Annotated in this window: 30 protein-coding genes and 1 rRNA gene; 22 read left to right on the top strand and 9 right to left on the bottom strand. The window is 38.9% G+C overall.

Features of this window, described 5'->3' with window-relative positions; translation table 11 throughout:
• Positions 1-305: 305 nt before the first annotated feature.
• Together BO222_RS05675 and BO222_RS05670 are read left to right on the top strand one after the other, a co-directional pair.
• On the top strand, positions 306-896 hold the full coding sequence (locus BO222_RS05675) for a GHKL domain-containing protein (protein WP_075819164.1): 591 nt from the start codon (positions 306-308) through the stop codon (positions 894-896).
• Positions 893-1,897 carry a hypothetical protein gene (locus BO222_RS05670; RefSeq protein WP_075819162.1) on the top strand — a complete coding sequence of 335 codons (1,005 nt, stop codon included), beginning with the start codon at positions 893-895 and terminating at the stop codon, positions 1,895-1,897. Before BO222_RS05675 ends, BO222_RS05670 begins: the two co-directional genes overlap by 4 nt.
• A gap of 178 nt (positions 1,898-2,075) precedes the next feature.
• Here the strand turns inward: BO222_RS05670 and BO222_RS05665 are convergent, their stop codons facing one another.
• The gene (locus BO222_RS05665; RefSeq protein WP_083647691.1) at positions 2,076-2,669 is read right to left on the bottom strand and encodes a pyridoxamine 5'-phosphate oxidase family protein; all 594 of its coding nucleotides are present in this window, start codon (positions 2,667-2,669) and stop codon (positions 2,076-2,078) included.
• 337 nt (positions 2,670-3,006) lie between these two features.
• Here BO222_RS05665 and BO222_RS05660 point away from each other — a divergent pair, with 337 nt between their 5' ends.
• Together BO222_RS05660 and BO222_RS05655 are read left to right on the top strand one after the other, a co-directional pair.
• A complete protein-coding gene (locus tag BO222_RS05660; RefSeq protein WP_075819160.1) occupies positions 3,007-3,501 on the top strand; it encodes a helix-hairpin-helix domain-containing protein in 495 nt (164 codons plus the stop codon).
• Positions 3,498-5,591, top strand: a complete 2,094-nt coding sequence (locus BO222_RS05655; protein ID WP_075819158.1) for a ComEC/Rec2 family competence protein — start codon at positions 3,498-3,500, stop codon at positions 5,589-5,591. Before BO222_RS05660 ends, BO222_RS05655 begins: the two co-directional genes overlap by 4 nt.
• Before the next feature lie 126 nt (positions 5,592-5,717).
• Here BO222_RS05655 and BO222_RS05650 read toward each other — a convergent pair whose 3' ends face one another.
• The 3 genes from BO222_RS05650 to BO222_RS05640 form a co-directional block, all read right to left on the bottom strand.
• Positions 5,718-6,329, bottom strand: a complete 612-nt coding sequence (locus BO222_RS05650; protein WP_083647690.1) for a DUF3267 domain-containing protein — start codon at positions 6,327-6,329, stop codon at positions 5,718-5,720.
• Positions 6,330-6,691: 362 nt separating this feature from the next.
• Positions 6,692-8,158: a C69 family dipeptidase gene (locus BO222_RS05645; protein WP_075819154.1), complete on the bottom strand. Its 1,467-nt coding sequence runs from the start codon at positions 8,156-8,158 to the stop codon at positions 6,692-6,694.
• A gap of 342 nt (positions 8,159-8,500) precedes the next feature.
• Complete coding sequence (locus tag BO222_RS05640; protein WP_075819152.1) at positions 8,501-10,144, bottom strand: potassium/proton antiporter; 1,644 nt, start codon at positions 10,142-10,144, stop codon at positions 8,501-8,503.
• A gap of 159 nt (positions 10,145-10,303) precedes the next feature.
• Between BO222_RS05640 and holA the strand changes: the two genes are divergently transcribed.
• Entirely contained in the window at positions 10,304-11,311 is a 1,008-nt protein-coding gene (gene holA, locus BO222_RS05635; protein ID WP_075819150.1) for a DNA polymerase III subunit delta, read from the top strand.
• Between the two features lie 175 nt (positions 11,312-11,486).
• Here holA and rpsT read toward each other — a convergent pair whose 3' ends face one another.
• The 5 genes from rpsT to BO222_RS05600 form a co-directional block, all read right to left on the bottom strand.
• Positions 11,487-11,750 carry a 30S ribosomal protein S20 gene (rpsT, locus tag BO222_RS05630; protein WP_075819148.1) on the bottom strand — a complete coding sequence of 88 codons (264 nt, stop codon included), beginning with the start codon at positions 11,748-11,750 and terminating at the stop codon, positions 11,487-11,489.
• 2,626 nt (positions 11,751-14,376) lie between these two features.
• Complete coding sequence (locus BO222_RS05620; RefSeq protein WP_075819144.1) at positions 14,377-15,162, bottom strand: DNA replication complex GINS family protein; 786 nt, start codon at positions 15,160-15,162, stop codon at positions 14,377-14,379.
• Positions 15,163-16,313: 1,151 nt separating this feature from the next.
• Positions 16,314-17,780, bottom strand: a complete 1,467-nt coding sequence (locus BO222_RS05610; protein ID WP_075819140.1) for an alpha-amylase — start codon at positions 17,778-17,780, stop codon at positions 16,314-16,316.
• A gap of 262 nt (positions 17,781-18,042) precedes the next feature.
• Positions 18,043-18,717: a PspA/IM30 family protein gene (locus tag BO222_RS05605; protein WP_075819138.1), complete on the bottom strand. Its 675-nt coding sequence runs from the start codon at positions 18,715-18,717 to the stop codon at positions 18,043-18,045.
• A gap of 2 nt (positions 18,718-18,719) precedes the next feature.
• Complete coding sequence (locus tag BO222_RS05600) at positions 18,720-19,862, bottom strand: hypothetical protein (protein WP_075819136.1); 1,143 nt, start codon at positions 19,860-19,862, stop codon at positions 18,720-18,722.
• A 365-nt stretch (positions 19,863-20,227) separates the two neighbouring features.
• Here BO222_RS05600 and fmt point away from each other — a divergent pair, with 365 nt between their 5' ends.
• From fmt to BO222_RS05515, 17 genes are all read left to right on the top strand, one after another.
• On the top strand, positions 20,228-21,166 hold the full coding sequence (gene fmt / locus BO222_RS05595) for a methionyl-tRNA formyltransferase (RefSeq protein ID WP_075819134.1): 939 nt from the start codon (positions 20,228-20,230) through the stop codon (positions 21,164-21,166).
• Between the two features lie 142 nt (positions 21,167-21,308).
• Positions 21,309-23,111, top strand: a complete 1,803-nt coding sequence (gene lepA / locus BO222_RS05590; RefSeq protein ID WP_075819168.1) for a translation elongation factor 4 — start codon at positions 21,309-21,311, stop codon at positions 23,109-23,111.
• A complete protein-coding gene (locus BO222_RS05585) occupies positions 23,101-24,483 on the top strand; it encodes a coproporphyrinogen-III oxidase family protein (protein WP_075819132.1) in 1,383 nt (460 codons plus the stop codon). Before lepA ends, BO222_RS05585 begins: the two co-directional genes overlap by 11 nt.
• A 182-nt stretch (positions 24,484-24,665) precedes the next feature.
• A complete protein-coding gene (gene rpsO / locus BO222_RS05580) occupies positions 24,666-24,929 on the top strand; it encodes a 30S ribosomal protein S15 (RefSeq protein ID WP_075819130.1) in 264 nt (87 codons plus the stop codon).
• 117 nt (positions 24,930-25,046) lie between these two features.
• On the top strand, positions 25,047-26,204 hold the full coding sequence (locus BO222_RS05575) for a hypothetical protein (protein WP_075819128.1): 1,158 nt from the start codon (positions 25,047-25,049) through the stop codon (positions 26,202-26,204).
• Positions 26,205-26,632: 428 nt separating this feature from the next.
• On the top strand, positions 26,633-27,280 hold the full coding sequence (locus BO222_RS05570; protein WP_075819126.1) for a GNAT family N-acetyltransferase: 648 nt from the start codon (positions 26,633-26,635) through the stop codon (positions 27,278-27,280).
• A 358-nt stretch (positions 27,281-27,638) separates the two neighbouring features.
• Positions 27,639-30,965, top strand: a complete 3,327-nt coding sequence (locus BO222_RS05565; protein WP_075819124.1) for a type I restriction endonuclease subunit R — start codon at positions 27,639-27,641, stop codon at positions 30,963-30,965.
• Positions 30,966-31,048: 83 nt separating this feature from the next.
• Positions 31,049-32,668 carry a class I SAM-dependent DNA methyltransferase gene (locus tag BO222_RS05560; protein ID WP_233131214.1) on the top strand — a complete coding sequence of 540 codons (1,620 nt, stop codon included), beginning with the start codon at positions 31,049-31,051 and terminating at the stop codon, positions 32,666-32,668.
• A complete protein-coding gene (locus BO222_RS05555) occupies positions 32,665-33,252 on the top strand; it encodes a restriction endonuclease subunit S domain-containing protein (protein ID WP_075819122.1) in 588 nt (195 codons plus the stop codon). The genes BO222_RS05560 and BO222_RS05555 overlap by 4 nt, the downstream gene beginning before the upstream one ends.
• Before the next feature lie 337 nt (positions 33,253-33,589).
• On the top strand, positions 33,590-33,892 hold the full coding sequence (locus BO222_RS05550; RefSeq protein ID WP_083647689.1) for a restriction endonuclease subunit S: 303 nt from the start codon (positions 33,590-33,592) through the stop codon (positions 33,890-33,892).
• Positions 33,870-34,961 (top strand): restriction endonuclease subunit S, encoded by a 1,092-nt coding sequence (locus BO222_RS05545; protein ID WP_075819118.1) that lies wholly within the window; start codon positions 33,870-33,872, stop codon positions 34,959-34,961. Before BO222_RS05550 ends, BO222_RS05545 begins: the two co-directional genes overlap by 23 nt.
• Positions 34,962-34,964: 3 nt before the next feature.
• Entirely contained in the window at positions 34,965-35,978 is a 1,014-nt protein-coding gene (locus BO222_RS05540) for a Fic family protein (protein WP_075819116.1), read from the top strand.
• Between the two features lie 123 nt (positions 35,979-36,101).
• The gene (xerA, locus tag BO222_RS05535; protein WP_075819114.1) at positions 36,102-37,097 is read left to right on the top strand and encodes a site-specific tyrosine recombinase/integron integrase; all 996 of its coding nucleotides are present in this window, start codon (positions 36,102-36,104) and stop codon (positions 37,095-37,097) included.
• 27 nt (positions 37,098-37,124) lie between these two features.
• Entirely contained in the window at positions 37,125-37,727 is a 603-nt protein-coding gene (locus tag BO222_RS05530; RefSeq protein WP_075819113.1) for a restriction endonuclease subunit S, read from the top strand.
• Between the two features lie 231 nt (positions 37,728-37,958).
• Entirely contained in the window at positions 37,959-38,975 is a 1,017-nt protein-coding gene (locus BO222_RS05525) for a macro domain-containing protein (RefSeq protein WP_075819111.1), read from the top strand.
• Positions 38,976-39,309: 334 nt separating this feature from the next.
• Complete coding sequence (locus BO222_RS05520) at positions 39,310-39,954, top strand: vWA domain-containing protein (RefSeq protein ID WP_075819109.1); 645 nt, start codon at positions 39,310-39,312, stop codon at positions 39,952-39,954.
• 696 nt (positions 39,955-40,650) lie between these two features.
• Positions 40,651-40,752: ribosomal RNA gene (locus tag BO222_RS05515) — 16S ribosomal RNA — on the top strand; the annotation flags it as partial.

The raw sequence follows: 40,752 nt of genomic DNA, 5'->3' as shown, positions 1-40,752 counted from the left end.
GCCAGACCGTCCAGGTAAGAATAGAAGATTTGGCGATACTGTTTAGGGGATTTCGAATGGGTCAAAATAACCACCTCCGAAATCCTTCGGATTATGGATTAGTTCCGAGCTTCGGTCTGTCAAGTGCCATATTCGGATAATTTATAAACTTTTGGAGCAACTCCACTGCTTGTGTTAAAAATCAAAAAAACGAGGAGCGAATTCCGCATGGAAGACACTCCTTAACTTAACGACATTGCTATTCTTCATCTATAGAAAGTTTGATTAATCAGGTTCAAAGCGGTCAACCAAAAAAAGCAATTGAAATGGCAAATCAGGAGATCAAGGATCAGACCAGCGGCAAAAAGAAAAGTTACTCAGTCAATCGGGTCGTGAATGCGATTGTTTTTGCAAAAGCGCATGAAGCAAATAAGAATGGAATTGCTTTGAAAACTGAATTAAAAATTCCGGCTGAACTTGAGATTGATCCACTCGATTTATGCAGAATTCTCGGAAATCTTCTCGATAATGCCATTCGTTCCTGCATTCAATTTCAAAAAGAAGCAGAAGCTGGTGATAGCAAGTATCTGGATCGTATCAATTTAGATCAACGGAAAACAGATATACAAACAGATATAAAGAAACATACGCCCATGATCGAACTGGAAGGTCGATTGCTTCGGGATCTGTTGGTGATTACCTGCAGCAATACGGCTCTTCAGAATAAGGAGAAGAAGATTTATGGACAGGGATATGGTCAGCAGATCTTACGATCGGTTGCCAGAAAATACGATGGAAATTTCAGTGGTGAATATGTTGGCAGCAATCGATATGAAGCCTTAATTCACTTGACGAATCAGAAGTCCGCTTCAAAACTTGAATTTTCGAAAGGGTTGGTGAATAACAGCAGCGTATGAGTATAGATTTAGAATTTTTCCTGCAATATTTTCTAGTCAGTCTGGATGGCTTATTTGTTGGAATTATGATGGAAATGGCTTTTGGAAAAAGTCAGACAGACCAGAAGAGATACTGGCTGAAAGCTGCAGGACGTGTCTTTTGTTTCTGGGTTTTAAGTCTTTTATTAGTCATGCCAGGATATCCAAACCGTGTCAGACTTCAACCGGTTGCAAGCCTGATCCTGAATCTGGTTGGAGTGTCCTGTTTAATTAAAGTGTTTTACAAAGCGAAGTGGAAAGATCTTATATTCTGGGTTTTTGTTTGTCAGATCAGCAACGTTCTGGCAGAAGTAATCGTCTTAAGCTGTATTCCAGCGAAAACTGTTGTTTCAATTGATTATTCTCAGGAAATCCATTTGCAGATTTATCTGATTGGAACCCTGCTGCTTGCTTTATTAAGACCAGGAATTGTCATTTTACTAAGGCAGCCGTTTATCAACTGGGATAAAATCGCAAAACCGCTTCTGTTAGCTATTATGGTTTTAGGTCCGGCTTCGATTCTGTTGGTACGAGTACTGCGAACTGGCGATAAAATGGTTGTTCGGTCTATCCAGATTTCCATCGCGTTGTTCCTGGTTGTGTTTGTCATCATTTTAATCGCAAGCATCATGGCCAGAAAAGCGACACTGGACAAACTTCGTCATGTAAAGGAAATAATGAGCTTTCAGGATCAGTATTTCGAAAGTCTTCGGGAAAATGACCTGAAAATTCAGAAAATCCGTCATGATTATAAGAATGTTCTGCTGACAGTAAGCGCCTTGTTAAAACAGGATAAGGCACATCAGGCTCTTGAAATTTTACATTCACTTCAAAAAGAACTGGATGCTCCTCTTGAAGATGAATCACTGCAAAAGCTTGAGCAGATCCAGGCACAGCTGCTTGAGATCGAAAATTCGTCAATTTCAACGAAGCTTTCTTTGACTGGCCGGCTGTTTAAACGCGACCAGGTCAGCTCCTCATAAGGTTCACATGTTAGGTGTCCATTCGGGAACAGCTGTTATTTGGCGGATAGCTTTGCAATGAGAAATGGATATAAATTCATTTCAAAACACGGATAGGATTAAAGCCAGAGATCGAATGGTGATCGCTGGCTTCATTTTTTTTCAGAATACTTTTTTATGATTCAAAATACGTTGAATATCAGGACTGCTTTTTTCTTTTAGCGATAATATCGCTGATATCGAATGGTGTGTTGTCTTCAGGCCTTTCATAAACGTTAATGAACGGAACATCTTCAACCGTTCGAAGTGGGAATTCGGATTTTGCACTGATTTTATCCCATGGACAGAAAATCTCACCAATATTCATTGCGTTAATGCCTTTGTGTTCGGAAAGTGGCTTAGGAGTTCGCCCATTGCAGCTCATGAGCAAACGATAGCTATGTTCAAACAGTTCAGGATTTTCCTTGAGATCGATAATTCTGATATTTCCTTTGGCGCTGACACTTCGGTAGTCATGTTTATGGCCTTTATATGGATGATCAAAGAAGTCATTCCAAGCGTACAGCTGTAAGGTCACTCTTGGATCCTTACGCATCAGTTCGACTTTATGTCCACGCTTCATAAAGTGAATATAGAAAGTAATTCCATCATCAGAACATTCATAACCAAAGTTCACTGGAACGCTGTATGGATATCCATCATCGTCATTAAGCGACAGGACAACCACTTCGAACATATCAAGCATCGCTTCAATCAGATCGGGTTCGCAGACTTCTCTTTCAAAATGAATCATTTTTCCTTCCTCCAGATTAATTTCTTTTTCTCTCTTTGCAAAGATTCTTGGTCATTTCTATGGACAATTACAATATACCGTGTTGAGCAATGTCTTCAAAACAAATTCTGTTTCTTGAAGTCAAATTTTCTGATCGGATAAGAAACAGACTTCCTGTAGTAAATCTCATTTCAAGATTCATTCATACAGATGATAATTTTTCCTTCTTGGTTTACAGGTAAATGCCTTGTCTGTACCTTATTCATAATTCTCTTCTTGCTGCTAACTTTCCTGTTCATAACTTTTTTATTCGTAATTATTTTTTTTTCAGTGATCAAAATCCGGTGTATAAGAAGGCATGAACAACATTCAGAAACTGTTTGGCAGTCTGACTTTGGTTCTTGTTTTTGGATACTCCTGGTGGGGAAGGTATCAGCCGGTTTCGCTTGATCGCGCTAGTCCGCTGTCTTTGCAGGCTGAAATTAAAGGAGAGGTCAATCAACCTGGAGTTTATGAGCTAAAGACAGATGCAGACATCGAAAAACTGATTCAGGTCGCTGGAGGAACGACAGAACAGGCTGACCTTTCTTCCATCGCATTGATGAAAAAGGTGAAGGATGAAGATGTCATCGTAATTCCCAAATCACAAACGAAAGTGCAGAAAGCAAAGATTTCGATCAACTCAGCCTCGTTGGAAGAATTGATGACTCTTAGCGGGATTGGTGAAAAGATCGCTGGACGAATTATTGAGTATCGTGAGAGTCAGGGATTTCAAACGCTGGAAGACATTATGAATGTGAAGGGTATCGGAGAAAAAATGTTTGAGCGAATTAAAGAGGAAATCTGTCTGTGAATTCGCTGATTTTCCTTTTTGCGTTTTTCTTCTGGGGGCTCTTATGGATTAGCGATCCTCTGATTCGTCTGTTTTGTGCTGTCGTCATTCTGATTTTTCTGGTTCTGAGATTTCGTCATGAGCGTTTGGTGATCATTGCGGTTGTTGTCTGGACTATATTAAGTCTCTTTTCAATCATCACTCTTGAGATCAACAGATCTCTTGAGATGAATGAACCTGAACCAGGAGAATATCTGGTGACTTCAATTCATTCAAATTATGCGATCGCAAGAAGTATGAATCCTTCTGGTGAGCTTAAGCATGAAGTTGTCGTCTATGAGAGTTCAGATCTGGTCTTTCAGGATGTTATCGAACTGAATCAATTTGATCGCATCGAATCCTTGAATAATCCCGGTGTATTTTCCTTTGAAAAGAGGATGAAGCAAAAAGGAATTGCATATTCATCTTCAATGAAAAATCAGAAAAGATTTGCAGACTCTGGTTCTCTTCGAGCGAGAATCTATCGTGCTCTAACAAATCGTTTTGATCCCGAAAGCAAGCAGGGAAAACTGATTCGATTGTTTTTCTATGGTATTTCCTTTAAAGAGGTTTCAGAATGGATCAGCCGAATGGGCTTACCGCTTTTAGGGTTATTTGATCTGATTCGTAAAGGCCTTAAAAGATTTCTGGATATTAGTTTTGTTTGTATGGACTGGATCGTTCTGGTTTTGATCGTCATCTATGGTGAATGCTTTTTTTGGAATACGGTATTGCTTCGCCTTTTTATCTTCACTTTGTTTCGAGTTCTTTTGAATAAACATAAAGACTGGAGAGTACCCTGTTCCTTAATCGTGTTTTTACTGTTATCTCCAAACGATTATTCAGAATTTTCTCTATGCCTTCCGCTCATTTTATGGCTGAATCGAAAATTTCAAAATAACTCGATATGTGCAAAAATTCAGGAAAGAATCAGCTTGCTTATGATGCAGGCGATTTATTTTTCAAACCTGAATCTATGGATGATTGTTGGTTATCGTAAGCTGAGATCTTTGTTTGGATTCTTCTTTTTACTGACGATTTGTCTTTTATTTGTTGAATCAGAATGTTTAACCAACTTACTGTTTGAAGTTTTGTCTGGAGAATGGAACTTCCTGAATTCGATGACTTTTCATGGAATGGTCAATCCATTGATCATGGCGATTTTTATTCTGACCTGGATCTATGGAGTATTTAAACCAGACAAGAAAACTCCAGTGATGTTTGCTTCGGCATTCCTGTTATATCTATTCTCGTTTCGGCTGGATCCATTTTTTCATGTTTATCAGTTGGATATTGGCCAGGGAGATTGTGCAGTCATCATTGAACCCTTTCAAAAGAGCGTAGTTATGATTGATGCGGCGGGCAATCGGTTTCGAAATAACAGTGAAAAAATCATTGTTCCGTTTTTGAAAAGCCATCACATTGATACGATCGATGCTCTGGTTATCTCTCATGATGACTTTGATCATTCGGGAAGCGTCGAGGATTTACTTAATCACCAGGACATTGAAATTAAAGAAGTAATCACTTCGTCAGATCAGAAAATCCCTGTTGATTATCCTTTTCATTCCTTAAGGACTACTTCACAGTCAGGAGTTCATTCAAATGCTATGCAAAGCAGTTTTTCAGAAACAGAAATAGACGAAGGAAATGACAAAGTAAACGGACAGATAACAGAACTGGATATAGACATTAATGATCTTTCATTGATCAGTTACTTTGCTTATGACAACTTTCGGTTTTTGTGGACAGGAGATGCCTCTTCAGCCATTGAAAGGGAACTGATCCATGAATATACGGTTGATGCAGATGTTTTGAAGGCCGGACACCATGGCTCAAATACATCGAGTGATCCAGAATTCTTATCAGAAGTAAAACCGGAACTGGCTTTGATTTCAGCTGGCAAGAACAATCGATATGGCCATCCACACATACAAACCTTAGAAAACCTTAAAGAGTCAGGGTGTGATGTTTTATCAACCGCAAACGATGGAGCCATTCATTTAAAAACGTTTAGAAACCTTATGATCATTGAAACGGATTCAGGATTGATCGGTTATATTTGGAAGTAACTAAAGAGAAAAAAGGCAGCTGCAGTTTGATGATCTGCGGCTGCCTTTGCTGGTGAGTGGTGATTATGGTTTAGATCAAATGAATACTTTGGATTTGACGATCAGGATCTGTCTGAATTCGCAAACTCAGTTCTGGTGAGAGTTACTTGTTTCTGGCAAATACCAGAATGAATGCAGACCAGACATATAGATCAATGCATGAGCCGGAACATGAGTGATCGCATTATAAACGTTATAAAAATCTCCAGCTCCTGAAGCGATATTCATTGCCCCAAAAACACCACAAAAAAGCAGTGTTGGATCAAAGAGATAAGATATATATGGAATGAATCCAAAAACAATTGTTGGTAATAAGCTCATGAATATAAAACGGGCTTTGGACATATCCTCAGTCCCAACGACAAATAGCATTCCCTGTGAGAGATTTTCATAAAATTCGACATCCTGCTTAAAGCAGATCGCATGCAGAAATTCATGAGGAATAAAAACCAGACAGCTGAGAAGAGCTCCAAAGATCAGCTGTATGGGATGATCCATGAATGGATAATCAGCTTTAGCGCTGACATATCCGATAATTAAGAATAGGACTGCCAGTATCAGGAGGCTGATCACTGATGCGAGCTTTGAAAGCTGTGAAACTGATTCAACTTCTTTGAATTGTGTACTTCCTGGGACATGTCTGGTGGGAAGATCACTTTCGTTGCCTGAATACTTGCCCTTTACTATAAACTTCATCATACGCCTCCTTTCGCCGGCCTACATCATACAGAAAAAAAACGATGAAAAAAACTGATTGATTCCAAAATCAAGTAATTTCTGTCAGCTTTATCGAAAACTGTATGGAAATTATGCGTTTGAAATTGGAAACAATCAAAACTGAATGTCAGTTTTGAATGAAAATATGATAATCATGATGAATGATCTGGCCTATATGAAAGTGAATGTATTCATCAAAAGCTATGTGACCTTTCCGAAGATAAAACTGAATATCAATTACAAAACGGAAGCTTTTCCGGTTGAATTGAAAAGACTTCCGTTTGATTTATTTTTTTATCCAAAAAGGATGTCATTGTTTGCAAATTTTGTTTATGAATATGAAGCTAAGCGTCAGAGCGTGCGTAGCTGTTTTTCATCTGATTGCTGAGTTCATAGAGAACCTGATCAAGAACTTTGGCGCTTTCGGCTTTTGCCATATCTGCCACTTCCTGATTGGCAGCCTGTCTAATTTCGATCAGAGTCTGCTCACTTTCATTCTTGTTTTTGGCAAGCAGGACATCATATTTATCCAGGATCTGATGACTCTTTGCAGCGACATTTTCCTGATATCGTTCAATGAAAATCAATGAATGAGAATAGGAAGCATCTGCCATAGCTCCAATTAAACGGCTGACCCAGTAGAAGTTGTCTGTTGAAACTTCTATGGTTGTGTTGCTGAGATATTCTGGCATTTCATTGACATTGGTATAGAACGGAATCAGTACATTAAAAGCATTGGATGCAAAAGCAACCCATTCAATAGGCTCCATATCTTTTCTAAGCTGAGAAACAGAAAGAAAAGCAGTTCGGTTAATTCCAATGGGGCGATACTTTCCACAATTCGAGCGGTCTCCATAATTCAGATATGGATCATAAGGAGTTCCCTGATAATGAGAAGACAACAGATATTTGACTTCTTCAACGGTAATCTTCTTTTCAGGAACCATGCTCCATGGCAGGGTATCGGATTGAGGGCCAAAGTCAGTTTCATTGACATCCCAGTTTGCTGCATGTGGATTTAAGCGGCGCAGCATATACCAGGCACGAGGCGTATTGTAGACATGGTCAGAATCATCTGCGGATCCAAATGCATCTCTTGGATTGAAGATCCCATTCATCGACAGGTCCAGATGAGCTTTTTTAACCAGTTCTGGTAAAGTGGCCGAGCAAATATAGTTGATCTGATCGCCCGTAGCGTCTTCAAAATCAAATGAATCGATACCCAGCTGGTTTGGCATGACGACGTATTCATTTGGATTGACTCTTTTAGCCATCCAGTTGTGACCACCGATACTTTCAAACCACCAGATTTCATTTTCATCGGCAAAAGCGATTCCATTCATTTCATAGGTTCCATATTTCATGGATAGTTCACCTAAACGGATCACGCCTTCTCTTGCTGAATGAATATAGGGCAGGGTAATGACAACTAAATCTTCTTCACCAATACCACCTAGAGTCTTGGTTTTTGGATCATAGACAACGAGTGGGTCAGCTCCTAAAACTCTTGGATTGGAAGTAATGGTTTCAGTAGCAGTCATCGATACTCCAGCGCTGTTAATTCCAGCTGCAGCCCAGATTCCCTTGCTTGAATCAACGCTTGGCATTGAGGTATAACGCATTGGATCATCTGGCAGTTCAATTTCAACATGACTGATTTTAGAAACATAGTGTCGAGGCTGCTGATCTGGCAAAACGACGATGAATTTTTTGGGGGAATAGGATCCAGCTCCAGTATCATCGTTTCGTGCGATCATGCAGGATCCATCATAGCTGGCCTGGGAACCAACCAGGATTGTTGTACAAGACATAATACTTTCTCCTTTTAGGCTTCAGAAAATAATAGTGATTTTCTAAAACAGCTTACAGACTCAAAAGCCAAATTTGATTTTGAATTCCAAGTTAATCATTAACATAAAAGCCGCCATTCCATATGGCGGCTTAGACTTGCGGCAAATGGCTTTGGTTGAAATCATCTTATCTTTCTTCCGGCTGATTTGCCTTAATGATGCCAATTTGCTTAATTTCTTATTGAAACGAATGTCCAATTGAATCAAAAAACAATTGTTCCAGCTTCTGTTTTCTGCAGGACCATGTAATCGAGCGATTTATCATGTTCGTGTTCATCATTTTCGAAAACAGGAGATCCATATTCATTTGTTTGGAGTTTTTAAGTTCGTAGATCTTTTAGGATGGTCAGATTCTTTTTTACGTTTTGAAGAAAACAGCGTCAGGACGTCATTTTCCAGAATCCTGCTCTTTCCGGAAGGAATGATCGATTGTCCGTTTCGGCTGATCAGAGTGATTAACATGTTTTCTGGCAGATTCAGCTCTGAAATTCTGTGGTTAATCCATTCATGACCTGGATGGATTGTGATCTCTTCTAACAGCTGATCATCACTTTGATAACTGGCTGCTGAAAGAATGAGCGAATCGCCCTGCTGAAGCAGCGTATCCCCTTTACAGACAAAACGTTCTCCATCTCTTTGAATCATAAGAGCAAGCATACCTTTTGGCAAAGCCAGCTGTGAAATCTTCTGGTTTACAAACTCAGAATCTTTCGCAATATACAGCCGAAGCAAAGAGATGTCTGGATTTTCCGCATAGTCATTAAAGGTCATTAATACGTTTTCCTTGTCATCAATCATGTCGAGCTTTCTGGCCGCCCAGGGAAGAAGCGATCCCTGAATTCCGACAGATAACAATGTAACGACAAATACGATTAAAAACAGATTATTCCTGATGATGACTCCGGCACTGATGGCCATGATCGCAAATACGCAGCTGGCCGCTCCCCTAAGGCCTGCAAAACTGACAAGAAGGCACTGGCGAATTGAGCAGCCAAAAGGCAGCAGAATCAAAAATGTGGCCAACGGTCTTGCGATAAATAACAGAATCAAAAAGATCATGCTTGCTAATGGAATGGCCTGAGGCATTCTTGAAGGAAATGACAATAATCCAAGCAGGAAGAATATCAAGATCTGGGCCATGGAAGTCAGGCCATCAAAGAATCCAATCAGGGAAGTCTTATGAGGAATCGATGAATTTCCTACAAGAATTCCCATCAGGTAGACGGATAAATAAGCATTTCCTCCAAGGACCTGGCTTACCCCATAACATAGAAGAACCATTCCGGTTAAAAACAATACAGAAAGTTCTGAACAGATCAGATCATTCATTTTCATGATTCGTGTGGTAATCACAGATGAAATCCAGCCGGCAAAAAGCCCAACTGCGATCTGCAAGCCAATCAGTATCAATATTCCATCAGCTGGCTGCTTTAAAAAAAGCATAATACCAACCAGAGTCAGCATATAGGCAATCGGATCATTGGATCCGGATTCCATTTCCAGCAGCGGGGCAGTTCGATCCTTTAAGTTGAGCTTTTTCTGACGAAGGATCGAGAACACGCTCGCTGCATCGGTAGAGCCTAAAACCGCACTGATCAAAAAACCGGTAATCCAATCAAGGCCCATAAACAAATGCATGCAGACCATTGAAAAGATGACCGTAAGCAATACGCCTAAAGTGGATAGGCAGGTCGCTTTGACTGCAATCGTTCTGGCGGCTTTCCATTTCAGGTTGAATCCGCCATAAAACATGATGAATATTAAAGCCGCAGAGCAGATCTGTTCTGCAAGCTGGTAATCAGAAAAGGGAATCTGAAGCAGGCCATCGCTTCCAAAAAGCATTCCGACAAGCATAAAGAAAATAAGCGCCGGAGTTCCAATACGAGCAGAGATCTTCTCTGACAAAACACATAAAAGCAGAATGGCCGCACAAAGAATAAATACCAAACCATCACCTCACTCTTTCTTCTATGCTTTTCATCGTATCGGACGAAAAAGATTCAAGCCAATCAGAAACAACTTTCTAAACTGTTTTTTTCTGGGCATTATGGGGAATTTCTTTGCCTGAATGAGGGCAGCCAAAAGAAGACGAGATGTGAATGTTTGATGACTTCACTCTCAAAACATGAGAATATGGAAGGGATGATTGCGATTATATATGGAGATGATCCTTCAAGAATGCAATATAAACTGGATCATCTCAGAAATGAATTTAAACCGGATGTTTACCTGCGTCTGGATGCTACAAAAGATGAACCCAGGGATTTCTATGCAGAAACCGTATCTGTTTCGTTGTTTCCGGAACGGAAAATGATTGTATTGGCGAATGCGGACTTTTTAAGCGCGAATGAACAGAGTCATGGTTATGATCTGGATAAAATTGCCGATCTGGATCTTGATGATGGATGGATTGTCTATATGCTCGAAAAGCCAAAGCTGGATGGCCGAAAGAAAAAGGTCAAGGAACTATCCAAAAAAGCCCGGATGATTGAGTGCAAGCTTCCGGAGGAAAAGAACATGCCTGCTTTGGTTCGATCCATGATTAAGGAAAAAAATCTGAAGATGTCTGAAGAAGCCATTCGCTGGTATATCGCTCATGCAGGAATGAAAACGGCGAAGATCTCTATGGAGCTTGATAAATTTTCAATCTTTGCCCTGGATGGAAAGGAATTAAGTCTTGAAGATGTCATGGCGATGACAACTTTAGAGCCTCTTGAAAATGTCTTCAAGATGACGGATGCATTATTTAACAGACAGGGATTAAAGCTGCTGGCCTTATACCGGAACTTTCGATTTACTGGAATGGAGCCAGTAGCCATCTGTGCTTTGCTGGCAAGTCAGGTCCGGTTTGTTTATCAGGTTCGGGTATTGATGGACTTGGGAATGGATCAAAACCAGATTGCAAAAGAACTGAATGCAAGTTCCGGAAGAGTATATAACACGAAAAAAAATGCCTCGCGCTTTTCTGCCAATGAACTGCTCAGTACCCTGAATGATCTGTCCTCGCTCGATCAGGCGATTAAAGGCGGAATGGTGGATAAGGATGAAGGATTTGAAAACTTCATTTTTGAAATCATAAAATCAAATTCGGCATCACTAAATGACACTCATTAGGCTGATTCTGGAAGTTTGCCCAGTTGTATCTGGTAATGTGATGGATTACCTTGTCTGCCATGGACCAATACGAAAGTTTGAACAAAAAGCTGATAATAAAAGACCGATAATAAAAAAACGATATCGAAAGATATCGTGATTTTTATTATCGGTTTAATAATCTATTCAATTTGAATTACTGAATAGCGTTAATCGCTTTAGCAAGTCTGGACTTCTGGTTAGCGGCATAGTTTTTATGCTTTAAACCTTTAGCAACTGCGGAATCCAGTTTGCTGCAAGCGGCTTTGTAAGCGGCAAGAGCTGCTTCTTTATCATTCGCTTCTACAGCGACCAGGACCTTTTTAATAGAAGTCTTCATTGCGGACTTCGCGGAAACGTTGCGCTTATGAGCTTTATTGTTTGTAAGAACACGTTTCTTCTGCTGTTTAATCTGCGGCATGCGTACACCTCCTGTCGTAATGCTTATGCATTATAACAAAACACATTTTTCAATGCAATGATAGCCCATGGCCTCTGCAGAGCATTTTTAGAGCTTTTTTTGATTTTCAGCCTATTTTTGAAAGATGATTCTGGAAAATGAACAAAAATCTAAGATGAAAGAAAAAGCCGGTATGATCTGGACGACTCATTCCGGCTTTAAACAGGTCAGGTTAGAGGTTTAAAAGGTGAGGATTAATGGGAAATGAATTAATCCATGGTCAATGTTTGTTGAGAATGTAATTATTTATTTTTTGTTTTGTCTGGAACTCGGCAGTGCGGTTTTAATCCTTGTTGAGGTTTTGTCATAATGCTAATGCCAGCAGATCATTCGATCAAAAAAGATTGTCAGGTAAAGGTGATCGAATGATCCTGGCAGTCAATACAGAATAAATGGTTTTTAAAAAGCCATCCGCGGACAGGGATTGTCATTATAATTTAAGGATGCGGTGAATGATTCTAACAGGATATAGAATCCTATTGTGCAGGATAAAGAATATTCAGCGCCATGCAGCATGAATCCCTGGCTGGATTTGCACATTTTCAGGATGACTTTTAACAGCTGATCATTCGTTTTTAATCTATCCATAATACCGGTACAAAACGCTGATACATATAAAAGAATACACACAAACGAATCATCAGGAGGGCAGGTAATTTTGAGATGGATTTTGATGATCCATCACATAAAACAATATGAAGCTATGTTACAGTTCATTGAGCCTAACAACTCAATTTATTTCTTTGTTTCAGAACAGTCTGTATAAAGGTTGTGAATTAGTTAATCATTAAAGCGTCAATTCTGCAGACTGCTTCGATTTTCATGTCAGTCTGGCCAGATCCATCTGCTGCAGGACGATACTTATCATTTTGCCTTTTTGATCGAACTTCCTGAGTTCGATTCGCCTGGAGACTAAAATCCATGGTCAAATCAATGGGGACCAGTCTGAGAAAACAGATTTAAGTGAAATAGCAATCAAATTCATTCTATGTATCATCAAGAATTTGTTGGGCTGCAAAATGATTTCAGAATATCCAGGAAGAGTTTAGAACAGGAGTTTTTTAAAATATCCTGGAAAATATTCAGAATGACTAAAAAAACATACAGAATGCTCATAAATATTCCTTTTGTTTTGAACCCTGCCTGTATGGACATAGACAAAGGTTGGAGTTCTTGTAAGATAGAGGAGAGCAGAGTTCATTTATATAAGAACAATGAGCAATCTGTTATACTTGAAAAACGAACCAGTTCAAATCTGGGAAATTGAATCTGGTTTATTTTATCTGCTGTTTCTGTTCTGACATTCAAAGTTTATTGATGAATCCTGTGATCAAAAACCATCTTTTTAACTGAACCGGGCAGAAGAAACAAATCTAAGCAGCGATAATCTCGAAAAGATCAATGTGTAGCAGACATTGGTCTTTTTTTCGTCTTTTATCATTCATTTCTGTCTGCACTTTTCTTGCTTGGTGCTTTTCTATTTCTTTTGCTTTAACTTTTCAGGTTGGGCACGATTTCTGAAACGTCAAAGGGAATCATCTGTTTTGATTCTGCCTGATTCGTAGGTTGATCATCATTTTTAATGTTGATTTCTGAATTCTTGTTTCAGAATTCGGATTTCTAATGGTTTGCTTTGCAATGGCTCTGTCATTTCTGCAAATCAAGGATCTTGTCTTCGTGTTGCTGTTGATCTGAATTGGATTGTCTTTGCAAAATTTGGCAGAAGTTAAGATCGAAGGGTTTCTTATTGCTGTGCGCAGCGGCCATAAATTAATCAGATATCAATCAATCAAAATCAATCAATCAGCCGATCAGACAATCCTTGGTTGTAAGCCATTGTGAATGTTGTTTCCTGGTTTTGCTGGAAGTCTTTGACTTGCAGCTCAAAAACAGAATTCTATGGGTTTGCCTTCGGTTTCTGAATTTTCCCTTTTAATTGATTGGATCAGATGGTTACGCCGTTATTACTGATCCAATGGGGAAAGAATGATCCTTTCAGAAATTTCAGGTGAATCAGTCATCTGTCTTTTGTCCCATACTGTTTTTGAGAATGATGTTTCTGAGTGATGCCGTTTTAGCTTCGAAAGGATGAATATGTCATTCTCAAACAGAAATCATCAGGACTTCCTTTTAATATTGAATGAATACATCAATATGCTTAAAACAGTTGGCAGGCTGCGAATGATTGTCTGTTGTCCGGTAAATGATCATTGGATTTCAATCATACGCCAGTTGAAAACAGGTCTGCCAAAGGGTAAAGCGTAGGAAAATCTGGGAAATTCGATTTAATAATTATCCATGTTTTCTTTTTCTTCTATGATCATTTCTTTTATAATCATTTCTTCTATGATCATTAGCTGCCATTTGTGATGTTTAAATGGTACTTTCAAAACGATCGAATGCAGCATTCAAATTAGCTTGTGTCATTAAAGGTTACTCATATAATTGTGATCCATGATGAGGATATTTAATCGGCTCTTTGTGAATCACTCAATAAAGTCCAGCAGCTGATTTCCGGATTCAAATGGATTCTCTTTATAAAAAATTGTCCAGTTAAATCAGAAAGCTTCATTGAAAGAAGAGCTAGCTAACGATCCTGGCTCAGTTTCAGTTCATCGTTTTCTTTTTGCTTTCCATCGATGACCCGTTCATCATGATCAATTTCCATTTGATGAATGGTTTTCATGAAATCCATGGAATCTCGTTGGATCTGCTCTTCGTGTTCTTCGATGCGGGCTTTCTTATCGCGAATGACTTCTTCATTGTGTTCAATGAGTTCCTGAACATCCGAGCGAATTCTTTCATTGGGTTCTCTAGGAATATCCTGATTCATCCCAGTTTTTGGATCGGCTGCATTCTGAAACATGGAAGAGTCAGAATCTTCAACAGTCACCTGGTCACGATCCGGATTTTCGATCACATAAGTTTCATCCGAGAGCTTGTTTTCTGGATTTGGCTTGACGTAATCGGTTCCTTCCGGATAAGTCCAGCTGGTATTGTCCGGTTTTTCCTGGCTGCAGTCTGCACGATCGGAATCAAGAATCATATCAGCTCTTGCTGCAGCGCGGGCTGCTTTTTTATTTTCTTTGGCTGCATTGTCTGAATCAATGACTGCATCAGCAATGTATGGATCGCTTTCAGCACTGATTTCTGCCAAACCATTAGCGCTGACTAAAGCAGGGTCTACATAGCTTCCTTTTTGGCCTTTATAGGCACGAAGGGACTCATCATCAGCGATCAGTTCATAATTTCCATCACCTAAATCAACGAAAATGCAGGCGATCTTTCCTGGTTCAGGCTCGCAGGCAATTGTATTGGATGTATAGGAGCGAAGAACCTGAATGATATCGCTTTGCTCAACTTCTTCCATCATAAATTCAGGCACTTCTTCATAAATCTGTTCAAGAGTTGCCTGGTTGTTGTGTTTTTCAAAAATTGTGATCAGGGCAGTTAAAATTTGTTGTCCTCAAATGGACTGGGTATCTGTGTTCATCGTTTTTACCTTCTCTTTATTTGAGAGAGTCCTGAAAGCCTACTATTCATCGGCTCAGGACGTTTGAATCCTGATTGAATGTTTAAAATGATTCACTCAGAAATCGTTGTTGTATCTACTCAGCACAAAGTACCTAGGACTGTAGCAGAGAGTCTGCGGTGCTGTCTGGTCAGTCGTAATTCTCCGAAGAGTCTGTTTCAAATCAATCTGTCATAACTGTTCATACTTTTTACTGGCTGATTTTGAAGCTTCAGCCAGTTTCGTTCTACATATCTGTTCTGCTTTAAAGCTTCGTTTAGAAGCAGTTGGGCTTGCCTGAATCTTGTCTGGTGAAGTTGTTCTGGTAGACCTTTCAGAAAGATCGATTCAAGAAAATCCATCATAGGAAGGTCTCAAAATTTTGATCAGACAAGCAGTATTCCGGTAAGAAAATATACTTAAAACGCATTTTAACCTGCTTTTTTTGACAGAACAGATTTTACTGCTTCGGAACTAATGTAAATCAATCGATGATAATCATCGGATAAAATGGGTGATTCATGTCGCTGATCCGGATCGAAAATCAATCAAAAACTTTTTTCTATCTCTTTTTTTAATAATGGGTGAACATGTTTACCACGGATAAAATACAACGTTTACCGCGTTCATTCCAATGAGAAGCACCTGAAAAAACAAATAAATTTTACTCTGGTTATGTTGGCTTTAAAATAAGCAATCATCCGTTAGACATCGGCAAATAGAATGATTTTTTTATCGATAAACATAAATGCTATGGAACAGGTTAAATCATGTTAAAAATACCATGAGTAGTAATCAATCATGGTTTTCTCATTTAAAATGTTTCTGTTCTGATTGGAGCATTTACAAATCCTGATTGCTTCAGAAACATTCACTGAATAAAAAAACGCAGAAACTTATGCACCGATAAGTCCTGCATCGTGTCAAAAATTGCGTATTGAATTGCGTATTGAATTCCATGTTGAATTGTATATTAGATTGTGTATGGTTTGAAAGCTCAGATCCAGCTTCGATTAACCATTAAGTCTTGACATTTCGTTTTGTAAAGTCTGATAGTCTTCCTGAGTAATGTAGACTGTGCAGCTTTTAGAAAGGCAGTTGAATTGAGCTTTTCCAGTTTCATCGGCTATCACGGTATGATCTGGAGTATTCAGATCGACAAAGGTCCGATTTGCAAGGGATAAATCACAGACTTCACTTTGTTTCCATTCATCGTCAATTGACATGATGACGATCACGGGGTTATCTGAACAAACCAGCCAGCAGGCTTTTTTTGGATCATCATCATTAAAGTCGACGATTCCATCTCCAAGCACGTTTTTCCGAATCCATACCATCTCTTTGAGTAATGGAACCGGTGCAATCTGATCTCGTTCAATTCCGTAATAATCTCCATAAAAAACAAATGGGTAATGGCAATCCCGCAAAAGAAGAAGCGCATACGAGAGCGGTTTAAACCATTCCTGCACCCAGGATTCGAGAGCCTGTGAGGGCTGAGTATCATGGTTATCAGAAAACGGCGCTGAAAATTCTGGTTCAATGTCACTTAATGTTCCTTCAAAGACATTACGGATATCAGCGTTTCGAGGATCTTCAGAGATCTTGCAAAGCCTATAATGAAGAGGTACATCGAAAAGTTTCATACAATGACCTGAATCACGCAAATATTGAATCAGTTCCTGAGTATCTGAAGTCCAGTACTCGCCAACCGCAAAATCAGGATGATTTCCATATTCAGCCATCTTTTTTAACCAGCCAGTAAAGAATCTGGCATCAATGCTTTTGATCGCGTCTAAACGAAAACCATTCACTCCGCTGATTTCTGTATACCAGATCCCCCAGCGGTACAGTTCATCGACGACTTCTGGGATTGAAAAATCGACATCATCCCCCATGATGAAGTCAAAGTTGCCCTGTTCCTTGCTGACGTGCTCAGACCATTCTTTACCTTCAAAGATCATCAGATCGTTCTGCTGGTTGTTTTCGTTATAATCTGTCCCGGTAAAATGATGCCAGGTCCAGACAAAATCGGAATATTTCTGATGACGTTCTGGAAAAGTATATTTCGTCCAGACTTTAACATCATAGAGCTCTCCAGTATTTTCCAGACGATTTGACGGATTGACGTTTGTGGCTTTTATATTTTCGGCTTCATCGGCTCCCATGCGGTGATTGAAGACGATGTCACCAAGAACTCCAATTTTCTGACTTTGAAGATCCTTTACACACTGTCTGTATTCATCGATGGTTCCATATTTGGTTTCGACACTTCCTTTTGAAAGGAATTCGCCCAAATCATACATATCGTATACGCCATAGCCGACGTCTTCTTTTCCAGCCTGACCTTTATAGGCAGGCGGCAGCCACAGAGAAGTAAAACCATTGAGTGCCAATTTTTCAGCTTCATCTGAAACTTTTTTCCATAGAGAATGGTCACTTGGAAGATACCATTCGAAAAATTGCATGAATGTCTGTTTCATCGTTTGTTTCTCACTTTCTTTCCTGAATTTTCAGAAAAAATTGTATTCTCTGATGATCGAAAATCCATTCTGATTTGACCGCGGTTATTGTGGAAAAAGTTTATGAAGAAAAAATCAATACCGAGTGGTAAATCGCGGTTTTGTGTATAAAAAAAGCCAAAACCAGAAATTGGTTTTAGCCTTTCGTTATTTTTGATCTAAAATTCATTGTTAAGCATTCTGTCAGGTGAATAGACAGTAGGCCTTCTGAAAACAATATTTTCTAAAGACCGAGTTTTCGTTTCATTTCGGCGAGTTCATTATCAACAGAAACATCACCGCCGTTATCTGAATATTTATCTGCAAGGGAAGAAGAAGTTGAAGAATTATTCAGTTCGGCTTCGGCTCGGGCAGCGTCCAGAGCTTTTTCGGCTTTGGCTTCCATACGGTCAAAGGCTTCTAAGGAAGCATTGGAATCTGGAAGGGAGCTGACCATCCGATTGATGGACTGCTGAGCTTTAGCGGCTGCCGCTTTGGCTTTAATGGCGTCCTTGCGGGCTTCAAGCGTTTCAATATCCGAAGCGAGCTTGTCATACATCGCACGCATTTTATCGGCATTTTCCTGCGCAAAATCAGAAGCCTGCTTTAATGCGGAAAGTTTTTCTTCGAGTTTCTGTTTGCTGGCAATCAGTTTTTTAGCATCGCCTTCATTGCCGCTGACAAGAGCATTCTCTGCGGCTTTCTGATAACGGTTAATTTCGGCTGCGCAATCGGAATATTCACGATTGGCTTTGGCGGCATCAGCCATGACAGAAGCGGTCTGCGCCTTTACTTCTGCAAACTGCTCACGGGTGTTTCTGAGCATCTGATCGGCCATTTTTTCTGGATCTTCGGCACGATCAAGCAACGCGTTTATGTTGCTTTTCATAATTTCTGTAAATCGGTTCAGGATACCCATCCTTAATGTCCTCCATATCGTTTTAGTAAATCATCTTCATTGCTCTCTTGATCAGAGTTGAACTGAGAATCAAGAGGAGTACTTAAAATTCTTTGTGTTTCTTCGGCGCGTTCACGTTCATGTTTTCTGCGAATGATCAAAATAGCCGCAATTCCACCGATGACAAGGATGATGGCCGCAACGCCAAGACCTTTGATCAGAACATCGTTTTTTGTTGCGGTCTTGGTCATGATTCGATCAGCGGTCTTATCAAAAACTGAAACAAACAGATCATCCGAATTCATGTCTGAGGTCCAGGCCTGATCGAGATAGTTCCAGAAGATATTCACAGCATTCTGATCCATAACTGCTGAAATCTCTTTGCCGTTGACTGCTTCCATGTATCCGACATCCTGATCGCCCGGTTCACCAAAATACATATAGAGGAAAACATTCTCCTCTGGAATATAGGTGTCATAGTAGGTTTTGGCATAGTCGGACTTCTGCTGATCGGTTTTCAATGATGGATCGTATTCCTTGATCACGATCATGGGCTGAACGCCGGTCTTGTCATAGAAATATTTTAATCTCTGTTCGGTTTGGGGGATATTTTCAAACCATCCAAGTTCATCAACGATGCAGTCTTCGTTATATGGAATGCTGGTTTCGAGCTTTTGCCGGTTGTAAGCCGACTCGGTCACCTTTGAATCATCATAGGTATTTCCTGATGAAGAGCATCCAAACATACTGAAGAATACGAGCATCAGGATCACGACAATGACTAAAGTCACCGCAATGGACATTCCAGAGCTTCGTCTGGGCCTTCCATAATCGTAATAATCATCCTGCATTGGGGGTTGATTGGTATATCGTCTGTTTCTTGAGCCAAATAATGGGACGCCGGGAATAAAAATTGGCCGGCGAGGCGTAGAGCGATATCCACCAAATCCTCCAAGTGGAGAACGATTACCAAAGCCCGGAGATGATGGTCTGAAGTTTCGGGAAGAACTGCTGAAGTTTCCAGCAGATCGGCCCTGCATCCCACTTTGCGGTCTTCGATTTGCCGAAGAAGTCGAGATGCGGTGCCCGCTGCTTTGGCGGGCGCTAGGGGAATGACCGGAAGAGGCTCTTGACGAACCGCCGGTCCCCTGACCAGGGCGTGGCATATTTTTCTAGTCCTTTCTTTAAGATGGCTATATTATACGAAAGGTCAATTTTTCCTTAAAAAGATAAGCTCACAGCCAGGTTAAAAAAATTTCAGGTTGAATCTTCACATCAGTCAGCAGAATTTGAATGAATACCAGTCACAAAAAACAGGAAAATCATGAGATCGGCAATTGAAAAGAAAATGGTATTGAGAAAATGGTTATGAAGTAATAATAATCGAGCAACCGGTTGTCAATATGAAGAATTTGAAAAATCAGCCGATCTAAAATCGCTTTTTTTATAAGAATTCGATCGAAGCTTTTGAGCATAAGCGAAATTGAAGCGATCGTACGGTATAATAATCAATCTGTAAGGAGGCAGAGTTATGGAAAATGACAAAATCATATTTATGGGAACTCCGGCTATTGCAGCGGATGTTTTGCAGGCTTTGCTTGATGCCAAAGCCAATGTTTCACTGGTTGTCACTCAGCCGGATCGAAAAGTTGGACGCAAACAGAAGCTTGAATTTTCAGAGGTAAAAAAGCTGGCTTTAAAACACGATATCCCAGTCTTTCAGCCTGTTTCGATTAAAAAGGAAAATGAAGTCCTCCTTAATGAAAAAGCCAATCTGATTGTAACCTGCGCATTTGGTCAAATTCTCAGCGAAGAGAATTTAAACAGTACAATCAATGGGGCAGTCAATTTACATGGATCCTTACTTCCTGAATACAGAGGATGCGCACCGATTCAAAGAGCCATAATGGATGGAAAAACAACGACAGGAATGGCTTTAATGAAAATGGAAAAGGGTATGGATACCGGTGGAGTAATGGATATCGCAAGGCTTGAAATCGGGCCGGATGAAACCTGTGATGAACTGTTTGGGCGCATGGGAAAAGCCGCTGGAGAGCTGATCGTCAAAAATCTCGAAACCCTTCTTCAGGGAAAAGCCGAATTTATTCCTCAGGATGATTCGGTATGGACCTATGCCCCCAAAATCGATTCTCAGGAAGAAAGAATCGACTTTGGACAATCGGACCATGAAATTTACAATCAGATCCGGGCTTTATCCGCTGCTCCAGGTGCCTGGCTGATTGCCAATGGCAAGAAGCTGAAAATCATCGAATGCCGTTATATTCCTTATAAAGATGGAGAATCATTGGAACCGATGAAAATACTTAAGGAAGGCAAAAAGAAAATGGTGATCACCTTAAAAGATGGAAAGCTGGATTTAAAGCGGGTTCAGCTTGAAGGAAAACCGATTATGGATATCGTCTCTTTTGTCAACGGAGCTGGAAGAGCCCTGGATGGCTGCAGGATTTAGTCTGCAATTTGTGAGATATTACAGATTTTAAGAAATATACGGATACCTGAAATTCAGGCGATTCAGGCCTGAAATCCTGAAATAGGTATCAAATATAAATAAGAATTCAAATCAAAAAGAAAGTGAGTCAATGACTATAGATATGGATCAGTCGCATAAGAGAAATTTTTCGATTATCGCTCATATTGATCATGGAAAGTCGACTTTAGCCGACCGTATTCTTGAACTGACCGATTCCGTTGAAAAACGGGAAATGAAGGATCAGATCCTGGATTCCATGGACCTTGAAAGAGAGCGCGGAATTACCATTAAACTCAATGCCGTTGAGTTAGCCTACAAGGCAAAAAACGGGGAAGAATATCTGTTTCATCTGATCGACACGCCGGGCCATGTCGATTTTACCTATGAAGTCTCCCGTTCCTTAGCCGCCTGTGAAGGGGCAATCCTGGTGGTAGATGCTGCTCAGGGGGTTCAGGCACAGACGTTGGCCAATGTCTATCTGGCTCTGGATAATGATCTTGAAATTTTGCCTGTGATTAATAAGGTGGATCTGCCAAGTGCTCAGCCTGAAGTGGTCAAAGAAGAAATTGAAAACCTGATTGGTCTTGATTGTTCAGAAGCTGTTGAGATTTCGGCCAAATCCGGATTGAATGTCGACCAAGTCCTTGAAGCGATTGTAGAGAAGCTTCCCGCTCCAAAAGGCGATCCGAAGGCTCCGCTTCAGGCGCTGGTATTTGACTCTCTTTATGATCCTTATAAGGGAGTCATCGCATTTATCTCGATTAAAAATGGAACCATTCGGCCAAAGGATAAAATTCGCTTCATGGCTACCGGTGCAGAATACGAAGTCATTGAAACTGGAGTTCGAACTCCAAAATCAATGAACAAGGACAAGCTCGAAACGGGAGATGTCGGCTGGATTGCCGCTGCGATCAAGGACATTCATGATGTCCGTGTCGGGGATACGATCACTCTGGCCGATGAGCCAGCCGATAAACCTCTGCATGGATATAAGGAAATGCAGCCGATGGTTTATGCCGGATTATACCCGGTCGATAATGCAAGATACGATGATCTGAAGGAAGCATTGATTAAGCTTCAGCTCAATGATGCCTCTTTGCAGTTTGAACCGGAGACTTCGCAGGCTTTAGGTTTTGGATTTCGATGTGGATTTTTAGGCCTTCTTCATATGGACGTGGTCGAAGAGCGGCTTGAAAGAGAATATGGTTTAAATCTGATCGCAACTTCACCATCAGTTATTTACAAGGTCTATAAAACAGATGGCGAAGTTGTTGAAGTGGATAACCCGGCGGCTTTACCACCGACTACGCAGATTGATCATATCGAAGAGCCCTATGTTCGGGCTGAAATCATGGTTCCAAAGGAATACGTCGGAGCCATTATGGATCTGTGTCAGAAAAAACGCGGTGAATATCGGGATATGCAGGTTCTTGATGAAACCCGTATGGAAATCATCTATGAGATGCCATTATCAGAAATCATTTTTGATTTCTTCGATCGTTTAAAATCATCGACCAAAGGATACGCTTCCTTTGACTACAGCTTCACGGGTTACAGACAATCCTCACTGCAGAAGCTCGATATTCTAATTAATGGCCAGCTCGTTGATGCGCTGAGCATTATCGTTCATAAGGATTTTGCCTATAACCGAGGCAATGCAATGACGATTAAACTTAAGGAACTGCTCCCCAAGCAGCAATTTGAAATTCCAATTCAGGCTGCAATCGGCTCGAAGATCATTGCCCGTACCAACATTAAAGCATTGCGTAAAAACGTATTGGCCAAATGTTATGGCGGAGACATTTCCCGAAAGAAAAAACTGCTCGAAAAGCAAAAAGAAGGAAAGAAGCGGATGAAGATGGTCGGTTCTGTCGAAATTCCTCAGGAAGCCTTTATGGCAGTTCTTTCCATGGATGATGAATAAGAATGTTCAATCCTTCCTCGATTCTGAAATCAATCAGAATCAGGAAGGATTTTCTACAGATGATTTAGGTATGCCAGAAAACTCAGTCTCTTCTATTCGATATGCGGCCGCTGACGAATTGAAGATCATTCCGATCGCTCATGAAAATATTTATGTTCATGTCCCATTCTGTGCTCATCTATGTCACTATTGTGCTTTTGAAAAGAGTCTGAATCTATCTCAGATTGATCCCTGGCTGGATCAGATCGTTAAAGAAGCCAATGATTTTATTGAAAAGAAGCTGGAAGAAAACCCAGACTGGAAAATCGAAACGCTCTACTTTGGAGGAGGAACCCCTTCAGTTTTAAATCAGGAACAGTTAAGAAGACTTTCTAAACCATTTTTAAAGGTTCTTTCTTTTCGGGAAGACTATGAGGCCAGGAATGAACCTTCAAATAAGGAACAGAAGCAAAATCCATCAGGATCAGCAACTTACGAATGGACCATCGAAGTCAATCCGGAAACGGTCGATCAGGCAGATCTGAATTTTTACAGGCAGTCAGGGATCAATCGTCTGAGTATCGGGATTCAAAGCTTTGATGATGATGTGCTCAAAAGAATCAATCGAAAGCACAGCTCTGATCAGGCTTTAAAGGTGATTGAACAGGCTCGAAAAGCGGGATTTGAAAATATCAGCTGTGATCTGATCTTCGCCTTACCCGGGCAGGATTTTGAGTCGGTAAAGCACGATGTGAAAACATTTATCGATCTGGGAATTGAACATATTTCGATTTATTCACTGCAGATTGAAGAAAACTCTGTGTTTGGAAAGCAGAATTTAAAACCTGTTGATTCAGATTTGGAAGCGGACGAATTTGAATGGATCATTGCTGCATTGAAAGAAGCAGGATATGAGCATTATGAGATTTCTTCCTTTGTAAAAAACAGGAAGTACTCAAGACATAATCTATCTGTATGGATGGCTCAGAACTATGCAGGAATTGGTTTTGGAGCCTGCGGCAGAAATTCAAATGGATATTACCACCATGATAATTCGCTCTTTACTTATCTGAAGGAAGGACCAAAGATTGAATATGATGGATCGGATTTCTACTTTACTGATCTGATGTTAGGCTTAAGAACTCAGTTTGGCGTAGATATTCAACAATGGAATCAGAACTATTCTTCCTTATTTGGATGTCTGCTGCCTGATCTGATCTTCAGAATGAATGAAGAAAATCGAAGTTTCTTTGAGATTGTAATCATCGATAAAAAAGAGAGGCTTTGTCTGAATGAAAAGGGAAGAGAGATTCTCAATACGATTCTCTTTGATCTGCTTGAAGTGATGGAATCAAGTCTTGATGCCAATCGCTCTGAAAATGGATCAAAATGAGATCTGGATCCGATTCCTTTTTCTGTCTGGTAACCGTAAGTTTTTATATCTTTTGATCGGATTGCTCGATTCAATTGATCGAACGATTGATATTTGATAAACTATGAAAGCTTTGTTCAAGGAACGGGAGTCTCCACCCCGGATCTTTGTCCAAAGGACAGTCAAGATTTTGGAGGTTAAAAATGACAAAAGAAGAAAAACAGGCAATTATCAAAGAATATGCCACTCACGAAGGGGACTGCGGTTCTCCTGAAGTACAGGTTGCAATCCTGACTAAGAGAATCAATGAACTTACTGAACATTTCAAAGTTCACAAACATGACTATCATTCCTACAGAGGTTTGATGAAAATGGTTGGACGCCGTAAAAACCTTCTCTCTTACCTGCAGAAGGAAGACTACAACCGTTATAAAACCCTTATCGGTCGTCTTGGTCTGCGTAAGTAGTACTGAAAAGTTAAGAAATCAGCCCGATTGCCATTGCAGTCGGGTTTTCTTCTTTTTGGCATATCATCCCAATAAGTGAAGATTTTATGGTATTACAAAATATAAGGAGGTGCTTTTATGCATTTTGCGAAAACTTGTTCAATCCTGGCTGCTGCAGCTATGGTCAGCTCGTTTGCGCTAGGCGGGTGTGCAGCTAAGAAAACAATTACCAGCGAAAACGCACCCAATGACATCATGAAAGGCTTAGCCAAAATTACTTCTGAATCAAGTGCCGAAGATGTAACTTCAGCTTTAGCAAAAGTCATCACCAAAACAGCTGAAGCGTACGATTATCAGATTGGGTATTCCGATACGGGTGAAGGAAATACGCTTGATTTAGAGGATGGATCCATTAAAACAGTCCCGATGCATTCAAAAAGTTATGATTACAGAGTAACTGATGATAATTCGACTGTTTATGAATTCCTTGATCAGACCGTTCAGGACAACCATAACGTTGGCTTTATGAAGGCGGATAATAAGGCGATCACAACAGCCTATACCAGTGTCGAAGATGGAACTCCATCGGATCCTTCCATGACATTTAAACTGGAAGATTTTGAAACTGAAGACCAGGTGACTGAATATTCAGCGGATGAAATCGCAGATGTCGTTAAAAATACGGCTATGATTCCAATGTTCTCTTATCTTGGAGCGGATTTGATTATCTCGCCAACTTCAAATCCTGACTTTTATGATTATTCACTGGTTCAGGAAGGAGCGAACTACACTTTTACCTTCAAGATTGCAGATGTGGATAAGTTCAATGAATATTTAGATAACTATTCAAAAGACACTTACAATACAGAGCGTACAGATCTGCTTCGTGATGGCAGCATAATGGCAGATGAATATACGACTGAGCGAGTAGAAATCTCTATGACAATGAATGAAGAAGGAGTGATCTCCAAGATTACCAACTCCAACTATTCGAAAGTCAAGAGCTCTGAAGATCAGACCGATGATGTTTACTATGATGAGGATATACGGGTTTTCAAAGCGCCTGGTCAGCTGAAAGATTCAATCAAAAATTTCTTTAATGAATTAAGTGATAAGAAAATTAAAAAGGGAGATACATTTACAGTCTCCTTTGAAGATAGTGCAGAAAAGGAGTCTGCAGATTCAGCCAAAAAAACTGAGGCTAACGAAACTGAGAATACCAATCAAGAAAAATCCGAAAATTCTGAAGCAAATAATAAAGAACAGAATAACCAGAAAGCAGATAATTCCAAATAAATCTTAGATTGTCTACTAAATACAAATGCGAAAGAAGACTGTTTGCAGACCTTCGATCGCATTTTTTTCTTATTAGTCAATGCCCTCAGATTCTTCATCCAGCCAATTTGTATCGGCATTAACAATGATCTGATTCAGAGTCGGACACCGGGACCCCGACACAGTCTTCGATAATTCCTGAGTCTTTTTCTTTGATTACGCCGACATCAGGAAAACCCAAAATAAAATCATATAAAAGAATGACTTCTTGCTTAATTTGTTAAAGAAATCTGAGTGAAAGAATGGCTGATTTCTCACTGAGCGACTATTAGATGAGTTGAGTGATTCAAAAGGACTTCTAACGAATAGAGATTATGCAGTAAATGATGAAATGTCGGTTAAGATTAATTTTAAGTTTATGAAAGAAACAGGAAAAGAGGCAAATTTTAATGAACAAAATGAACCATAATAAAACTCTTGAGCAAAACAGAAAGCCAGTCGTCCTGGATGATAGCTACCCCTATGAAGAATTATTGATGATCATTCCTTCTGAAAAGATGGACGAAATCACTAAACCAGATCTTCCTGATTCAGTGCGGTTTGCCAAAATATCCGAAGTAAAAGATCTCAAAAACAAATGGGCAGATTTGATGAGACGGTTAAAGTTTCCTAATGATATTCCAGAAGAAGAAATATTTGATCGAATGAGAAACCAGGATCCTGAGTTTTTTGACTCACACCTGTTCGCTTTACTTTCAGAAGATGATGATCTGGTGTCTGTTGTAGGAATATGGCCTGGAAGGCATTTTGAAGATGGAATGCGTGTTCACTGGATGATGAGCTCTCCTGATTATCAGTCCAAAGGATACGGAAGAATGGTACTGCAGCAGGCAATACACCAATTCCATCAGGAATTTCCAAACAAGAGTCTTTATCTGTCGACTCAGGCTCAATCATGGCCAGCGATTCGGATGTATAAAAAAATGGGTTTTGGTTCCTATGAAGAAGATTGCTTAACCACATCGAAAGAAGAAAATGTTAAGCGATGGGAAAACGCAAGAAGACAAGTGCTTGCTAAAGAGGGAGTTGCAATCTAATCCCTCCTTGATTATATTGCTTGATTATAAATTCAAAAAGAGACGGGATTTGCAACAACATATAGTTAATATTTCGATCACTAAAATATACTCAATGAAACAATGACCTCGGGATATGTTCTGAGGTCTTTATTTTTTTGGGGAAAAGCATAATGAAAATGCCTGAAAATGAAAAATCGAAGCGAGGCGAACAGATGTGGAACCTATGGCCAACAAATCTTTGTAGTAATAAATGACATCCAAACACAGTGATGTTCATCCTTTTAAAAAATTTAGGATACAATAAACCTGACTACGGATTGAAATTTACAGACAGCTGAAGATTCAACTGATCATACTTAAGGAAGGCAGGGATGATATGACAAATTTTGACTACCTTTTGCCGATTAAAGAATTCGCTCCCTTTGTTAAACCGGCAAGAGAAGCTGAGCTGGTTTATCCATACAGTAAAGTCAGCTCCATGTTCAATATTCGAAAATCGATTGAACTGACACTCAAATCCCTTTGCGCAATGGAGAATATTTCTGCAGGCGACAATCCCAAACTTATCGACTTGTTAAAGCATTATCAGATTCGTGATTTGATGCCATTTCAGCTGCTCAAGAGCCTGGATCTAATTAGAAAAGCGGGAAATGCGATAGTTCATGAAAATAAGGAACCTTCTGAAACAGCAGTGAAAATCAGTCTGCGGACTCTTTTCGAGCTGCTTGACTGGATGGCCTACAATTATGAACCTCCAGGATCAAACATTTATCAGGAAGGCCGTCAATACAATCCAGAATTGCTGAATCCAAAAGAGAAACTACAAAAGATTGAACTCCCTGCAGATAAACCAATAACAAAAGAAGAAAATGCTAAACAGCTTGAATTGATTAAACAGCTTAAGGAACAGCTTTCAGCAGCAAATCAGCAATTGAATAATCTCAAGAAGCCGCCTTACGTAGAACCTATTCCGGAAGCAGAAACCAGAAAACTCTATATTGACCTGATGCTTGAAAATGCTGGATGGGTTAAGGGAAAAAACTGGCTTGAAGAAGTTGAAGTTTATGGTATGCCAACAAAATCTGGCAAAGGAAAAATCGACTATGTCCTTTATGGAGATGATGGAATTCCACTTGCCATCATTGAAGCCAAGAAAACAACAGTTGATCTTTATGAAGGAAGTCAGCAGGCTAAATTGTATGCTGATCAGCTCGCGAAAAAGTACAAACGGCGTCCGGTTATCTTTTTAAGCAATGGAATCCGATCATCTATCATTGACAATGATTATCCAGAACGAAGAATTGCTGATTTTTATTCGAAAACGGATCTTGAAAAGTATTTTAACCTTCGCAAACTCAAACAACCTCTTTTTCCGGTTCACAGCGACGATAAGATTGCTGGACGTTATTATCAGAAGGCTGCCATTCAGGCAATTTGCTCTGTACTTGATAAGAAAAAGAGGAAAGCTCTTCTTGTTATGGCGACTGGTTCAGGAAAAACAAGAACTGCTGCAGCATTGATTGATTACCTGATCAAAAAGGGATGGGTAACAAATGTCCTGTTTCTTGCTGATCGAACCATGTTAGTCAAACAGGCCAAAAAGGCGATTACCGACAATCTGCCAAATGTATCAGTAACCAACTTATGTGACAATAAGAAAGAGCCCGATGCAAGAGTCGTCTGCTCAACTTATCAGACCATGATCGGATTAATCGATACTTACAGCGACGAAAATGGACGAGTCTTTACGCCGGGCCATTTCGATCTGATTATCTGTGATGAAGTTCACCGCTCAATCTATAACAAATTCAAAGACATATTCACCTATTTTGATACTCCAATTATTGGGCTGACCGCAACGCCAAAAGAAGATATTGATCACAATACCTTTGAATTGTTTGATGTCGAGCAAGGAGATCCAACCTATGCCTATACGCTTGAACAGGGCGTAAAGGATCACTATCTGGTGGATTATGAAACCGTGGAAACGGGAACAAAATTCATCAATGAAGGAATTACCTACGATGATCTGACGGAAGAGGAAAAAGAAGATTACGAAGACCAGTTTGAAGATGAGGAAGGAAAACTGCCTTATCACATTTCAGCTTCTGAAATGAACAAGACTCTTTTCAATAAGGATACGATCCGTAAGGTTCTTGGTATTCTGATGCAGGAAGGTTTGAAAGTTGATTACGGCAACAAAATTGGAAAAACTATCATCTTTGCCCGTAACCATAAGCATGCTCAGATGATTCTTGATGTATTCAAGAGTGAATATCCTGAGCTTGGAGATGATTTTGCTCAGATCATCGATAACTATTGTTATGATGTGATGCATTTAAAAGAACAGTTTGAAAATCCGAATAAGCTTCCACAGATTGCCATATCGGTCGATATGATGGATACAGGAGTCGATGTTCCAAGCATCCTGAATCTGGTTTTCTTTAAAAAAGTGATGTCGAAAGCAAAATTCTGGCAGATGATCGGACGGGGAACCAGAACCTGTCCAGGACTGATTGATGGTAAAGATAAAAAGGTTTTCCGAATTTTTGATTTCATGGGCAACTTTGAATTTTTCAGAGAAAACAAGAATCCAATTGAAGCTAGAGGGGCCATTCCAATTCAGGGAGCCATCTTTAAAACCATGTTTGAGATGGTTTACAAGCTTCAGGAACCAGAATATCAGACTCCTGAACTTCAGAAATATCGAGAGCATCTTGTTGATATTATGTCGAGGCAGATAAAGAATCTGAACCGATCGGCTTTTAATGTTGTTCAGCATCTTGAATTAGTAGACCGCTATTCGAATCCAGAAGGGTATAAGAATCTGAAAAAAGCGGATATTAATAAGATTACAAAAGAACTAATTCAGCTTATACAGTCATCAAGTGATCACATAACTGCTACCCGCTTTGATTCCTTGTTATATGGAATTGAATTGGCTGGATTATATGGAAAGAAATCTAAAGCGGCTTTTCAAGATCTACAGTATAAAGCCAGTCAACTTCAGAGTTCTTTGATGGATATTCCAGAAGTTAAAGCACAGGAAAAACTGATCAACCATTTAGTTGAAACTGAAAACTTTGATCAGTATGAAATCGATGATCTGGAAAACATTCGAAATTCATTGCGAAGCTTGATGAAGTATATCAATCCGGAAAAGATTACTTTATATGAAACAGACTATAAAGATCTGCTTCTTGATCCAAAGATTACCCAGCGTGATATTCAGAGTATTGAACTAAAGAGCTATAAACAAAGAGCTGAAACTTATATCCGTGAACATCAGGATGCAGAAGCAATTCGCAAATTGAAAAATAATGAAGAACTGACCGAAAAGGATATTAAACAGCTTGAAGGAATCATGTGGGATGAACTAGGAACCAAAGCGGATTATGAAGCTGAATTTGCAAGCAGACCGTTAGGTGAATTTGTTCGAAGTATTACAGGTTTAAATCCTGTTGCAGCAAAAGAAGCTTTTGCAAAATATATTGATGAAGCCAGCCTTGATGAAGATCAGATCAATTTCCTGAATCAGGTCATTGACTATATCACTTACAATGGCACGCTAAAAAAGCAGGTTCTAATGCAGTCTCCATTTAGTGATTTCGGGGGAGTCATGTTATTTTCCAATGACCAAAAGAAATTGGAATCTATTACTAAAGGAATTGAGGATATTAACCGAAAAGCCTTATTCAACTGATTTAATTCGGAGCAGCGAAGTTATACCATGCTTACTTTGATATAGATTATTTTGATATTCGTTAATTTGTGAAATAATCAAGCATGAATACAATCAAAAACAGGAAAGGAGCAATACCTTTCCTGTTTTTCTTCCAGCCAAATGGAAAGGAATTGAATGAAATGATTACTGGCGAACTGAAAAATAAAATTGACAGTCTGTGGGAAATATTCTGGACTGGAGGTCTGACCAATCCACTTGACGTAATAGAACAGATGACCTATCTGATGTTCATTCATGATCTTGACGACTCAGATAATGAACATAAAAAAGCAGCAAACATGCTGGGAATCGACTATCAAAGCATTTTTGAAGGAAAAGAAGAAATCAACGGCAGGGAAATTGATAAAGAAAAACTGAAATGGAGTACCTTTCATGACATGGGCGCTGAACAGATGTATCAGAACATGTCTGAATCAGTATTTCCATTCATCAAGAACCTGGATGGCAATAAAGACAGTGCCTATTCCACCTACATGCAGGATGCGATTTTCAAGGTTCCTACGCCATTGATGCTTCAGAAGATCGTAACCGCAATGGATGGAATTTATGAAAAGATGGATGCTCCGGATGCACGTGGAGATATCTATGAATATCTGTTATCAAAAATCTCGACAGCTGGAGTAAACGGTCAGTTCAGAACTCCAAGACACATTATTCGAATGATGGTTGATCTAATGGATCCCAAACCTGATGACATGATCTGCGATCCAGCTGCTGGTACCTCTGGTTTCTTAGTTGCAGCAGCTGAATATTTAAAAGAAAACAAGAAAAAGGAAGTATTACTCAACCCGGAAAATCGAAAGCATTATATGAACGAGATGTTTACCGGTTTTGATATGGACCGAACCATGCTTCGAATTGGTGCCATGAACATGATGACTCATGGTATTGAACATCCAAATATTGAATATCGGGATTCTCTGACAGATCAAAATCCTGACCGTGAAAAATATTCTTTGATTCTGGCTAATCCTCCGTTTAAGGGAAGCCTTGACTATGACAGTGTATCCAATGATCTTTTAGAAACCGCAAAAACTAAGAAAACAGAATTGCTGTTTCTCGAACTGTTTTTAAAGATGCTTAAAAGGGGTGGGAGAACAACCTGCATCGTTCCAGATGGAGTGCTTTTTGGTTCATCAAAAGCTCATAAAGCCATTCGAAAGGAAATTATTGAAAACAATAAACTGAAAGCAGTGATTTCCATGCCTTCTGGGGTATTCAAACCTTATGCCGGAGTTTCCACTGCAATTCTGATTTTTGAGAAAACTGGTTATGGTGGAACAGACGATGTCTGGTTCTATGATATGAAAAACGATGGATTCAGCCTGGATGATAAAAGATCACCAATCACAGAAAACGATATTCCAGATATCATTGAACGGTTTAAAAATATTGATCAGGAAAAAGAACGAAAGAGAACTGAACAAAGCTTCTTAGTTCCTAAAGAAGAAATTGTTAAGAACGATTATGACCTCTCCATCAACAAATACAAAGAAGTTGTCTACGAAAAAGTTGAATATCCACCAACATCAGAAATCCTGACTCAAATTAACATTCTGCAAATGAAAATTCAGCAAGATCTTAAAGAATTGGAACAGATGCTTGGAACTGATGTTTTAGATGCAGAATTTACTGAAAAGAAGGGGAATATGGAGAAATGAGGCCTATTGAATATAAAAAGCTCAAATTAGGAAAGCTAATTAGGCCTTCAAAAACTAAAAGAGCTGGTTCTAACGATTATCCAGTTCTTTCTATGACCTCTCGGTCTGGGATAATCAAACAAAGTGAAAGATTTAAAAAGTCTATCGCTTCTGTTGACAAGAGCAATTACAAAGTTGTTGAACGAAATCAGTTAGTGATCGGCTTTCCAATGGATGAAGGAGTTTACTACATTCAGAATACTGTTGATCGCGGAATCATGAGTCCAGCGTATGGAGTTTGGGATATCGATCAAAAAGTAGTTCTACCAAAGTATCTTGAACAATATCTTCATGGCCCAAAAGCATTGGAATATTTTAAGCAGAAACTAAGAGGAACGACAGCAAGAAGAAGAGTTGTGCCAACCGAACAGATGCTTGATCTAGAAATTCAAGTTCCAGAAATAGAAATTCAAAAAGCAGAAATTTATATATTAATTCTCCTGGATAATTTAGTTAGAGAACTACTCGAATATAAAAACAAATTGGATGAACTTGTCAAATCCCGACTTTGCGGTTGGATACATATGCTTTTTCTAATCGGTTAAATTTCTACGTGTTTGGGATAACGAAAGAGGTTGATGGAAATGAAATTGGTAAGATTAGGCGACTTAATAGAACAGATTCGAGGGATTTCATATAAGCCTTCATTTATTAGACAAAAAGGTGATCCAAATGCTATCGGGTTGTTGAGAGCTAATAATATCAAAAATAACATACTTACTTTTGATGATTTAATTTACGTCTCGAAAATTTAGTTTCTGAACGGCAATTACTAAAAAAGCTAGACATACTGATTTGTGGATCTAGTGGAAGTCAGAACTTAGTTGGTAAGTCGGCTCAAACAGAAAACAATCTGGATTATAGCTTGGAGCATTTTGTAAAATTGTTAGAGTGAAAGACAATACGGTAAACCCGAATTATATTGGATGTTTTTTTAATAGTGAAAAATACCGACAAGTTATTTCGGAGAGTTCAGTAGGAGTGAATAATAAAAATATCAGAAATAGTGATATTGATGAAATAACGATCCCTCTTCCTGATATAAAGAAACAAGATGAAATTGTCGATAAAATCAATAAAGTTAAAAGTCTTATTCAAAAAAAGCCAAAAATACTTGATCAACTATCAGTATTGGAACGATTCCAACAAACAGAGGTATTCAATGAGAAAAGTGAAGCTAACTGATATATGCCATCCAAAGCAATGGAAAACAATAGCCAAAGAAAAATTTATAAAAGAAGGTTACCCGATTTATGGTGCTAATGGAATAATTGGTTATTCAAATATCTATAACCATGAAGATAGAACAATATTGATAACCTGCCGAGGAGCAACATGTGGACGGATTAATGTCAGTCAACCTTTTTCATATATCAATGGAAATGCAATGTGCTTAGATGATTTATCATCTGATGTTTTTCTAGAATATTTGGAATTGTTTCTTCGAAATTATGATTTTAACCAAATAATTTCTGGTTCAGCTCAACCTCAAATAACTATTGGTAATTTATCAAAAATAGTGATTCCAATCCCAGAGTATGAAAAGCAGGTTCAAATTGCTCGTATTATAAAATCTGTAGAATCCATTATTGAAGCTAATGAGAAATTAAAACTATTATTAGATCAGCTTGTAAGTTCCCGATTTATTGAGATGTTCGGTAATCTAAAAACAAATGAAAAAGATTGGCCAATAAAGCTTATTAAAGAAATTTCTGAGTGTATTGCGGGTGGAACTCCGTCAACTACAAAGCCAGAATATTGGGTTGATGGTGTAATTCCTTGGATGAGTAGCGGTGAGATAAATAAATTCCGAATTTCATCAACCGAAAAAAAGATTACACAAATTGGTTTTGATAATTGTAGTACAAAGTGGATTCCTGCTCAAACTGTATTAATAGCTTTAGCTGGACAAGGTAAGACTAGAGGGAAAGCGGCTATTACTGAAATCCCTCTCTGTGCTAATCAATCAATAATTGCTATAAAGGCTAATAAAAAAATCGATCCTGAATTCTTATTACAATATCTGACGCTAGAGTATGATAATTTACGAAAAATATCGAATGGAGATGGAGGCAGAGGAGGGCTGAATAAACGGATTTTAGAGAATTATCCTCTGATGATACCTCCTCTAAAATTACAAAGAGAATTTGCCGAATTTTCTAGGAAACTAGACAAATCAAAATTGGCTATCCAACAAAGCATTGATCAGCTTGAAACTCTAAAGAAAAAATTGATGCAGGAGTACTTTGGTTAGCAAATGTATACCGATAAATATACTCCACCATATGAAATAACTGATATCATTTCTAATCAATTGGTTGAGATAGGGGAATTAGTCGGAATCTACCATGGTGGACTAAAATCTGCGTCAATTCCACATCTCAGAAAAGACAATAAGATACAAACTGTATTTTCATCTTTAGCCATTGAGAACAATCAACTTTCCGAAGAACAGGTTTCTGCCTTACTGGAAGGCAAGCGGGTATTAGGAAAACAGAAGGATATATTAGAGGTTCAGAATGCGTTCAGAGTTTACGATATGCTTTCTGATCTTGATCCTTATTCAGAACAAGATTTTTTAAAAGCTCATGAAGTGTTGACTGAAAATCTGGTATTTCAGGCTGGAAATTACAGAAAAGGAGAAGTTGGAGTCTTTCAAGGAGATGCAGTTATTCATATGGGATCTCCAGCTGATCTTGTTCCACACTTAATGAATCAGCTATTTACATGGCTTAAAACCTCAAGAGCTCATCCGTTGATCAAATCGTGTGTTTTCCACTATGAAATGGTTTTTATCCATCCGTTTGAAGATGGAAACGGAAGAATTGCCAGATTATGGCAGTCGAATATTCTTCGATTATGGAATCCGGTATTTGAATTCCTTCCTGTAGAAACGCTGGTTTATGAAAATCAGGAAGACTATTACAAAGCGATTCAGATTAGCGATCATGAAGGAAATTCAACCGCTTTTATCGAGTTCATGCTTAATATGATTTCAAAAGCTTTAAAAGAAGCATCAGTTAAAAACTTCAATGATGTTAATATTGATGTTAATCCTGATGTTAATAAACAGGACTTAGCGGAAAGAATACTTAATCTGATTGAACAAAGCCCAAAAATCCGAATAAAAGACATTCACAAGCAATTGGGCATTTCTGCAAGTACAGTCGACCGCAGAATAGCTGAACTTAAAAAAGCAGGGATTTTGATTCGTAAAGGAAATAAGCGATCCGGGGAATGGATAGTCATTAAGCATACGAGTCAAAAATAAACCTATATCAACAACTATGATTTAAATAAAGTGGATTCAAAAATTATTTTCAATAAAGCCGTATCAGTTGTTAGCTGAGCGGCTTTTATACTGTATAAGCAACTTAGAAGGAGATAATTCACCATGAAAGAACAGTTAATTGCAGATATAACTCGGGAAATGATTCCTGTTTTGAATAATGCGCAGTTATTAAAACTACAGGAAGTATTAGAGCACTGTTTCTGGAAGGTGAAAGTTGAAAAAGATGATTCTGTTGAAACGGATGAAAACGTGCGAACGAATGAAGAATTTCTTGATCTGTTCATAACTGCAAAGTCTATTGAAGGATGCAGCCAGAAGACTTTACGCTATTATCGGGCGACTTTAAAAAAGCTTTTTGAATTGCGTGATGAACATATTACTCATATGACTACAGAACATCTACGCGATTATCTATCAAATTATCAGAAGATCAATAACTGCTCTAAAGCTAATATTGATAATATCCGTCGAATTCTTTCAACCTTTTTTGCATGGTTGGAAGATGAGAACTACATCCTAAAAAGTCCAGTTCGCCGAATCCATAAAATCCGTACCGCAAAAACAGTCAAGGAAACTTATTCAGACGAAGCTTTGGAAACACTCAGAGATAATGCAGATAACCTTAGAGATCTGGCATTAATCGATATTTTAGCCTCCACTGGAATGCGAGTTGGAGAGCTGGTCCAACTTAATATCGAAGATATCGATTTTGAAAATAGAGAATGTATCGTTTTTGGTAAAGGAAGCAAAGAAAGACCAGTCTATTTTGATGCCAGAACAAAGATTCATCTCAAAAACTATATTGAAAGCAGAAATGACTCTAATCCAGCATTATTTGTTTCGCTGATGGAACCTCATAATCGTTTAGAAATCAGTGGAGTTGAAATCAGACTCAGACAGCTTGGTAAAAAGCTGGGTATTGATAAAGTACATCCTCATAAGTTCAGAAGAACCTTGGCTACTAAAGCGATTGATAAAGGAGTTCCGGTTGAACAAGTTCAGACATTACTTGGTCATGCAAAGATAGACACAACAATGCAATATGCAATGGTCAGTCAGAATAATGTGAAGATCAGTTACCAAAAATTGATAGCTTAAATCCGATAAGAATATAGTCTAGCAATAATGAAATATCGGATTTCAACTTCTCTTCTCAATCAGTCTAAAAGTTTCAAATCCCGATTTATTGAGATGTTTGGAGATCCTCTAACTAATCCAAATAACTTTGAGATAGCAGAAATCAGAGAAGCTTGTAGAAAGATAATTGGTGGGGGAACGCCTTCGAAGCATCATCCAGAATACTATGACGGTACTATCCCCTGGGTCACTCCAAAAGATATGAAGTCGAAAAAAATAATGGATAGCATCGACCATATATCAGTGGATGCAGTCAATAATTCTTCTGCAAAAAATGTTCCTCGTAATTCAGTTTTGATGGTTATTCGAAGCGGAATTTTGAAACATACTTTACCTGTCGCAGTAAATGATGTAGAAGTAACTATTAACCAAGATATGAAAGCTTTTATACCTTCAGAAAAAATCCTTCCACTGTTTCTATGTAATTACTTTAAGATGATTGAAAAGGATGTTTTATCTGGAGTTAGAGGTGTTACAGCAGACAATATTGATTTTAAAGAATTCCAAAAACGAAAAATTATAATCCCTCCAGTGAAGTTACAAGAAGAGTTCAGTCATTTTTACGAATTAATCGACAAATCAAAATATTAAGGATGAATGAAACATCCTTAATAGACACCTATGTAAATAAGGTTGTGTAGTAATGTTGTTTAAAATTTTGTAATCACTACTTATCAAGATATTTTGGCATTTCCTAAGCCTTTAGTGGGATTGCGACTCGGAACTTTTCTTGCGGTCAATAATTAAATGGAACTGTTTTGTCTGATTGCTGACCTACTGGTAATCTGGTTGATACAATCAGAGCAGAACGGAGGTTTTTTAATGCCTTTTCATATAATCCGTCAGGATATTACCAAGATTGATACTGATGCTATCGTCAATGCCGCTAATACTTCACTGCTTGCTGGTGGGGGAGTTTGTGGAGCAATTTTCAAAGCAGCTGGAGAAAGAAGTCTTTATTCTGCATGCAAGAAATTAGCTCCCATAAATACTGGACAAGCTGTAGCTACCTCTGGTTTTAAGCTGCCCGCAAAATACATTATTCATACTGCTGGACCAATTTACTCAGCTTCTAAAGCTAAAAAATGCCGCCAGCAACTTAAAGACTGTTATCTGAATTCACTGAAACTTGCTGATTCTATGGGACTGACGAGTATTGCTTTTCCACTGATTTCATCAGGGATCTATGGTTATCCAAAAGCTGAAGCACTCGAAGTGGCTCAGGAAGCTATCAACGATTTTTTACAAAATTCTGACTCTGATATGGAAGTCTTACTGGCAGTTTTTGATCAGAAGTCCTTTGAGATTTCAACCAATCTTCTTGATCAGGTTGAATCCTATATCGATCAAAACTACGTTGATCAAAGTGAGAAGGAAGATATTCGTTATCGATCTTTTACAGGAATGATGTCACCTTCGTTTGTTGAGTCAGCCGCTAAATCGGATGTTTTTTTCGATGATTTAAATTCACTTCCATTGGATCATCTGCTTGATGATCTTGAAATACCTTTTAATGAATACTTGCTGAAGCTAATCGATTCGAAGGGAAAAACGGATTCGGATGTATATAAGAAAGCTAATATTGACCGAAAATTGTTTTCAAAAATTCGAAGTAATCCAGACTATACACCGAGGAAAAGAACCATTCTTGCATTGGCTTTCGCCCTTGAACTGACACTTGAAGAAACACAGGAGTTGCTTGAACGCGCTGGATATGCACTAAGTCATGCTAAAAAATTCGATGTGATTATTGAGTTTTTCATTCAATCAAGTCGCTTTAACATTTTTGAAGTAAACGATGTTCTGTTTAAGTATGGACTTCCTGGACTTGGGAGTTAACTATCGATCAGCCTTGATTGCTTTTCTGAATATTGAACAAAATCAAAGTCTGCAATTTTTTTAAGCCGATAGATAATTAGAGGACTCTGTTGACTTTTCTGGTAGGCGATCGAAACTGCAGACTGGAAATTCAGCTGATTATTTAAGAATCATCCTTAATGGGTTGGAAAGAAGCAATTGTCTTTCTTTGGTTACTGGTTAAGCCAGGACGATTTATTCTCCTCAATACGGTGGCGTTAGATTATTCGAATTAAGTATTGTTGTCGCTTTTAAAGTGACCTTTTCATATCGACTTTTCTTTAGACTGAAATCAGCTGGAGAGGAGATCTGAACTATGAAGAAACTAACAGAACTTGTATTTGTGCTTGACTGCAGCGGATCCATGCATGGTCTTGAATCAGAGACGATCAAAGGATTTAATACCATGCTATCAAATCAGAAGGAAATTCATGCTGCGACCTATGTCACAACCGTTCTTTTTAATGATAAATTGAAGTTTTTACATGATGGTGAAAAGCTGTTCGAGGTTTTCCCAATGAGAAAAGGAGACTTTCGTGTCGGTGGAACGACAGCTCTTCTTGATGCCGTGGGTCTGACGATTGATAAAATCGAAAAACGAATCGAAAGCGGATTTCAAACTCTGGATTCAAGGAATGTACTTTTCGTCATAATTACCGATGGAATGGAAAACGCAAGCAAACTCTATACTTTGGAAAAAATTAAAAAGAAAATTACAAAGCTGCAAAAGAAATACGGCTGGGAATTTATCTTTTTGGGTGCCAATATTGATGCCATTCAGGCAGCGGCTGATATCGGAATTCAGGCGGATCATGCTGCAGATTATTCAGCAGACGAACAAGGTACAATGCTCAACTTTGAATCCGTTTCTATGGCTGCTGCTGGTATGCGGCTAGGAAATACACAGACCAAAGAGTCACTCGATGCCGTGCGGGATTATTCCAAAAGAAGAAATCACTGATATATTCCGTCTATAAGTGGAAAGACCAAAATAACTTTCTATCTTAAATCGAAGGAATGTATTGAATTACCTCAAAAATCTGAAGATCACGAACCAACCATCAAATATGCGCTGCCGTTTATCTCCTTAAACTATTCCGGTAGCGTTTTTATGGTGTATTGACTATCTAACCAAACTATTCGTATGATGAATCCGCATAGCGAAATTTTCAGTTCAAAGAAAAATTGAGAAAACAGGTTGATTTGCCGGCAAATAGAGAGTAAGGTAACAAAGCTGTTTGATGAAAACAGAATTGATCAGCAGCTTTAGGTATCTAATCTCCTTTATCTAAGGGCAGAAATCTTTATTTGTGAAAAATTAAAAATAATTCACAAAAAGGGTTGACCGATGATTGCTGGAGTGGTATTCTTAATGAGCCTTGTGAGAGACGGCTTGTTTCTCACAAGTGAAGCCTTCTTCTGATTGTGAAATTCAAAAAGAAATTCACAAAAAAGTCTTGACTTTGATCAGGACAGGGAGTAAGATAAACAAGCTTGTGAAAGATAAATGAATCTTCACAAATAACTCGTTCTTTGAAAACTTTACAGACAGTATGTACAAGTACCAATTGGTACAGGTTAAACAAACAAACCAAGTACAAGTCAATTCAACCTGAACAATCACAAAGTAAAAAAACGCAAAAGCGTTGAGTCAAATCAAATGGAGAGTTTGATCCTGGCTCAGGATGAACGCTGGCGGCATGCCTAATACATGCAAGTCGAACGGTATCTTTGGATACAGTGGCGAACGGGTGAGTAA

It is taken from the genome of Ileibacterium valens (genome assembly GCF_001945525.1).
GTDB lineage: Bacteria > Bacillota_I > Bacilli_A > Erysipelotrichales > Erysipelotrichaceae > Ileibacterium > Ileibacterium valens.
Note: the sequence above shows the minus strand (reverse complement) of the source record. Positions and strands in the feature narration are given on the sequence as shown.

Excerpts from the sequence above, each read along its gene's own strand:
- BO222_RS05545 (WP_075819118.1), top strand. The coding sequence starts at position 33,870 with ATGAGAAAAGTGAAGCTAACTGATATATGCCATCCAAAGCAATGGAAA.
- BO222_RS05645 (WP_075819154.1), bottom strand. The coding sequence starts at position 8,158 with ATGTCTTGTACAACAATCCTGGTTGGTTCCCAGGCCAGCTATGATGGA.
- BO222_RS05560 (WP_233131214.1), top strand. The coding sequence starts at position 31,049 with ATGAATACAATCAAAAACAGGAAAGGAGCAATACCTTTCCTGTTTTTC.
- BO222_RS05530 (WP_075819113.1), top strand. The coding sequence starts at position 37,125 with ATGAAATATCGGATTTCAACTTCTCTTCTCAATCAGTCTAAAAGTTTC.
- rpsO (WP_075819130.1), top strand. The coding sequence starts at position 24,666 with ATGACAAAAGAAGAAAAACAGGCAATTATCAAAGAATATGCCACTCAC.
- BO222_RS05665 (WP_083647691.1), bottom strand. The coding sequence starts at position 2,669 with ATGATTCATTTTGAAAGAGAAGTCTGCGAACCCGATCTGATTGAAGCG.
- BO222_RS05540 (WP_075819116.1), top strand. The coding sequence starts at position 34,965 with ATGTATACCGATAAATATACTCCACCATATGAAATAACTGATATCATT.
- BO222_RS05660 (WP_075819160.1), top strand. The coding sequence starts at position 3,007 with ATGAACAACATTCAGAAACTGTTTGGCAGTCTGACTTTGGTTCTTGTT.
- BO222_RS05620 (WP_075819144.1), bottom strand. The coding sequence starts at position 15,162 with ATGATGGAAGAAGTTGAGCAAAGCGATATCATTCAGGTTCTTCGCTCC.
- BO222_RS05670 (WP_075819162.1), top strand. The coding sequence starts at position 893 with ATGAGTATAGATTTAGAATTTTTCCTGCAATATTTTCTAGTCAGTCTG.
- BO222_RS05610 (WP_075819140.1), bottom strand. The coding sequence starts at position 17,780 with ATGAAACAGACATTCATGCAATTTTTCGAATGGTATCTTCCAAGTGAC.
- fmt (WP_075819134.1), top strand. The coding sequence starts at position 20,228 with ATGGAAAATGACAAAATCATATTTATGGGAACTCCGGCTATTGCAGCG.
- BO222_RS05555 (WP_075819122.1), top strand. The coding sequence starts at position 32,665 with ATGAGGCCTATTGAATATAAAAAGCTCAAATTAGGAAAGCTAATTAGG.
- BO222_RS05675 (WP_075819164.1), top strand. The coding sequence starts at position 306 with ATGGCAAATCAGGAGATCAAGGATCAGACCAGCGGCAAAAAGAAAAGT.
- BO222_RS05585 (WP_075819132.1), top strand. The coding sequence starts at position 23,101 with ATGATGAATAAGAATGTTCAATCCTTCCTCGATTCTGAAATCAATCAG.
- BO222_RS05565 (WP_075819124.1), top strand. The coding sequence starts at position 27,639 with ATGACAAATTTTGACTACCTTTTGCCGATTAAAGAATTCGCTCCCTTT.
- BO222_RS05600 (WP_075819136.1), bottom strand. The coding sequence starts at position 19,862 with ATGCCACGCCCTGGTCAGGGGACCGGCGGTTCGTCAAGAGCCTCTTCC.
- lepA (WP_075819168.1), top strand. The coding sequence starts at position 21,309 with ATGGATCAGTCGCATAAGAGAAATTTTTCGATTATCGCTCATATTGAT.
- BO222_RS05525 (WP_075819111.1), top strand. The coding sequence starts at position 37,959 with ATGCCTTTTCATATAATCCGTCAGGATATTACCAAGATTGATACTGAT.
- BO222_RS05570 (WP_075819126.1), top strand. The coding sequence starts at position 26,633 with ATGAACAAAATGAACCATAATAAAACTCTTGAGCAAAACAGAAAGCCA.
- BO222_RS05520 (WP_075819109.1), top strand. The coding sequence starts at position 39,310 with ATGAAGAAACTAACAGAACTTGTATTTGTGCTTGACTGCAGCGGATCC.
- BO222_RS05575 (WP_075819128.1), top strand. The coding sequence starts at position 25,047 with ATGCATTTTGCGAAAACTTGTTCAATCCTGGCTGCTGCAGCTATGGTC.
- holA (WP_075819150.1), top strand. The coding sequence starts at position 10,304 with ATGACTTCACTCTCAAAACATGAGAATATGGAAGGGATGATTGCGATT.
- BO222_RS05605 (WP_075819138.1), bottom strand. The coding sequence starts at position 18,717 with ATGGGTATCCTGAACCGATTTACAGAAATTATGAAAAGCAACATAAAC.
- xerA (WP_075819114.1), top strand. The coding sequence starts at position 36,102 with ATGAAAGAACAGTTAATTGCAGATATAACTCGGGAAATGATTCCTGTT.
- rpsT (WP_075819148.1), bottom strand. The coding sequence starts at position 11,750 with ATGCCGCAGATTAAACAGCAGAAGAAACGTGTTCTTACAAACAATAAA.
- BO222_RS05650 (WP_083647690.1), bottom strand. The coding sequence starts at position 6,329 with ATGATGAAGTTTATAGTAAAGGGCAAGTATTCAGGCAACGAAAGTGAT.